Origin of the sequence: Enterococcus gallinarum (genome assembly GCF_021496385.1) — a bacterium.
In the GTDB taxonomy this organism is placed as follows: domain Bacteria; phylum Bacillota; class Bacilli; order Lactobacillales; family Enterococcaceae; genus Enterococcus_D; species Enterococcus_D gallinarum.
This window is the reverse complement of the sequence record NZ_CP050816.1, coordinates 455,172-512,842: the sequence shown is the minus strand read 5'-3', so window position 1 is coordinate 512,842 and position 57,671 is coordinate 455,172. Positions and strand designations below refer to the sequence as shown.

The following is a 57,671-nucleotide window of genomic DNA, read 5'->3' as shown; positions in this document are numbered from 1 at the left end:
AGAATGGCGCTTTCGTTGCGTTAGTCAATGGGATGAGGAGGGAACAACTTGAATAAAATCGGTCTCTGGCGTTCGCTAAAAACAGATACCTGGGTCAAACCCTTTCTTTCAAAGTACAAAAAGGTTCTTGCAGCAGCGCTGTTTTTAGGATTTATGACATTCTTTTGCGGAGGCGCGTTAATGTTTAATTCTGGCTATCTGATTAGCCGCTCTGCCTCAATTCCAGAGAATATTTTGTTAGTATACATTCCAATCGTTCTGACCCGAGCATTCGGGATCGGCCGACCAGTTTTTCGTTATGTTGAACGACTGACAAGTCATAATTGGGTGTTGCGAATGACATCGAACCTACGCCTAAAACTATACAATGTTGTCGAAAAAGATGCCGTTTTCTTTAAGCAGACCCATCGAACTGGCGATATTTTAGGATTATTAGCAGAAGATATCAACCATATCCAAAACTTATATCTGCGAACGATTTTCCCTACGGTGATTGCTTGGTTATTGTATACTTTTCTGATTATCGGATTAGGGTACTTTTCGTTAGGATTTGCTTTGGTAATGTTGCTGTTGTTGGGAATAAATGTGTTTGTGCTGCCGCTCTGGTCCGTTGTGATCAATGGCGCTCGTCAAGAAAAGCAAAAACAAATGAAGAATCAATTATATACAACATTGACTGATAATGTGCTAGGAGTTTCTGACTGGGTATTTTCACAGCGAGGAGCAGAATACGTCGATGAACACAAGCAATTGGCGGCAAATCTACGAAGCGTTGATGAGAAAATCAATCGTTTTGATCGAAAAAGAGATTTCCTTTTACAAGTGATCTTCGGGGTGATTACGGTTGCGTTGATTGTCTGGACAAGTCAGCGATTTCCTGGCGAGCACGGTGGCTTAGCTAATTGGATCGCAGCATTTGTCCTTTGTGTCTTTCCTTTGGTAGATGCTTTCGCACCATTGCCTTCAGCGGCACAAGAAACCAATATATACAAAGATTCGATTGATCGTTTTAATGCATTACCAGAAAAAGAGGAACAAAAACGGACAGCATCAGCTATAAGTGCACCGTTCAATTTAGAAGTGAATCAGGTTAGTTTCCATTATCCATCTGAAAAAGAGGTACTAAAGAATCTTAGCTTAACGATTCCTGCGCATCAAAAACTGGCAATATTGGGACGTAGCGGTTCTGGGAAAAGTACCTTTGCTTCTTTGCTCAGGGGAGATTTATTGCCGACCCAAGGTAGTATTACCTTAAATGGTGAGCCGGTAGCAAGTTTTGGTGAAGATATTAGCGAATGGATTGGAGTCATCAACCAGAGTCCTTATTTGTTCCATACAACGATTTTAAATAATTTGCGGATTGGTAATGAAGAAGCGTCAGAAGAAGAAGTTTGGGACGTACTGAAACGAGTAGGCTTATCAGAGATGGTGACAGCTCTGCCAGAAGGTTTGCGAACCATGGTTGATGAAGCAGGGTTACGTTTTTCCGGCGGTGAACGCCATCGGTTGGCATTAGCGCGAATTCTTTTGAAGAAAACACCGATTATTTTATTAGACGAGCCAACTGTTGGGCTAGATCCAATCACTGAGCAAGCTGTTTTGGAAACTTTTTTCAATGAGTTGGAAGACAAGACGATTATTTGGATCACCCACCACCTGCAAGGAATCTCACTGATGGATCAGGTCATTTTTATTGAGGATGGAGAATTAACGATGAGCGGTACGCCTGCTGAGTTAGCTGTCGAAAACCAACACTTTCAACAGTTATTGGCTATTGATCAAGGGCGACTGTAATCAAACTGGGACCTTTGCCAAGACAACAAAAAAATCGGCTAGTGATCGACATGAATGTCGGCTTAGTTTTTGAGGAGCATTCGCTCCTCAAAACACTTCACTGTTTACCCGATTGGTTCGTTTATTTTCAGAATAGCTTTCAGTTGCGGAGGATAGAATAAAGAATGATCAATAATTTCGTTGCAAAAGCAGTTGCGTTAGCTCGCGAATTTTTTCTTTGCTAGGGGTGTTCGGCAGCAGTTCGATGTCGGCTAGTGCTTTTTCGGTATAAGAAACAGCAAAATCGGTGGCTTTTTCAACGCCATGATAACGGCGCACTAATTCAGCAACCTCTGTGGCCTCCTCGGTGGTCAACTCGCTTTTTTTGGACAGATAACTCTCAAATGCGGCAGGATTTTGTTCTTTAGCAAAGAGCAGAGGTAATGTATAGACACCTTGTGCCAAGTCTTCAAGAACGGGTTTTTTCAACGTTCCAGAATCTGCTGTATAGTCCAAAATATCATCAAAAACTTGAAAAGCGATGCCGATGTTTCGTCCGATCTCACCAGCCCGTTCTTGGTTTTCTAAGTCGAGACCGCCAAAATGAGCACCTTCGATGCAGGCCAGCCAGAATAATTCGGCAGTTTTACCATTGATGCTTTGTAAGTAATCAGCAATTGATTCATCTATATTGTAGCGTGTGTGCATTTGATCTAATTCTCCCAGCAAAAGGCGTTTCATTGCTTGGGCATTTGTAGCCAAAAAATGAGAGCCATTCATGCTCTCGATCAATAACTCAAAGAATTGGGTGAAGAGCAGATCACCTGTGTAAACAGCGATATCTTTGCCATATTTTGCTTGGACAGTGATGCGTCCGCGTCGCAACGGCGAATCATCAATGATGTCATCGTGAATCAAGGTTGCCATATGTAAGATTTCTAATGAAGCAGCAATTTTGGTTAATTGATCATTTCTTTCATCAATGGGTTCGCCTAGATCAGCGAATAAGAAAAATAATGCTGGACGCAGCATTTTTCCTCCAGAATAAGTAAAATCAACTAATACATCTTGTATTTCTTTGTTACGAACAGTTACGCGTTCTTCAATGATCGAACAGACAGTTTTTAGTCTTTGCTCGATCGAAGGATAATCGATCCAAAAATTCAACATATTAAAACCCTTTCTACCAGTCATTCAGCCCTTATTCTAACTTAAAGGGAGTCTATTGACTAGTTAAGTGCATTTATCAAAAGGAGATGAGTATTTGACACTCCCAGTATTTCTGGAGCTTGTGGAATTTAAAGCGAAAACAGCCAGTGTCCTCCCATTTTTTATCGGAATTTGTTACAGCTGGTATAACTACGGCTCAATTCATTTAGGTTATGTGGTGTTATACTTTATTGCTATGCTGATCTTCAACATGGCAGTAGATATTTTAGATAATTATAACGATTACCATCACGCAACAGAAGTTCATGATTACAAAGAAAAAACAAATATTATCGGACGCGAGCAGCTCTCGCTTCCATTCGTTTTTCGCTTAATGATCGGTATGATCGTCGTTTCGGCGGTGATGGGTATCGTATTGGCCTATTTCGTCGGTTGGCCCTTGTTTTGGATGGGACTTTATTGTTACTTGATTGGTATCTTTTACTCATCAGGTCCGCGGCCTTTATCGAGTTTACCGCTAGGTGAGTTTTTTTCAGGATTTACGATGGGCTTCATGATTTCGTTGATTTGTGTATATTTGAATACTTATGAAACCTTTCAATGGAATAGCGCGACCTTGGGTGGAATATTTCTAATCGCACTACCCAATACACTGTGGATCGCTAACTTGATGCTGGCCAACAACATTTGTGATTTGGAGGAAGATGAAAACAACAATCGTTATACATTGGTGCATTATTTAGGAAAGAGTCAAGGATTACGGCTATTTGTTCTTTTGAACATTATTGCATTTGTAGCGATCTTGACAGCAGTGGTTCTGCATTTAGCACCATGGACGATGTTGTTGACGTTTCTCGTCTTACCATTTGTCTGGAAACAGACAAAACTATTTATGCATAAACAAATCAAACGCGAAACCTTTGTCTGCGCTGTAAAGATCCTTGCGGTCGGAGCATGTGCGCAGGTCATTAGTTTTGCGATCGGTTTGATTTTATAATTTTTTGAAGGAAGAAAGGAAGTAATAGGAAATGAAGGAAGTTGTCATTTTAGGAGCAGGCTACGCAGGGTTGCGAGCATTGCATGTATTACAAGGAGCAAAAGGTGATTTTCATATTACATTAGTAGATAAGAATGACTACCATTATGAAGCGACAGATTTGCATGAAGTGGCTGCTGGAACGCAGCCAAGAGAGCGAATTAGTTACGATATCGCTGATGTGGTACGACCACAAAAAACAACTTTCCTACAAAATGAAGTTGCAACGATTGACCGTCAAAGTCAACGGATCATGTTTACGGATCAAACATCTCTTTCCTATGATTATTTGATCGTAGCATTAGGATTTGAATCTGAGTCATTTGGGATCCCAGGTGTTAATGAAAACGCATTGGAAATGGTAGATGTTGATTCAGCAGAAACTATTTATCATCATTTATTGAAACAAATGAAAGAATACAAAAAAACACAAGATCCAGATTTATTGAAAATCGTCGTATGTGGGGCGGGATTCACTGGAGTAGAACTCTTAGGTTCTTTAGTGGAAAATCGGAAGGAATTTGCTGAGATCGCAGGTGTCCAATCAGAAGAAATCAAACTCTTTTGTGTAGAAGCAGTTACGCGATTATTACCGATGTTTGATGAAAATCTGTCTGCCTATGGAATCAATAACTTGGTAAAATGGGGTGTTGAATTTCTAACAGGAAAACCAATCAAAGAAATCAAGCCTGGAGTAGTTGTTTATCAAACGGATGCTGAAACGGGTGCTACAGAAGAATTGTCTGCTAAAACGATCATTTGGACAACAGGTGTCAGTGGAAGCCATGTCATGGCAGATTCAAATTATGCGGCTCGCCGTGGACGTGTGATGGTCAACCAAGATTTAAGTGATCCAGAGCACAGTAATGTTTTTGTAGTAGGGGATGTTTCAGCTGTGATGGATCCTGCAACAAATCGCCCTTATCCAACGACAGCACAGATTGCTTTGAAAATGGGGTATCAAGCTGCCAAAAACTGTCTACACTTGATTAAAGGTGAAAAAACGGAAGACTTTCATTTTGAATCTTTAGGATCTGTAGCCTCTATTGGGAACACGCATGCCTTTGGTTTGGTGGGTAAAATGCCTGTAAAAGGTTATCCAGCATCATTTGTCAAAAAAGCCATCATGGACCGCTCCCTGTTCCTAACTGGTGGGGTCAAAGAAGTGTTAGCAAAAGGCCGCTTTGATTTTTATCATTGAGTCGTGCGCTATTTTTTCGACTTAACATTAACAGAAGCAAGAAGAGAACATGTACCGATGGAGATAGTTTAATTATAAGTAAAATAGACAGAGATGCCCGATTCATGTTGGGCGTTTCTGTCTATTTACTACTATTTCAGTTTTTAACACCATAGGGCGTAAGGCCTTTATTGAATCTCTAGATAAATGATTAGGTTTTGAAGAGAAAACAGGGTAAGAAAAAACCCCCTTTTGTACCTTTATTAAAAAAATGTTAAAATAAAGAGACTATGTTTGTTGGGAGGCATGAAATGACGATTCGTAAAGAAAGACGCCGTTTAGAAAAACGATTGAAGCGTTCATTATTAGCAAAAAAAGGGTTGACGATGGCTACAACTGTGGTAGCCGGTTCAACGATTGCACCAAATTTGGTTTTAGCTGCAGAAACAGCGACTTCAGATGATGCAAAAAACCAAGCAGAGATCACAGAAAATCAAGTATCTGGAGGAAATAGCTCCACTGATTCAACTGGAGACAGCATTCAAAGCAGTGCTGACGAGACGATTTCGACAGAGGAAACAACAGAACCAACTGTTCCTATTGAAGAGCAGCCTGTTACAACACCTGAGGAAGCGGCAACGCCACAGGAAACTATCACGGAAGATACAGCGGTCGTTGAGACGCCAATTGTTGCTGCACCTGCGTTAGCAAGAACCTCGATCTTCTCAGCACGTGCTGATACGAGTGGATTTATTGCGAAAGCAAGTGGTTATGCAACAGAAGTAGCTGCCGCTAATGATCTCTATGCATCAGTGATGATTGCACAAGCTATCCTAGAATCCGGCTGGGGTACTTCGACTTTGACGACCCAAGCGAACAATATGTTTGGAATCAAAGGAAGTTATAATGGGCAGTATGTCGAAATGGCAACATTGGAAGATAATGGTTCGGGCAATTATTATCAAATTATAGCGAAGTTCCGCAAATATCCATCTTTAAGAGAATCTTTCCAAGATAATGCGTATGTCTTACGAAATACCAGTTTTGCTGCCGGTAGCTATTATTACAGCGGTGCTTGGAAGAGCAATACGAGATCATATACAGAAGCAACGGCATGGCTGCAAGGACGCTATGCGACTGATACTTCCTATGCCAGCAAATTGAACAATCTTATTGCAACGTATAACTTAACTCAATACGATAGCGGCAGTTCCGCTGGGAACGGTGACATGAATAATGTTGAGACCCCTGTAGGAGAAAACGCGATTCAAAAGCAAATGAAAACGACTGCATCTATGAATATCCGTTCAGATGCGTCTACTACAGCAGCAGTTACCGGCTCACTTACTGCGAATACAACCTTTACGGCAGTTGCGGTCAAAACAGGAACGAGCGTCAATGGCAATACAAATTGGTATAAAGTTTCTGGCAAAGGCTGGGTCAGTGGTGCGTATTTAACAGAAGTAAATTCTGGTTCAACATCAGGCAATGCAAATGATAATACTGTCAATACTGGAATCAACCAAAAGATGAAGACGACTGCGACATTGAATATTCGTTCTACAGCATCGACGAGTGGCAGCATCGTTGGCTCATTGAGTCAAGGCAGCACTGTGACAGCAACGGCAGTCAAAACAGGAACGAGCGTCAATGGTAATACGAAATGGTACTATGTTTCTGGCAAAGGCTGGGTCAGCGGCGCGTATTTAACAGAAGTAAATTCTGGTTCAACATCAGGCAATACAAATGATAATACTGCCAATACTGGAATCAACCAAAAGATGAAGACGACTGCGACATTGAATATTCGTTCTACAGCATCGACAAGTGGCAGCATCGTTGGCTCATTGAGCCAAGGCAGCACCGTAACAGTAACAGCCGTCAAAAATGGTACTAGTGTCAATGGCAATACGAAATGGTACTATGTTTCTGGCAAAGGCTGGGTCAGCGGCGCGTATTTAACGAGTGACTCTAGCTCATCGTCGAATACATCGAATACAGGTGATTCGATCAATCAAAAGATGAAAACGACCGCGACATTGAATATTCGTTCTACAGCATCGACAAGTGGCAGCATCGTTGGTTCATTGAGCCAAGGCAGTACCGTGACAGCAACAGCCGTCAAAAATGGTACTAGTGTTAATGGGAATAACAAATGGTACTATGTTTCTGGCAAAGGCTGGGTCAGTGGTGCCTATCTTACGAAGACCGCGACAAATGCTTCTTCAAGTAATAGTTCTGCCAATAATAGTTCTTCGACTAAATATCATACCGTTAAATCTGGGGACAGTCTGTGGTCTCTTGCGCAAAAGTATGGTAGTAGTATTGACCAAATCACTTCATGGAATCGCTTGTCCAATAATATCATTTATGTTGGTCAAAAATTGATCGTGAAATAGTGAGACACCTGATTTCATGCAACTCAAAAGAAAATCAATCAGCATTACCCGATACACATTCGTGATATCGGGTAATGCTTTTTTGCTGGTTTGTTCGTAATAAAAATCGCTGAAGATAGATTTATTTTTGAATGGTCTTTTAGAATCATTCTGTTTACCTCTGTCAAAGAATCCAAGCAGATTTTGGTTCCGTCCCCCCTATGGAGTTTCCTATTTTTTAGGTAAAATAGAAAACAAAGAAAGGAGTGGAGAGTATGAAGACGATTGTTTATAGTGGGATGATGAACGGATTGACGATTGATCGCTCACGACGAGATAGTATCTACAATATGGTGAAGCATTGGCATTCTGAATGCGAAATCCAATATTTTATAGAAGGGAACCGCTATTTTTTGATTGGAGAAAAAACCTATAAAATCCAACCTGGTACATTGGTTATGATTCACCCCGACTGTGTCCACAATACATTCTCAGGAAAGTATATTTATCATGATCGTGTACTCGTTCTCTATGAAGCCAGCAAATTTCCAAGAATCGCTCAATCCATGGGAATAGATCTGGAGACCTTTTTTTTAAAACATCATGGTATCATTCAGATTCCGCCAGCGGATCGCTCTTACGTACAAACGCTCTTAGCGAAAATCGCAGATGAAGTGATCCACAAAGAATACAATTACCAGGTAATGGTCGAAACAAAATTAATCGAACTTTTTATTTTTATTCAGCGGATCAAGAACTTCAGGGGGCTTTCTGATGAACCGGCAGAAAGTTTGGGAAAACAAAGCGAGCTAGTTAATCAAATTGCAGCCTTTATTCGTCGGAACTATGCATCGATCCATTCATTGGAACAAATCGCTTCGTCTTTTTATCTCGACAAATCCTATTTATGCCGTATCTTCAAGCGTGCAACAGGCTACACCATCACTGAATATACCAACATTCAACGAATCCGTCAGTCTCAGCGATTACTGGAAGATACAGATTGGGATATTGCTGAAATAGCGAGAAAAAGTGGATACAGCAACATTACCTACTACAACCGTGTGTTCAAAAAATATACAGAGACATCCCCTTTGCAATACCGCAAGAAACAAATTGCATACAAAGAAAGTCTGCGAGAAAAAAATAATTTCTAAATAGTCACTCATCTTTGCACAGGCATGAAAGGGGGATTATTTTCCTGTTAAAAAAGTCAATATTGTACAAGTTCGCGGATATTACGTCACTTTTTTGTGCAAGTTTTGCTTGTCTATTGCTGAGACATTTTTTGTCCGATAAAATCAGTAAGCGGATACATAAATGAAAAATTGTAAACGTGTGCATTTTATGGAGGAGGAAATAATCAGATGAAAAAGAAGATATTGGTTGCCAGTCTTTTTAGCACTTTAGTTCTAGCAGCGTGTGGATCTCAGCCTGACACTACTGGTTCTGGCAGCAGTGGTTCAACAAAAGATGCAGAAGCAGTGACGATTAAGTTTGCTTGGTGGGGAGCGGATAATCGTCATGATGCGATGCAAGATGTAGTGGCTCTTTTTGAAGAGGAATATCCGCATATCACGGTTAACACAGAGTATGGTGCGTGGGATGGATGGCAAGAAAAGACATTGACTCAGCTATCCGGTAAAACTGAAGCAGACGTGATGCAAGTGAATTACAATTGGCTCTTTTCATTCGGGAAGGGCAAGAATATCTTTATGGACTTGAATGAGGTCAGTGACTATTTGACGCTAGACAATTGGGAAAGTTCTTATTTAGAAGCGATGCAAGTGGGTGGTGAACAAGCCGCGGTTCCCCACGGAATGACCGGTCGGGTTCCTTTGATGAACCAAGCACTTTATGAAGCCAATGGGTTGGAACTGCCGACGACCTATGATGATCTTTTGGCAGCGGGAGAAGTCATTGCGAAAGGGAATACGCCAACTGGTGAAGACAATCAGTACGCATATCTCAATGTGGGAGAGTTCTCATTAGATCTATTTATTGCTCAGATGCTTTACAACTATACAGGGAAGATCATGCAGACCGATGGGACAGTCAACTATAGTGTGGCTGAAGTGAAAGAAGTGCTTGAAAGATATAAAGAATTGGAAGATGCTGGTGCACTGCCGACTTTTGAGCAAACAAGCCCAATCGATACGGAATCAAACCCTCAATGGGTAGAAGGCAATGCAGGCTCTGTTTATGAGTGGGCAAACTCACTGGCGAAATGGACAAACTCATACAAAGGCGGCGACGGGTTAGATGAGTTAGTTGTAGGAGATTTCTTGCAAGTCGATGCTGACTCTAAACCAAGTATCTATGTGAAACCAAATTTTGGCTACGCAATTTCAAAAAATTCGAAACATCCTGAAGCAGCAGCCACTTTTATTGAGTTCTTGTTTACCAATGAGCAAGCGGTGAAGGCTGCCGGAGATTCTTTGGGTATTTCAAGCAACACAGTTTGTTACGATCTGCAAGTAGCGAATCAACTAGTCGAAGGTGCTGTGGCTGAAGGGTACGCCAAATTGGATGACTATGAACAAACGGTGTTAGATCCATACTTTGAAGACGAAAATGTGCGGGGAGAAAGATATACGGTTTACGAGGCATTTCGGACAGGAAAGTTCACGTCGGAGGAAGCTGCGAAGCAATTCATTGAGAAACAGCAAGCAGCACTTGATAAGTATTACCAAGAATAGGAAGCAACAAGAAGGAATGCGAGACTTAGCTACGTCCCGTACCCTTCTTTTTCCAAAATAAAATTGGACATGAGTGAGAATGTCTGGAAGTAACCCATTAGTATCTGGGCGTTCATTTAGAAGGTAAAGGAGTCAAATGCGATGTTGAAAAAAATGAAAAGAACAAATTGGGTGATCTACTGCATGCTCATGCCATGGATCATTGGCTTCCTAGTCTTTAAAGTTTACCCAATCATTATTTCTTTTTACTACAGTTTGTTAGAATATCCGATTTTAGGTGATCCGGAGTTTGTCGGATTACAAAATTATCTAGAGATTTTTACAAAAGACGATACGTTTACTGCGAGTTTCTTTGCAACAATCAAATATGTGTTGATTGGTACCCCAGCAGTTATCATTGTCTCTTTTGCAGTAGCAGCCATCTTGAATTTTAAGCTTAAGGGAGTCAATTTCTTTCGTACCGCTTATTATATTCCTTCTATTTTAGGAGGAAATGTAGCTGTTTCAATTTTATGGACCATGCTTTTTGATGTCAACGGACCTGTGAATATGGTGTTGAGTGTTTTTACACTCGGAAACGATGTCGCCATTAACTGGACAAAAGATCCAAAGTTCGCGATTTTTACCCTGATTATTTTAAAAACTTGGCAATTCGGTTCGACCATGTTGATTTTCTTATCGGCATTGCAAGGTGTTTCTAAAACAGTTTATGAAGCGGCAGAAATGGATGGGGCTTCAAAAATAAGACAACTGTTCAATATCACTGTACCGATTATTACCCCCGTAATTTTGTTCAACGCCGTAAATGTATTAGTCAAAGCGTTTCAAGAGTTTAACTCCGCGTATTTAATCACTAAAGGTGGACCAAATAAGACGACTTATTTCTTGAATCTTTATATTTATGATCAAGCCTTTCAAAATGGGAATTATGGCTATGCGAGTGCACTAACATGGATTTTGTTGGTGATCATCGGTATATTTACGGTTATTATTTTCAAGTCATCTGATCGGTGGGTATTTTATAATGATTAAGGGGGCTGAATAATGGAAATGAGTAAATCTCGAAGACGGATGAATGAAATCATTCGTTATGGATTATTGATTGGTGTGGGGATTATCTTGATTTATCCGTTGTTTTGGATGATTGGTTCTGCGTTTAAAGAGAACCGGGACATTTTTGGTAGCTTGAGTATTTTCCCGCCAAGTGACCGTGTGGTTACAACGAATTTTTCCGATGCTTGGCAGTTGACGCGAGACCATTCTATCTGGTTTTTCTTTGGGAATACACTGAAATTTTTGATTCCAAAAACGATTTTTACAGTTTTATCTTGCGTGATTACCGCCTATGTGATTGCACGAAAATCGTTTAAAGGGAAAAAATTTGTCTTTGGTGCCGTGATCGTTACATTATTGATGCCAGAACTGGCTTTTCGCATTCCGCTGTATCTGTTGTACCGTGAGGTGGGACTTTTGGATAGTTTTGCCAGCCTTTATGTAGCGGATATTTTTGCTAGTTCTTCGTTTTTTGTATTTATGATCATTCAATTTATGCGAACAATTCCTAGAGAGTTAGATGAAGCGGCAGTGATGGACGGGTGTAATGAATTTCAGATTTTGTTCAAAATCATCATTCCCGTAATCAAACCAATTCTGATTACCGTTGCCTTGCTAAGCTTTATGTGGGGCATGAATGATTTCCAAGGACCATTGATTTATTTGAATAGTTCAGATAAAACGGTTCTATCAGTAGCATTGAAACAATTATTAGACGGTGAAGCAATGGTCTCCTATGGGAGAGTATTCGCTGCTTCTTGTTTGGGGCTGTTACCTATGATCGCAATTTTCTTTATGGGATCACGGTACTTTGTTGATGGCGTTGCTTCTACAGGAAGTAAAGAGTAGTCATATGTTGATCAGAAGAATTCTCGCACAAATCGTTGATTTTGTCTTAGGGATTTTAACCATATTTCTTATCTTTGTAGGAGGACTTCCGCTAATCGGTCGGATCATCAATAATGACTTTGTCGCTGTTTTGACTGCGATTTGTTTGATGTGTGTTATGTATTTTGCACTGCAATATCCATTCATGCAAAATCAGCAGACGATCGGAAAAGCATTCTTTCAGCTGCAGATCGTTTCAACAGATAAATATCGCAAAAATGTTCCAGTGGCAGTCATTTTTCAACGAGAGATTTTATGCAAACTAGCCAGCTGTTTCTTCATTTGCCTGCCGCTACTGTTTGGCAAAGAAGGAGGACATGAGGCATCTACACATACAAAGTTAAGAATTGGTAAAGGAGAAAATAGTTGGAAGAAATAAGACAATTTTTGGATCAAGTAATCGCACATTCTTCGCCAGAAGCACCTATTTGGAATCAAGAGGCTCGATTAGCCAATCATCCAATCCGTTGGAGTTATATCGATGGCTGCATGATTCTGGCGATCCAATACATGTTTAATGCAACACAAGACGAGAATTATCTTGCGTTTGTTGAAACCTTTATTGATCACTACATTGATGAGGCAGGGAATCCATTGGGGTACGATGAAAAAGAATATAACTGTGACGCAATCAATGAAGGAAAACTATTGTTTCAGTTATATGCAATCACTAAGAAAAGCAAATACCGCAAGGCTCTAGATAATCTGTATCGGCAAGTTTTGTTGCAACCGCGCACTAAGGAAGGAAGCATGTGGCATAAGCTGGTCTACCCGCAACAAGTTTGGCTAGATGGTTTATACATGGTTCAACCATTTGCGATCCAATACCAACTAACGTTTGGCAACTCCGCAGATGTTAGTGATGTGATTGGGCAATTCAAAAATGTCATGGAGTCAATGAAAGATCCGCGAACAGGATTGCTGTATCACGGATACGACTGTACGAGAACTGCATTTTGGGCGCATCCAAAGACAGGTTGTAGCGCAAACTTTTGGACTCGTTCTCTTGGATGGTATGCTATGGCATTAGTTGACACACTTGAAGTTTTACTGTCCCATGAAGGCTATCTCCAAGAAAAGCAGCAGTTGCAGCGCTATTTAACAGAACTTGTAGGTGCAGTAATGGCTTATCAAGATCCAAAAACGAGTCTCTTTTTTCAAGTAACAGATAGACCAGACGGTGAAGACAATTATTTAGAGACGAGTGGATCTGCTGCTTTGAGTTATGTGATGCTAAAAGCCAGTCGATTAGCTATTCTTCCTTCACAATATAAAATAATCGGCGAGACGATCCTACGCGCTCTTGTAAAGCACAAATTGGTTATTAAAAACGGAGAATTTACGTTGAAAGATATCTGTTTAGTTGCTGGCTTAGGGGGGATGCCTGGAAAAGGCAACTACAAAATCAGAGATGGCTCCTATGAGTATTATATTTCAGAGCCAGTTGTCAACGATGATGCTAAAGGCATCGGTCCGTTCGTTTATGCTTACAGTGAATGGTTGCAACTGCAGAACCAATAAAGCCAGTGATTCTTATCATTTTCGTAAGCGCAAACAAACCATTTGGTCTCCTTCGCAGAGTAAGATACAATGAAATGGTAGGCAACTTCCTTCAATGAAAAGGCAAGTGCTGAAAGATAGACCGATTTCATGCGTACACAAAATAAGGAGGCTTTCAAATGGATAAAAGAAACCTGACGATTATTGGCAGTTACGACACTCGGGCTGAAGCATTGACAGCAATTGATCAATTGCGAAACGAAGGGTACAACAAAGACGACATTGTTTTGTTTGCGAATGCAACGATCATCGAGCAGTTTGGCTTAGATACGTTAAGTAGTGCAGAAGTAGAAGCGACTGGAGGATCAGATGATGATCGTTCAATGTGGGAAAAAATCAAAGATGCTTTCTCATTTGGCGACTATGACCATCGGACGATTGATGATGAGAGTGATCCTTTATTTGCCTATCGTGACGACCTTGAGCAGGATCGTTTAGTGGTAGGAGTCTACGATTATCACGCAATCGATCGAATCGAAGAAACAGATACAGCGATCATTGATCAACCTGTTACAGGTGAGACAGCAATGCCTGATGAATCGGTTCATCCGACCCCTCGAATGGGAGATAGTGATATCGAAACACCAATTAATGACCCAAATCACTTGCGTAATTTATAAAAAAGATCCCATCCAGTAAATGGTCGGCTTATAATCAAAGAAATAGCAGCCCTGCAATGGCTGTTATTTCTTTGTATTTCAGATGTTAAGCTTGTAAAATACGGGACAATTGCTGCAACGAATTCTTAATTTGTTGCTCGTTTCTTTTTTTTGTATAATAGATGGAGAAAACCATTTCTTCAAAAAAATGCACGGTACTTCATATAAAGAGAAGGTGAGGGATAGCAATGAAGTTGAAATTTAATTTGCAGTCAGCACTCGTTAGTTGTTTTGTCACAATTATGTTGAGTATGGCAATTGATCAAGACGTAAATGCTTTTGTTGCGGCCCCGTTCCAGCGCAATTCTTCGGAGCCATCTTCTGAAGCACCAGTGCAGGTTGCCGAAACAAGTACGTCTGAAACGGAAACAACCAGTGAAACTTTTTATGAAGCACGGGTCAGTTCCTACTCCGAAACAACTGCACAGACCAGTGGAACAAAATCAAATGAAGATTCATCGGCCATTCCGTCTACAGAATCAGAAAGTATAGCTGACAGTAGTGAAGCAGTAGTGAAGGAGACAGATACAGCATCTAGCACTTCCAATAATGGATCAGCAAATTCTGATACTACGACTAGTACATCCGAAACGACGAGCTCCTCTAGCAGCAGCTCAAGTACGAGTAGTTCAACCTCTTCATCTAGCAGTTCAAGCAGTACAGACACAACTACTTCTGACGAAAGTGAAGAGAGCACAGAAGCTGGTGATACACCGATTGATAGTAATGATCCGGCCAATGCTGCGGATGGATCAGAACCATTAAAACTTCTTTTAGAAGAACCATTTGATGCCTTTTTTAGATAAGCGCTTCGGCAAAGATCGTCAGAATTTTAAACCAGCGAATCCCTTACGACTATTCATCTATTTGCTGAAGTAGCGACTGATTATTTTGTGCAATAAAAGTGCACCTTTTTCAAGCATATCACAAAGTGATTTCATTAAATTCGCTTATAATGAGTTGAAAAGGGGGCGCGCTATGGGCAAATATTTCAGAAGCTTTGAAAAGCTGATCAGTGCTATTGTTGATATTATGTTAGCAATTTTAGTTGTATTGGTATTGGTTGTGATGGCAGAAGCAATTTATAAAATCATTACTTATGTCATTCCTTTGACAAAAGTCAGTGATCTATCCTTCTTGATCGAAGAGATTGCTACGCTATTTATTTTACTTGAAATCATTTTGATGTTACTGCGTTATGTAAAAGAAGGACATCATATTCCTGTTCGTTATCTGATTCTGATCAGTATCACAGCGATTTTGCGGGAGTTGTTGTTGGCACAAGGAAAAGGGCTAGAGACGTTGTTTCTGGCGCTGGCAATTTTAGTACTGATTTTTGTTTTACAAGCACTAGAGAAGTTGAAATCTTTTCATAGCTCCAAAGACATCTGAAAAACAAATCAGAAAGTTGCTTAGAAATAAAAATAATCCTATCAGTAAACTGAATGACTCAGTTATTGATAGGATTATTTTTTGCGAATAAACTAGCACTCTCTGCTTGAAGTTGTTTCCCAATATCCGTTTGACGCACAGTGATTCGTTCTGTTTGACGAAGAACGATTTTCTTTTGCGTCATTAGATCCTTCCGCTCCTTGATTGCTGTCTGACGATCTGTAAATGGTTGGTGAGCAGCAAGTGTCATCCCAAAAGAATTAGATAGCAGCGTGTAACCGGCGATACCGGTAACTTCCTGATAGGAGCGGGATAAGCCACCGTCAATTACCAGTAGGTGCCCATTGGCTTTGATTGGCGTCTCTCCTTTTTTCACTTTTACTGGTGTGTGGCCGTTAATGATGTGTCCTGTCGAGTCTAATCCAAACGCAGCGAATAAGCGACGGCAAAATGCTTCTTTTTCTCTTAGGGTATAGTAGGCGTTTTTTTCTTCAATATGCGTGTGTTTATTACTGATGAAATAGCGCTCGAAGGTTTTCATGGATTTTTTACCGAAAAGAGAAGACCCTTCTCCGCACCAGAGATACCAAAGGACATCGGTCGCCAGATCGTCGGTCCTTTCTGGTGTTGCGAAACTCTGTTTTACACATTCTTGAAAGAAATCCATCAATGCTTTGCCCTGATAAGAGGTTTTTCCAAAGGACACTGAAAGGAAGCGACCATCAGGATGACAGGGGATGCAACCGTGGTACAGTAGATTGCCATTATAAATTTGATAGATCGTGCCTTTTTCTACTAGAAAACGTACATGGGTTGCTAACCTTTCGGAGGATTGAAATTGTTTGAGAAGATCCTCCAGTACTTTTTGCTCTTCATCAGTCAAAAGATAGGGTGCTTCGGGATCAACCAATTGAAAGCAAGCATGGATCAGAGGCTCAAAGTGATCCTCTAGCTGAATCTGCAAATCCTTTGTGATTTTACCCAATAGCAAACGATCCGCTAATTGAAATTCGGGGCGTCGTTTGATCACAGCGGCCTCTACCTTGAATTGAATGATTGCAAAGGCTTGCTGGAGGAGCATTGCGTCGTGAATTTCCTCTTCGGAAAGATCATCAACAGTTTTCTTAGGATAAAACCCCTTATTTTCTTGATAATGTTTACGACTAAATGCTATGGATTTAGAGAGGTCGATGCCATAGCCTTCTTTCAACAATGCTAAATTTCCATACCGTGCAGCGATCCGTATGGTACTTGCCAAACAAGGGAAAGAACCGCAGTAACTCCCGATCCACAAAATATCATGGTTCCCTAATTGGATATCCAAAGAAGGAAGCGCCATGAGCCGGTCGATGATTTTATCAGGTGCGGGTCCCCGGTCATAAATATCCCCAATAACATGTAGGTGATCAACGACAAAACGCTGAATCAAAAATGCTAGCTGTTCACAAAATAGAGGCGCTAAGGATAAGTCGATGATCTTATCAAAAATCGCTTTATAATAGGCTTCTTTGTTGAAGTCCGAGTCATATTGATACAGCAATTCTTCTAAAATATAAGCAAATTGTTTTGGTAAAGCTTTTCGAACTTTGGACCGCGTATATTTGCTGGAAGTAAAACGAGCCACTTTGACCAGTTGAGTCATTAATTGGATCCAATCCTCATGCGGATAGTCTTTTTCTTGCAATACTTCTTTTGGATAGTAAATCAAAAAACATAGCTCGGTCTTCTCAGCAGCGGTCAGTGAGTATTGAAACAATGTTTCGACTTTTTCCCGAATGCTGCCTGAACCATTGCGCAAGATATGATCAAAAGCTTCATATTCACCGTGCAGATCACTGACAAAGTGTTCGGTTGCTTTAGGTAACTGCTGGATCGCCTCTAAATTGATAATCTCAATGAAATCATTTAATTGATCTTCAGTGTGCATAGGCATTATTTTTGTAAAATTCTTCGATCAACATCGAACTTTCTTCGATCGACCGTTTGCTGACATCGATTACATTGATTCCTAGCTGTTGGAATAATTGATTCGCATAGGCTAGTTCATCATCGATCCGGCTTGGTTCTGTATAGTTAGTAGTTTCTTTCAACCCTAATGAAGCCAGTCGAGAACGGCGTATTTCGACGAGTGAGTCAGAATTTGTAGTGAGCCCGATCATTTTTTTGGGATCGATTTGATTGATCTCTTTGGGTAAAGCGACCTCAGGTATTAAAGGCAGATTAGCCACTTTGTAACCACGATTAGCCATATATAGACTTAACGGTGTCTTGGAAGTACGGGAAACACCGAGCAATACGATGTCAGCATCGAGAAAACCACGAGGATCCTTGCCGTCATCATACTTCACTGCAAACTCCATTGCAGCAACACGACTGAAGTATTCTTGATTTAAACGATGGATTGCGCCAGGTTCCTGAACTGCTTGTAGCCCGACGGTTGCTTCGATTACTGAGATCAATGGCGTCATGAAATCGACATGTTGAAGACCGGTGCGTTTAGCAAAGGCTTCGACAAATTTCACTAAATCTTTGTTAACAAGCGTCGTCACAACAATCGATTTATCCAGTAAAGCATCTTGTAAGATTTCCAATAAGCTCTCTTCATCATTTGTAAAAGGATACAGTTGAATATCGGATAGATCGATCGTAGGAAATTGTGCGGAAACTGCACTAATCAATTTTTGTGCTGTTTCACCAACGGAATCTGAAATCAAATATAGTCGAACATTCTTCATTTTTTTCGCTCCTTAGAATTGATTGTTTTCGATCGCATTGCCTGCTTGGATATAGTAGTTCATAATTTTAGACTTGGTTATTTTACCAATGACTTTTTTTGGATTCTCAGCATCAACAACAGGGAGTGTATCTATTTCATGCCTAGCTAATAAGGTACCTGCAGTCAAAATAGTTTGGTCGGCAGTAATCGTGACGATATTCGGCATTCGCGTCATGATCATTGCCACCGGTGTTTTTTCTGCTGCTGAATTGCTGATAGCGAAGCGCAGAAGGTCTTTGCGGGATAGAACACCAATTAGTTCCTCTTCTGCATTTTTCACATAAAGAGACCCGACATCATACATGAATAGGGTTGTCACAGCATCATATACCGAAACGGATTGCTCAATCATTAACGGTGGGATCATAATCTCTGCTACTTTTGCATGGTATAGCTTATCAAACAACAGCGGTTCTACGGTCTGTCCGGTATAAAAATAACCGACCTTGGGCCGGGCATCGAGTAATCCAGTCATTGTCAGGATAGAGAGATCATTGCGCAAAGTAGCACGGCTGAATCCTAGTTTTTTTGCGATGGTTTCACCACTGATAGGTTGATTGTCTTTTACGATTTCAATGATTTTAAGTTGTCGCTTTGTCAATTCCAATGTGTCACCTTCTTTAAATAAATGTGATATGCTATTTATTATATATTTTCCGCGTGGAAAATGCAATAAAGGATTTTGGCGCGAATTTTTCTTAAAAATTTCTTCTTGACGAATCAATGATGTACGCTATATACTTCGTTTTAAGTTTAATAGTATATCACATTAGGAAGGCGGAAAAAAATGAAGAATATCGTTTGGTTCTCAGAAGGTACGAAAGATCAAAAAGAGCTATTAGGAGGGAAAGGAGCAAATTTAGCTGAAATGACCAGTATCGGGTTGCCTGTTCCTGCGGGATTTATTGTTACAACAGATGTTTGCCGACAATTTTTAGAAAACCAGCAACTTACACAGCCGTTGGTAGAAGAAATTATTCGAGCAGTAGCTACATTGGAAGAACGAACCCACAAGTCTTTTGGCGGAAACCAGCAGCCATTACTGGTTTCTGTTCGCAGTGGGGCAAAGTATTCCATGCCGGGGATGATGGATACGATTCTCAACTTGGGGTTAACTGATCAAACGGTACAGGCGCTGGCAGCTAATACAAGGAATCCTACATTTGCCTATGATTGCTACCGTCGCCTTATCCAAATGTATGGGGATGTTGTTAAAGGGATCGATAAGAGTCATTTTGAATCCTATTTAACGACCTATAAACATAAAAAGGGATATCCTTCTGACCAATCAATGGTCGCTCCAGACTGGCAAGAGATTTGCGAGGTTTTCAAAAGTATTTATATGGAACATACGCAAGAACGATTCCCTCAAGATCCGCTGGAACAATTATTATCAGCCGTTCAAGCTGTGTTTCGTTCGTGGAATAATCCCCGGGCTATCACTTACCGTAAAATCCACAAAATTGCTCATGATCTAGGAACAGCCGTGACTGTTCAGGAAATGGTTTTTGGCAATAGTGGTGCTGCAAGTGGAACTGGCGTTGCTTTTACTCGCGATCCGACGACAGGACACAGAGGATTATTTGGTGAATTTCTCGCTTGTGCACAAGGAGAAGATGTTGTCGCGGGGGTTCGTACGCCAAGACCGATTAGTGATTTAGCCAAAACACAACCAGAAATCCACGCGCAGTTTTCGGCGATTGCCGAGTTATTAGAGAATCATTACAAAGACATGCAAGATATCGAATTTACCATTGAAGAAGGGCGATTATTTGTTTTACAGACTCGTAATGGCAAACGGACAGCCAAAGCTGCTGTACAGATTGCTATAGATCTAGTTTCTGAAGGAAAGATCATGAAGAAAGCGGCACTGCATCGATTGACACCAGACATGCTTGATCAGTTGCTGCATCCCATCTTTTCCCCGGAGTCACTTGCTAAAGCATCTCCTCTTAGTCAAGGGTTACCTGCCAGTCCCGGTGCAGCGGTAGGTCGAGTTTATTTTTCTGCAGAAGCAGCGGTCAATGCCCACCAAGCAGGAGAAAAAGTTATTTTGTTGCGACAAGAAACCTCACCGGAAGACATTGATGGGATGGTTGTTAGTGAAGCAATCGTGACTTCTAGAGGCGGCATGACTTCTCATGCGGCAGTCGTTGCCCGAGGACTAGGAGTTTGTTGTGTGGCAGGTTGTGATCAGTTAGCAGTCGATTCATTTTTGAAACAGGCTCGATGTGGTGAAGCAATCATTCAAGAAGGAGACTATCTATCAGTGGATGGGACGACAGGCAATCTGTATCAAGGTGCGCTATCACTGGTTGCCTCGCAGGATTTTGGTTTGCTGCAGACGATTTTAGACTGGTCTAAAGAAAGAGCAGACCTAGTAGTACGAGCAAATGCGGAAACCATCGAAGAAATCAAGACAGCAGCTTCTTTTGGAGCAGCAGGTATTGGACTAGCGCGAACGGAGCATATGTTTTTTGGTGAATCTCGGATCTGGCCGATGCGGCAAGTGATTTTAGCTGAAACGACTGAAGAAAGACAGGTAGCTTTGTCTCAGCTAAAAACGTTTCAGTTAAATGATTTTAAGGAGTTATTACTGCAGACAAAAGAACAGAAATGTGTCATTCGCTTGTTGGATCCGCCGTTGCACGAGTTTTTACCACGACCACAAGAATACGAAGAAATGGCCGAGCGCAGTGGCTATTCTCTAGAAAAAATCAAGCAACGAGTCGATGATCTACAAGAAGTAAATCCGATGATGGGGCATCGAGGAAGCCGTCTAGGAATTACTTATCCTGAGATTTATGAGATGCAGACAGCTGCAATTATCGAAGCAGCACTGCAAGTTTCTGATACAGGCAGTGTTGTGTATCCTGAGATTATGCTGCCTTTGATCAGTATGCCGGAAGAAATGCGCGTTTTGAAAGAACGTCTTGAAATGTACATCCGACAAATTTTTGCTCACTATCAGAAAGAAGTACCTTTCAAAATTGGGATGATGTTAGAAACACCAAGAGCATGTTTATTAACGAAAGAATTAGCTCCGCTAGCTGATTTCTTCAGTTTTGGGACCAATGACCTGACACAAATGACTTTTGGTTTTTCACGGGACGATGCTGCTGGATTTATTCAGCGCTATTTAGATCAAGGTATCTTGTCTGAGGATCCGTATCAACACCTTGATAAAGCGGGTGTAGGACAACTAATGGAACAAGCGGTAACATCCATTCGCCAGCTAACAAAGGAAAAAGCGATCGGTGTTTGCGGCGAAGTAGGTGGAGATCCTCAATCCATTGCATTTTTGCGGGAAATCGGTATTGATTACGTTTCTTGTTCTCCATATCGAATTCCAGCGGCTTGGTTAGCAATTGCCCAGTCTGCTCCGGATCCTCTTTCTTAACTATGGAACAAAAAGCGGCTTTTTCCGGATATTAAAAAGAGCACTCCTTAAGTTTTAGCTGTTTCACACTTTCCAAAAGTAATCAATAAGCCTAAATAATCAGCGAGATCCTTCCCCAACGTTCAACGTTGCTGCTAGTGGTCGCGCTGATTGTTGAGGCTTTTTTGTTTACTCTAATGACTTTTTAATTGTTGTGTATTTTTTAGATACGAAAAAAATTTTGATGATTAAAAGAACAAGGAACTCTTAATAAAAGGAATACAATGACCGATTACGAAAGAGTAAGTCTGTTTGAAGAAGTTTCTTCGTTGCAGAAGTTAGAGAGAATTTGAAAAATGAAGGAGTGTCTCAAGTTTGAGAAAAAAGAAAAAGAGTATTGGGCTTTATGTTGGTTTGGTTATGATTTTAGTTGCAGTTATTCCAATTTTATTTTTAGTTGTGAGTTCGTATTTAACAACAAAAAAATCATTGATTGAACGAAATGACATCAACAAAGAAAGTGCTGTACGATTGATTATAGCGGAAGAAGATATGCTGCGAAAATCAACAGAAGATAAATTGAAGTCAATGGCAGAACTTCCTCCAATGAAAACAGAATACAGTATGGGGAGAATCCGTGACAGTCTCTCAACAGCGATTGCTGGTACAGATAGTTTTCGAGCAGTTGCTTTCGGAACTGAGGAGAAAGAATTTGTCTCATTCAATCCATTACCCGATGACTATGATCCAACCACTCGACCATGGTATAAAGGAGCAATCGAAGCAGGGGGAGAAGTTTATTGGACAGATCCTTATCTAGATACAGTAACGAATGAATTTGTGACGACAGCTTCTGTGATGATCACAAATTCAAAAAAACAGATCGGTGTCTTGTGTGTCGACGTTTCTTATGAATCGATCCAAAAAATCTTGTCGTCTATCGACGTTGGTCGTACCGGGAATGTTTCATTGGTTTCAGAGTCTGGTGTAGTGATTACATCCAAGGAAAAATCACTGATAGGAACAAACATTCAAGAGAAAACAGTATTCAAACGAATTGCCGCTGCAGAACAACCAATTGGGAGAGTAAAGCCGGCAGATTCCAATGGAATCAATGATGTGATATACGATAAACCTGCTGGGTCAACGGTTTGGGCATTTTCAGAAGTAGAAGCAAATGATCTAGACAAAGAGCTACATTCTATTATTTGGATTTCTGTGGTCGTTGCCGGATTTATGATTCTTTTGATCGTTGCCGTGTCTATTTATACAACGAGGATCGTGAGCACGATCATGAACGTTTTCAATGAGAAATTTTCTAAAATGGGTGCTGGTCAATTGGAGTTGTTAAAACGACATCAAAAAGATCCAAACCAAAAATGGCGATTTGGTCAGTTCGCTGAACGAATCGTTTATCCAGATAAGGATGGCACAGAGATCCATCAGATGGCAGCTAATTATAATCAAATGGTTATAGAAACTGGGAAACTAATCAAAAATGTTCAAAAAGAAAGTGGCAATGTCGCTTCAATGTCTGATTCCTTATTAGAGTTGGCCAAACAAATCGGCGTGGCAGCAGAAGAAGTTTCAGAAACAATTACAGGAATTGCAGAAGTGACTGGCTCACAAGCACAGGAAACAGAACATAGTGTGGCGCAATTACAAAATCTTTCCCATGTAATCAAAGAGCTAAGCAATACCATCAATGAGATGAGCAGCAAGTCGCAAGAAGCGACAGACATCAATCAAGAGAGTTTAAATCTGATGGATGAAGTTGGTTCAAGCTGGCAAAATGAGCTGGAACAGATGGAAAAATTGATGACGAATATGACGAATATGAATGACAATATTCAGAATATCAATACCATTATTCGTGTGATCAATGACATTTCTTATCAAACCAATTTACTGGCCCTAAATGCTTCAATCGAAGCCGCAAGTGCGGGGGAATCCGGCAAAGGCTTTGCGGTAGTAGCAGCAGAGATTCGTAAGCTGGCTGAACAAAGCAAAGCTTCCACGAAAGAAATCGAATCAATCATTGAAGAAATTCGTACACAATCTGCTCAAATGGTAGAACAAACATCTGATTCGCTAAAAGGTGGCGAATGGCAAACGAATTTGATTCAACGGGTCATTGCTTCTTCAAAAGAAGTCTATAAACGCAGTATGTTCATGATTGATGGCATTCGTGATGTAGAAGAAGCAAGTAAGCGGATCGAACAGATCCAAGGAAATGTTTTAGTTGATCTTGAGAACATCTCTGCTTCGACAGAGGAAAATGCGGCTGGTACACAAGAAGTTTCCGCTAATTCAGAAGAAGTTCTAGCGACAATGGATGAATTTACCAACCATGTTTCTGATCTTAGAGATATCTCAAAAGTATTGAAAAAATTGACCGATCAATTTGAATTGAAATAAATGAAAAAAACACCGCGACAGTCTTCGTCAGCAGAAGAACTATGCGGTGTTTTTTGCGAGGGATCGCTTTTATAGAAAGACAAAAAACGAAGACTGTTTTCCTGTTTTTCATTGATCCAGGATAGTCAGTCTTCGTTTTTTTGTAGTAAATCACTTATCAATTTATTTTGGTTTGAACATGGCTTATTCATCTATTTGCGAGCGCTGGATGATCATTTCTACCCGTCGATTTTCAGAACGTCCGGCTGCGGTGTCATTGCTTGCTTTAGGTTGCGTATCAGCATAGGCTTGGATAGCAGCATTTTGTTCGGAGATAATCTTCTTGTCGATTAAATAGTTCATCACTGTGATTGCACGAGCCGCACTCAAGTCCCAGTTAGATTCATAAAGACCTGTGCCTTTCTCCGGTACGTTGTCAGTATGACCAGCAATAATAATTTTATGTGCTTTCAACTTTTTTAAAGCAGAAGCAAGGGTATCCAGAGACTGGCTGGTTTGGGAAGTGATCCCAGCACTACCAGAAGCAAATAGGATACTGCTGTCTAATGTGATGTGAAGACCGTCCGCTTCTAAACTGACCTCGCTTTGTCCGTCTAAAGCAGATTCGGCTAAGTCTTTTTGTAATTGTTCACTGATCTTTTCCAGTTGTTGGTTTTCTAGTTGCATGCGAGTTGCTTCTTCTTGTGCCTGTGCTTCAGAAGCATTGGTTGCAGCGCTGTTGCCTGTTTTACCAGAGGCGCCCATATCGATGACAGAACCAATGACTGGGGAGCCGCTATGATGACTGGAAAGAATTGATCCAAATTCACTACGAATCTCCTGAAACTTCTCATCATCGACCTTCGCCATGGCAAACATAACGATAAAAAGGGCCAAAAGCAGTGTCAGCATATCAGAGTAGGGCAGAAGCCATGCTTCATCAACGTGTTCTTCCTTTTTCTTTTTTCTTTTCATGTTGAGTTAACCTCTAGGATCTTTCTTCTCGTTTGTTTGGTTCAATCAAACTATAGAGTTTCTTTTCAATACTCTTAGGAGATTGTCCTGCTTGGATCGCCAATACACCTTCAACAATAATCGACATCACTTGTACTTCTTGTTCCGATTTCAAATTCAGTCGAGAACTGAAAGGAATAAACAAGACATAGCCAAAAAAGATTCCGTACAGTGTTGCCACAAAGGCAGCTGAAATCATATGCCCCAATGCTTCGACATCTTCTAAGTTGCCGAGAGCACCAATCAGACCAATAACAGCCCCTAGAACTCCTAGTGTCGGTGCACTTGTTCCGGCTGTTTTAAAAATATTAGCGCCAACGTGATGCCGCTCTTCGATACCGTAGATCTCATTTTCCATGATTTCTTTGATCTGATCTTCAGGAATTCCATCTACTACCATTTCCAATCCTTTTTTTAAGAATGGTTCTTCCAAGTTTTGAATGGCATTTTCTAAAGACAGTAATCCATCACGCCGTGCTTGGTTGGCCATATCTACGATACTATTGATCGTTTTTTTTACATCGTACTCTTCGTTTTTAAGTAGAATACCGAAAATTTTAGGTATTCGTTTGATGTCACTACTCGGAAACGAATTGACAACAGCTGCGATCACTCCAACGAAAATAATGATAGCTGCTGCTGGGTTGATCAAAACCGCTACGTTTGCCCCTTTTACGATCATTCCGACAACGACTGAAATAACGCCTAATACTATACCGATCAGCAAGAAAAAATCCATTTGTTGCTTCCTCCTATAACTTCTATTACCTAAATATGTACCTTATTTTATTATCGGATAAAAAAAATGAGAAATTAAGATGTGGAAAAAATATTTTTAATATAACGTCTTTATGAAACTTATTTTCGTTTTTTCCTTTTTTTAGGTGATTATTTGTGTAAAAATGCGCAAAAATAAAGTTAATTTAAAAGTGGCTTGACTATTTTAATAAACCGCTTTATTTAAACAGCATTTAAGTTATTTAAATTATTTAATATCCTTTATTTTAAAGAATAGTTTATTTTATTGATTATTTTTTAATCATGTTTTCAGAAATATCATTAATCATTTTGTTTGCTGCTTCTTCCAGTTTCCTTTGTGAATAAATGATTTAAAAGAAAGGATAACAGCTATTATAAAATGACTATCAAATAACACACTATCTCCATAATCAAAAGATAATAACAGTAAAATTTAAAAAATCAAATTGTAAAATAATTTTAATTACTCTATAATTATACCGCGCGATGTTTTTTTTAATTATATCAAAAAAAAATGATTATTTTGACAAAAGATTGAAATTCTTATCGGATGATCATCTGATACAGACTGAAAGGAGTACTGAAAAGATTGGATAGTTATGAGTTGTTAAAAACGACGCTTGCTGTTTCTGCTAAAAGAGCAGAGCTGATTTCTTCAAACATAGCCAATGTGAACACGGATGGTTATAAAGCGAAGCGAGTAGAATTTGAAAGCGAATTGAAACAAGCATTACAGGCTGCTGGGAATCAATCTTCACAAGAAGACATTCTTTCACAAGTACAGCCCCGGGTAACTCAAAATGCGAACACAAGTCTTAAGGACAATGGCAACAATGTAGATTTAGAAGTAGAAATGCTGGATCAAGCAGCAAACGGATTATATTACAGTGCATTGACTGCACAAATCAATGGGCGTTTGCAAATGATGAATTATGTATTGAGTAATTAAAGAAAGTAGGCAAATGTAGTGGGTGTTTTTGATGGACTGACGATCAATGCAAGTGGTTTAGCGTTGGAACGATTAAAACTGGATACGATATCGACCAATATTGCGAATGTCAATACCAACCAAACAGAAAATAGCGAAGCATACCAAAAGAAAAGCATTCTTTTTTCTGAAAATCTTAAGACGGTTCAAGATGGAAAGACAAAGAATTATGGTGTTAAAGTGACGGGGATCCAAACGGACGAAACATTGAAATTGACTTATGATCCGACTAACCCTGCTGCGGATGAAGACGGCTATCTTGAACAATCAAATGTGGACATCGCAGATGAAATGGTGGCAATGATCCAAGCAGTGCGTACATATGAAGCGAATGTTTCTGCCTCCGAAATGAATAAAACAATTCTCAAAAAAGCACTAGAAATATCAAAGGGGTAGAAAAAAATGAATGAATTATTATCAACACAAGGATTAACCGAATATCAGAATTCCTTACGGGCACTTGGTGCTTCAGGAACTTCTGCAACTGAAGTTGATTCTTCATCAGGTGCTGCATTCGGTAATTATTTGTCTGATGCGCTTGAAAATCTTAATCAAAAAACTGCAACAATGGATCAAGACACGATCAAAATGATCACAGGAGATGAGAGTGATCTAGGAAATATAATGATTCGAATGACAGAAGCACAGTTAGCGCTCCAAACAGCCGTGACCGTGCGCAATAAATGCTTAGAGGCATATAACGATGTTAAAAATATGCAGTTTTAGCAGTTGGCGAGGGAATAAAGCGAAATGATGGAAAAATTGAAAGAATGGCCGGACCTGATCAAAGAACGATGGCAGGCTCAAAGTTCACTGAAAAAATTGATAGCAATTCTTTCCGTTATCAGCGTTATTGGTGTCGCGGCAACAATGTATTACTTAAATACAAGAGTCGAATACGGTGTTTTGTTTACAGATTTAAGCGAAGCTGATGCAGGAGCGATCACCAATGATTTGACAGATCAGAAAATCGACTACAAGTTGACAGATAATGGAACGACCATTTTGATTGCCAAAGAACAAATCGATGAATACCGGATTGAATTAGCAGTCGAAAATAAATTACCGAACACAGCAACGGGATTTGAGCTTTTTGATGATGCTAGCATGATGACTACCGATGAAGATCGGAAAATCATGTATCAGCGTGCCGTTACCGGAGAGTTGCAACGGGCAATCGAGACATTAGATTCTGTCAAAACAGCGAAAGTTCTCCTAGTGATGCCAGAAGACAGTGTTTTTTCGAGTGAAGAAAGCAAACCTACTGCTTCGATCATTCTAACACTAAAAAATCAACAGATTTCTGAGGAAGCGGTACAAGGAATTGTGACGCTGACTTCGGGTGCCGTTGAGAAGCTTGAGCCAGAGAATGTCAAAGTCGTCGATAGCTCAGGAAATACATTGACGATCGAAAAAGATGAAAATAGTCAGCTCAGTAGTTTGAACAGTAAGTACATTGCAATCAAAAATGAGTATGAAAAAATTCTGGAAGAAAAAGTCTCGAAATTGTTGGCACCAATCTACGGTGAAGATAAATTTCAAGTCTCCATCAATTTAGATCTGAACTTTGATTCGATTGAAAGTACCAAGGTGACTTACGATGATCCGGAAATAAGAAAAGAAACAGTTCAAGCAGCTGGATCTGGCGAAGCGATCCAAGAAGCCCAAACGGGTACAGTCGATGACAATGTTTCTAATGTGACCGGAGATGATGGGGATGCAGGCAGTTCATACAGCCGCTCAGTCGAAAATGAATTGAACACAGAAACGACCAAAAGAATTACAGCACCGGGTATGATTCAACGAATGACAAGTTCAGTGGTCGTTAATGCAGACCTTTCGCAAAATGATCAGGCGGAACTGCAGTTGCTGATTGCCAGTGCTGTAGGATATGATGCTGATCGCGGCGATGATATTGCTATCCAAGGCTTTGACTTTGCCCAAGCAACAGCAGAGGTGGAAGAAACGGAAGGTACGGAACAATTAGCAGCGGCAAAAGGCTATCTGAAATATATCATTTTCGGTGGTATCGCATTGGTCGTGATTTTGTTAGTGCTATTCGTGATTGGATTGGTTCGAAAGCGTCGCGAAGATCAAATTTCAGTAGATGTAACACAAGAATTGCCGGTTGCACAGCCAGCTGATTCAGAACCAGCACCAGTTATGGAAGAATCCGAAGAAGTTGTCTTTGGCGGTCTAGGGCACAACGTTGATACTTCAGTTGAAGAATCAAATGAGCCTGAACAAGAGCCGGTCGAGGAAAATTCTTTAAATCATTCAGCAAAACAACATGCCGATTCAAATCCGGAAGTGGCTGCTGAATTGATCAAAGCTTGGATGAAGGAAAAATAGAGGGGAAAGAAACGATGGAAACACTCGATGGTGTCAAAAAAGCAGCAATACTCTTGATCTCATTGGGATCGGAAACCTCTGCGAAGATCATGAAACTTCTACCGGAAAATTATATTCAAAAAGTGAGTTATGAAATCGCCAATATCGATTTTGTCAGTCCGGAAGAACGCGATCAAGTATTAGAAGAATTTTCAACGACATTCACTGCTAGAAAATATGTTCTTGATGGTGGGATCGATTATGCAAAGAATTTATTGAATCAAGCATTAGGTTCCCACAAAGCAAAAGAAGTGATTGATGTGTTGACGCAGATCCAATTGCGAGAACGCCCATTTAATATTGCACGTAAAGCGGATGTGCAACAGTTGACGAATCTCTTGATTGGTGAGCACCCTCAGACGGTCGCTTTGATTCTATGTTACATGCAGCCCGATAAAGCAGCTAATGTGTTATCGCAGTTTCCAGATCATCTCCAAGTAGAAATTGCAGAACGGATCGGTACGATCTCCAGCACCTCGCCATTGATCATTGAGCGAATCGAAAAAGTGATCGAGAACAAGTTCTCTAACTATGTAGAGAATGACAGTGAAAACGTGGGCGGCGTGCACACATTGGTAGAGATCTTGAATTCAGTGAGTCGAAGCACCGAGAAGAATATTTTGACCGATCTGGAAAAGCGGCAGCCTGAGCTTTCAAATGAAGTCAAATCAAGTCTGTTCACATTTGACGATATCGTTACACTTGACCGATTGGATGTTCAAAAAGTGCTGCGGGATGTACCAAATGAAGTGCTTGTCCTTGCACTCAAAGGTGCTCCAGAAGATATCAAAGCTTTCGTTTTCTCAAATCTTTCATCTCGTGCAGTGGAGAATTTACAAGAAGAGATTCAATTTATGGGACCAACTCGATTGTCTGCTATTGAGGAAGCACAGCAAAATGTGGTCGCTGTGATTCGCCGTTTAGACGAAAATGGTGAGATCTATCTTGGAAGGGGCAACCAGGATGCAGTGGTCAAATAGTAGCTTGTTGAAACATGAAACGGTCAAAAACCTTGATACCGAAAAATCAATTTTAACTGAAGCTGTAATTAAAACGCCTTCTCCGTTGCTTTCTACTACTGATTCGACAGAAGCGGGGCGTCAAAAGCGGCAAGCAGCGCAACGGGAACGTGCGTGGAAACTTGAGATGGAGCGTCAGCGTAAAGAAATTGAAAGGTTGAAACAACAAACACTAGAAGCGGCTCAAGCAGAAGCCCAACAAATTAAACAATCTGCGCAAGAAGAAGGCTATGCTAACGGATTTGCAACTGGACAAAAGGAAGGCTATGAGCAAGGGTATCAAGAAGGCATGTCTGTAAGTAAAGAGACAGCTGCCAAGCTTATTGCACAAGCCGAGCAGAATGTACAGCAGGCAGCAGAAGAGATTAATGCTTTTCGGTCAGAGAAAAAAGCTGAGATGATTTCCTTCGGTGTACAGATCGCCGAAGCACTGATCAACCAGCGTTTCGAGCAAAGCAATGCTGCTTTGCTTGCTTTTTTGGAGCCTATTTTACTGCAGTTTGAACAACCGGACCAGTTCTTGACGATCCGCATTCATGAACAGCATCTGCATGTCCTTAAAGATATCTTGGAAAGCCGAAAGCAGGCGATCAGTAATTTTCGCTATTTGCTGTTACCGGATGATCAGCTTTCAGCTCACGATTTTGTGATTGAATCAGATGATTCGATCGTTGTCTTCGAGTTGGAAAAAGAAATTCAACTTTATCTGCAGCATCTTTTAGAAAGTAGTGAATAGCAATGGTGCTTGAATTACCTGTTGGACCAATTGTCCAAAAAGCAAAAAAACGTAGATTTTACTCCATTTATGGGAAGGTCAGCGAAGTGGTTGGTCTATTGATCAAAGTGGAAGGATTAGCCGTTTTTGTAGGAGAAATCTGTGAAGTGAAGATCCGCAACAGTTCTCACGTTGCGTTAGCCGAGGTTGTCGGTTTTGTTAAAAAGACTGTTCTATTGATGCCGTTAGATCAATTAGAAGGTATTGGACCTGGCTGTTTAGTGAAGCCTACCGGCACAACACTGACGGTCAAAATCAGTGACTCGCTCCTAGGGCATACATTAGATGGATTAGGACGTCCAATGGATATGGCGATCGATTTAAGTGATGCTGACGAGTACCCTGTCAGTCAAGAATCTCCTGATCCATTTCAGCGGAAAAAAATCTCTGAAATCATGAGTACAGGTGTACGAGTGATCGATGGTTTGTTGACCGTTGGCCAAGGACAGCGGATCGGTATTTTTGCCGGAAGTGGTGTAGGGAAAAGTACGTTGCTTGGGATGTTGGCTCGCTATTGCGAAGCCGATATTATCGTGATTGGACTTGTAGGCGAACGTGGCCGAGAAGTAAAAGAATTTATTGAAAACGATCTGGGTCCAGAAGGCTACCGCAAATCAGTCGTTGTTTGTGCAACTTCCGATATGCCGCCTTTAGTACGTTTGAAAGGGGCTCATGTGGCAACCGCTATTGCCGAGTATTACCGAGATCAAGGGAAGAAAGTTGTGTTGATGATGGACTCCGTGACTCGCTTTGCGATGGCGCAACGAGAAATTGGTCTATCCACGGGTGAGCCGCCGACGACTAAAGGGTATACGCCTTCGGTATTTACGGCGCTGCCAAAACTGTTGGAACGCAGCGGGATGTCCGATCAAGGATCCATCACTGCTTTTTATACGGTTCTGGTTGAAGGGGATGACATGAATGAACCTATCGCGGATGCCGTCAGGGGGATTCTCGATGGTCACATTATCTTATCTAGAAAAATTGCCGCTCAAAATCATTATCCGGCGATCGATGTTCAAAACAGCTTGAGCCGTTTAATGAAGACATTAGTTACGCCTGAACACTACAATGACGCTGGTGAATTAAAAGAAAATATGGCTGCTTACGCTGAAGCGAAAGATTTGATCGATATTGGTGCATACAAATCAGGTGCAAATGCCATCACCGATCATGCTATCGCATTGCATCATCCAATCAATAGTTTTTTACAACAAAGAGTAGATGAACGAAATTCATTTGAAGAAACACGGGCTGCATTGGCTGCTTTGTTCAATGAGGATGCAGCTCTTGAACGACAGCGAAATGCCCTGCAATAAGAAAGAAGGTAACTGAAGATGAAAGCTTTTCATTTTTCATTGGAAAAGGTATTGGATCACCGTGTGAGTGTAGAACAAGAAGCAAAACGAGCCTACGCAGAGAAACAAAAAGCAGTGATCCAAAAAGAACAAGTTCTTACTCAAATGATCAATGAAAAAACCGCATTGATGGACGTCAATGAAATGACTCTTGGTCGTATGCAAGTTCAGCATCGCTATCTTACTGCTTTAGAGTCTGGCATTCATGAGATGTATCAGCAAGTGCGTCAGCTGAATCAGGAAGTTGAAGTTGCTTTGACAGCTGTCGTTCAAGCACAGCAAGAACGAAAAGTCGTTGAAAAGCTAAGAGAAAAGAAACTCGAAGAATACAATTATGAATTGCTTCAAGAAGAACAAAAACAATTAGATGAAATGGGCAGCCGTAGTCTAGCAATGCGCTGAGTTGCAGCTGCGGATTCACAAAATCAGTGAGAGGAGGTGAAAAATGAAACAAGTGGCTATCACGCCAGCACTTATGAAAGTTGCTGACAAACAACAACCTGCTGCTGTCAAAGATCCAGGCAATTTCATTCAATTCCTGCAACAGTTTTCCCAAAATCTTGAGGATAACTCAGCGAATGAAGATGGAGTGCCGCAAGGGGATCTTTCTTGTGCAGAACAGGGAAATCAGCTAGTGGACGACAAAGAAGATGAATCAGTCGCCGATTCTGAAAATGCAACCGACACACGTATACCAGAAGCAAATTCAGAAATGACGAAACAGGCAGAAATCGTAAATGAAGGAGCTTTGGGGTGGCTAGGTTTTTTCGGATCGCAAATGACTGAATCGAAGGGAAGTATTTTGGGAGGCTACCCATTGCAACTGCCAAAGGAAGACCCGTTAGTGGTGGATTCGGTCAGTGAGCAATCTGTCACTTCAGTAGCGACCGATCAAGTATTTCAGTCAACAGGAGGAAATCCGTTAGAAGACACTGCTTCAGAATCAATTCTGAGCAAGCCAGACACACCTGTAGCAGCGATTCTGCCAGTAGGAGAACTGACTGCGGACGGAGAAAAAATCCACTTGGATTCTGGAACAGAGAGTATCTCACAAACAGATGCCCCAGTAGATGCAAAAGGAAATACAACCAGTGAAAAGACACTTCTGGTTGATGAACCTTCAAAGGGGAGTGCACAGTCTTTCATTCCACAGCAAGCACTTGAAAGAGTCGCTATTTCCGAGAGTTCCACAATCGACGACTCAATGAAGCCAAACGATGGATCTAACGGTTTGCAGCAAACAACGACACTAGACTTGTCCAAGTTGTTGATGCAAAACGATCAACGTCCGACACCAGCTGCAGTCAAAACAGTCGTAGAACCATTGACGCAGAAAATTGAACAGTTAGTACAGACTCCAGAGAAAAAAATCACACTCCAATTAGTGCCGGAAAAACTTGGCAAAGTCCGAATTGCATTGGAAGTTACTGCGCAAGGGAGCCGTCTGGAATTTACGGTAGAGCAGCAACAGACCAAGCACTTATTGTCATCGATCAAGACAGAACTGGAGCAAGTCCTTCAAAAACAAGAAAATCAACTGATTTCTGGGAAAGAAGGCGTCTTGAAAGAAAATCCTGCCACAGCGGTTGAACGTGCTGCTTTGACTGATTCACTTGCTAGTTTTACTTCGACGACTGATGGACAAACAGCACAACAAGGCTTCTCACAGCCTCAAAGACAATCGGGAAAAAAAAGCTACAATCAAGTTCCTTTACCTAAAGAAGAAGAGACAGCAGAGCAAACAAATCATGCCATTAGTATTTTGGCTTAATGCAAAAGGAGAAGAAAGATGCCTAATGAAATTACACAATCGGCTGCGGGGATCGCAAATGCAACTTCTTTAGCTCAAACCCACCGAGCTTCCGATATTTCAATGGATGATTTCCTTAAGATTTTAGCAGCTACTATGAGTAATCCTTCTTTTAGCGGTGACTCTTCAGGCGGCGGAACGGATTACATTTCTCAATTGGTCCAGTTTACTACATTGGAACAATTGAATGAATTAAGTGAGACGGTAATGACGTCAGTAATCCTTCAGCAGCAACAACAGGCTTTTGGTCTGATCAACAAAGAGGTCACAGTATTAGATGGAAAAGAAAAAGTTACAGGAGTCATTGAGAAAGTTCGCTTTTCGAATGGGTATGCCACGATCGTTGTCAATGGGAAAGAGTACAACATGAGTGCAATTGAAGAGATCGGCGGCGATCCTAAAACTTCGGATGGATCAGAAAGTGAATCAGAGAGCGAATCGAAAGGTGAGTCAGTATGAATCAAATAGGCCGTAATTTACCATTACAAGCTGCCACCTCTGAAAAAACGCCTAGAACCGCACCCTATCAAGCAAGAAATACCGATTTTTCGGAGATGCTGCAAGACAAGCAAAGAAGTATCAAAGTTTCCCATCATGCACAAAAGCGGCTGACGGATCGAGAATTAACACTTCAAGAGACCGATTATGATTCGCTTTCAACTGCAATGAGTGAATTAGCAGCTAAAGGTAGTAAAGAATCATTATTAGTATACAAAGATATGGGGCTGATTGCAGATGTTCACAGCCGTACGATCATTACAGCAATGGGAATGAACGAATTGAACACAGTCACCAATATCGATAGTGCAACATTTATTAAATAACAGCTGGACTGAAAAGGGGCTGTAGTATTTTCTGAATGACAGAGGAAAATACGTCAAATTGAAGGAGGAAAACAAATGTTACGATCATTATATTCAGGTGTTAGTGGAATGAAAAATCTTCAAACGAAAATGGACGTGGTATCAAATAATATTGCCAACGTCAATACGATTGGTTTCAAATCAAGTCGGGTACTTTTCCAAGACATGATGAGCCAAACCACATCAAATGCAACCGCACCAGGAAATGGTTCAGGTGGTGTCAACGGTACACAAGTCGGTTTAGGCGTGCAAGCTGGTTCGATCGACATGATCAATACAGTCGGAGCACCTCAATCTACTGGGCGAGCAATGGACTTTTACATCAGTGGGCAAGGGTATTTCATGGTCAAAGGTTCTGGCGAAAATGGCGAAACTTATTACACACGTGATGGATCTTTCGTACGAGACAGTAACGGCACGCTGACTAACAGTGATGGAATGCAAGTATTAGGACGTACTGGCAGCACAAATCCGCCACTCGTTTACGATGACAAATATGAAGAGGGTGCAGGACTTAGCGGCGAAACAGAGATTGGACCGTTAGAAATTCCTGCAACAATCACTGTTGATGGCAAAGAACTTACTTATAATTCAATGGCCATCGATGCCAATGGACTAGTCGTTGCAAAATACGGCGACAAATCATTCGTCATGGGGAAAGTCTCTATTGCAACTTTCAATAACCCTGAAGGATTGGAAAAAGTCGGCGGAAATAACTACATGCAATCGAACAACTCGGGTGCCCCAATTGTTGCGGGTGCAGGTCAAAATGGCTCAGGTCGTCTACAAGCAGGCGCATTAGAAATGTCGAATGTCGATCTATCGACGGAATTTACAGAAATGATCATTGCCAGCAGAGCGTATCAAGCAAACTCAAGAAGTATCACCACTTCTGATGAAATGCTGCAAGAATTGTTGAACTTGAAACGTTAACAGAATCCCTCATAAAAAATAGGAGGTACCGGATGATTTTATTGACGGCACTGAATGACAGAGAGTTTTATCTAAATCCGGAACTGATCTATCGGGTCGAAGAAATGCCCGATACGTTGATTACACTAATCGATGGCAAGACACTGGTTGTAACTGAGTCTGCGGCAGAAACGGCACAGCGTGTCATTGACTATAAACTCTTGATCAATTCGAAACAAATAAATAACTAAGGGTGGGTTAAGATGGCTAAAGTGAAAGAAAAGGAAGAAAAAGAACAAGGGAAAGAAAAAAGCAAAGAGAAAGGAATCAATTTGTTTTTACTGATCCCGATTCTGTTGGTTATCGTGATTGGCGGGACGATTGGCGGGACATTGGTAACCAATCACTTCCTAGTAGAAGACAAAACTGTTGCGCCGAAAACGAAAGCAAAAGGCATTGCTTCTGATGAATCGATTGTTGCTTTAGAGGAATTTCTTGTAAATCTTGAGAAAGAAGAAGGGCAGGAACAGCAATACATGAAGGTCAACCTTTCGATTCTCGTTGATAATGAAGAAAAAAGCGAAGAAGTGACGAAGAATGTTGCTGTTATTCGGGATAGCATCGTTAACTTGTTGCGCCAAAAGAAAGCCAGTGACATTTTAAGTTCGGCAGAAAGTGTTCCGAATTTGAAAAAAAATTTGAAGGAAGCAATTAATCATGAGTATGGATCAGCAATCGTCAATGAAGTATATGTCACTGATTTAGTGATCCAATAGAAAGAGGAACGTTGATGGAAACATTTTTTTCATTGATTAAAATGATCGCTTTTTTGTTAATCATTTTGTATCTGATCAATGTCAGTTTGAAGTATTTGAATCGCTACACGAACCAACAGAATAATCAGCTGCGGATTCTACAAAAAGTCGCCGTCAGCAAATCCTCCTCCATTGGGATCATTCAGATTCTGGACAAATATTATGTGATGAGTTTTTCGGAACAGCAGAACCAGATCTTAAAAGAACTTAGTGCCGAAGAAGCAGCTATCTTGATGTCCAGAACTGGGGAAACGTCAGAATCATTACGAGTGACAGATTTCTCTGAATGGGTAAAGAAAGCAAAGAGTCAATTAGAAACGAAACGAGGCAAGCAAAAATGAGCGCAAAACGAAAATGGACGCTAGTAGCAGCGATCCTTTTAAGCAACTTATGGATGCCTCAAACTGCGTTTGCCTTAGACATTGGGGATATGAGTACCACGATTAGTGATTTGCTCTCTAACGGCAGTGGATCAAACGATACGATCAATACTTTTTTGCTGGTGACTTTGCTATCTTTGATTCCTGTTTTACTGATCATGATGACCTCGTTCACCCGAATCATTATGGTACTTTCTTTTGTACGAAGTTCATTAGGAACCCAGCAGAATCCGCCCAACCAAGTATTGATCGGTCTTGCTTTGTTTCTTACTTTCTTTATCATGAAGCCCGTCTATACGGATATTTATCAGCAAGCCATTGAACCTTTTGACCGGCAAGAAATCACGCAATCCGAAGTTTTTGATCGCTCAGAACGTCGAATCAAAGAATTTATGATGCTCCAAACACGAGAAAAAGATATTCAGCTTTTCGCCGAAGCTTCTGGGGCAAAAGAAAAATATGAAACTTCAGATGAAGTGCCGCTAACCGTAATGGTCCCGGCATTTATCATTAGTGAATTGCGGACGGCCTTCAGTATTGGATTTTTGATCTTTATTCCTTTCTTGATCATTGATTTAGTTGTTTCGAGTATTTTGATGTCGATGGGGATGATGATGTTGTCCCCGATCATGATCTCACTGCCATTTAAGATCCTACTATTCGTCTTAGTTGACGGTTGGTATTTAGTGGTGGAATCACTGATCAAGAGTTTCCAATAATTCACAGGAAAGGAGCAGAAAACCAATGTCTGTTGCAACGGTACTCGACATATTGCGAGAAGCATTCATTCGGATCTTGTTGATTTCTGGACCGGCGTTACTTATCGGGATGCTTGTGGGGTTAGTGATCAGTATTTTTCAAGCCACTACCCAGATTCAAGAGCAGACGTTAAGTTTTGTGCCCAAACTGATCGCTATTTTCTTAACATTGATTCTTGCCGGCAATTTTATGCTGAATCTTTTGCTTAATTTCACTAAAACCATCTTTAAGATGATCGCGGCATTGTAAGGAGGCAAAGCATGGCACTGATCCAAGCAAGTATCCTGATTTTTTGCCGCATGATGGCATTTGTTATCTTGTGTCCCATATTTTCACAACAAAATTTTCCTTCGCTTGCGAAAGTGGTTCTAGGCGTTGCCTTCACCTTCCTTTGTTTACCTGCGGTCGAACCATTGCCAGAGGCGACATCGTTTATGTTTGCGATTTTGGCTCTCAAAGAGATTTTACTGGGAATGGCGATGGGTTATTTGAGTCAGTTAGTTTTTACTGGCGTGCAAATCGCTGGTCAAATGATCGACTTTCAAGTGGGGTTTTCGATGGCTCAGGCCTATGACCCGACGATCCAAATGAACGTCTCTCAATATGGAAAAACGTATTATTGGTTAGCCGTAGGAACCTTTTTCACCTTGAATTTGCATCATCGCTTGATTTCAGCGCTGCTTCTATCTTTTACGATTGTTCCCTTAGGAACAGTTCAAATTAGTGGTACTACCATCGAAGGTGTCGTGAAACTATTTGGACAGATGATGGAAATGGCACTCAATTTAGCTGCGCCGATGCTCATAGCACTACTGATGGTAGATCTGGTATTAGGGGTGATTTCGCGGTCGATTCCGCAAATCAATATCTTAATGATGAGTCTTTCCTTAAAAACAGCAATCAGTTTTATGATCTTTTTGCTACTACTGCCAAACGCCATTACTTTTTTGAGTAAGCAGCTTCCAGATACAATCAAGTATTTACAAGAGTTCATGACATCACTGAAATCATAGAGAGGTGAAAAACGTGTCAGAAAAAGACGGCAAAACAGAACAACCCACGGCCAAGCGTTTACGGGATGCCCGTAAACGCGGAGAAGTTCCTAAAACGCAAGAGTTAGCGGCTGCGGTCTCTCTGATGGTCTTTTCTTTTATGTTGTTGCCCCTTTGGCACTTTTTTGCGCAGCGCTTTTTACCTTATCTCACTCGAGCGTTGGAGCATCTGTATTTGTTTGAAGCCAGCGTTGCGGATTTACCTCGTTTAGGACTTCAAAGTATTTTGCTATTTTTTTTGCTTTGCGCACCTGTCTTTGTGATTGCTTATGCGGTTGGTTTAATTACTAACTATGCTCAAGTGGGAATCTTATTTTCTGCTAAAGCAATCAAACCAAATTTCAAGAAGCTGAATCCGCTGGCTGGATTAAAGCAACAATTCAGCACTCGAGCGCTTGCCAATCTCGCTAAAACGTTAGCAAAATTTGGCATTATTGTTTATCTTTGTTACCAGAAATTTTTGGCGGCTGTCCCAACATTACTGGGTGTCAGTGAGGTCGGTTTAGAAAAAACAGTCTATTTTCTGATTGAACGGGCAAAGGATCTATTTTTTCAAATCTCACTTTTTTTGATTGTTTTAGCGGTAGGAGACTATGTGTATCAACGCTACAGTCATCGCAAGAACTTGAAGATGAGCAAGCAAGAAATCAAAGATGAATACAAGCAAATGGAAGGTGATCCGCAAGTCAAATCTCAGCGGAAAGCAAAATACCGAGAGATGACACGCAACGCCATCGCTCACGTCAAGGAAGCCACTGTCGTTATCACTAACCCGACGCACTTTGCCATTGCGATTCGCTACGATGCGGAGAATGAAGGAGTGCCGAGGGTTTTAGCAAAAGGTGCTGATCAGTTGGCACAGCGAATGAAAGCAGAAGCAGCAAAAGAAAACATTCCGATGATCGAAAATCGGGAAATTGCTCGAGCTCTTTATAGACAAGTAGAGCCGGGAGATTTGATACCAGTAGAGATGTACGAAGCGATCGCTGAGATTATTGCACTGGTTTATCAATTGGAAGAAAACGAACGCGGAAAGATTTAAAACGGAGGCAACAGCATGAATGAGGCAGTAGCAAAATCTAAGAAAAAAATCGGTTATGCGGATGTCCTAGTTTCTTTTTTAGTGATCGGGATTATTGGATTGATCATTATTCCTTTACCAGCAACTATTTTGGACTTTTTAATCATTGTCAATCTAACGATTGCTATCAACATTCTGCTGATCACCCTGTTTACCAAAACAGTTTTGGAATTTACCACCTTTCCAACACTTCTTTTGATTACAACGATGTTCCGGCTAGGATTGAACCTGTCTTCTACCCGCTTGATTCTGACACAAGGGAATGGGGGCCATGTCATTGATGCCTTCGCGAATGTCGTAGCTGGAAGTAATTACATTGTCGGAATCATTTTGTTTGTCATCATCATGGTGGTACAACTAGCTGTCGTGACTAATGGTGCGGGACGAGTTTCAGAGGTTACTGCTCGTTTCACACTAGATGCGATGCCAGGAAAGCAAATGGCCATTGATTCGGATCTGAATGCCGGATTAATCACGGAAGACGATGCCCGGAAACGTCGAAAAGACTTGCAGCGGGAAGCGGACTTTTTTGGATCGATGGATGGTGCCAGCAAGTTCGTTAAAGGAGATGCGATTGCCGGGATCATGATCACGGTCATCAACTTAGTCGGCGGCGCGATCATCTTTTCCATGGGAGGGCAAATGACAGTCATGGAAGCTTTCTCCCAGTTTGGTAAATTAGCTATCGGAGACGGTTTGGTTAGTTCGATCCCCTCCCTGCTGATCTCCATCGCATCTGGTGTGATGGTCACTCGTTCAGACAATGACAGTTCCTTTGGTTTAGACATTGCAGCCGATATCACAAGAAATCCGCAACTCTTCCGAATCGTCGGTATGATTCTTTTTGTTTTGGCGATCGTGCCAGGGTTTCCACCGATCCCTTTTCTCCTGATTGGTGGCGGTTTATTTGCCGCTAGTTTCATGATTACACAGCAAGAAGAAAAGCAACGGACAGAACAAAAGAAATTGGAACAGAAACTCGCTTTGGAACGTAAAAAAGAAGCCCAAGAAGAAGACGATTCTGTCGCTTCCTTCCAAGTAGAACCGATTGCAGTTGAAATCGGCTATGGACTAATCCCAATCGTCGACAGTTCCATCGATAATAGTCTGATGAATCGTATCGTCGCGATTCGTAAACAAAGCGCCCGAGAGTTAGGGATCCTAGTCAGTCCGGTACGTATCCGAGACAATCTCTACCTTGAGTCAAATGATTATGTGATCAAAATTCGAGGGAATGAAGTGGGACGGGGCGATATTTATCCGAATAAAGTAATGGTCATCAGTCCTAATGAAGAACCTTTCCCATTTGAAGGAATCGCAACCAAAGAACCAGCCTTTCATTTAGATGCGATGTGGATCGATGAGAAAGACAAGGAATTGGCTGAATTGCAAGGCTTTACGATTATTGAACCATTAACGGTGATTGCCACGCATCTCAAAGAAATCATTTACAGCCATGCGCCAGAATTACTAGGCCGACAAGAAGTGAAGAAATTGTTGGAAGGAATCAAAGAACAGTACAACGTAGTCATTGATGAATTGATTCCTGAGATTTTAAGGTTGGGTGAAGTACAAAAAGTATTACAAAATCTTCTAGATGAACAGATCCCAATCAATGATCTGGCAACAATATTAGAAACATTAGCCGATTACGGCGTTGTAACAAAAGATGTAGAAGTCTTGACAGAATATGTTCGTCAAGCACTGAAACGAACGATCGTGGCGAAATATATTGGGGAGCAGCATGAACTGAAGGTCGCTGTCATTCATCCAAAATTAGAAGAAATGATTGCTCAAAGTATTCAGAAGACAGCAACCGGCTCTTACCCAGTCTTAAAGCCAGAGACAGTGACGAAAATTTTGGATTCAATCAATACGATCCAACATGCAGCGATCGCTCAGAATGTTTCCTTCGTAATTCTAGCTTCACCAAAGATTCGTCTTCCGTTCAAGAAAATGATCACATTCAATTTTCCGGATTTGGCAATCTTGTCATTGAATGAGATACCTAACGAAATCGCTATTGAGACGGTAGGCAGTATTGAGATATGAGCAAAGAGTGCGAAGTGAAAGGAGAATAACCGATGTACGAAGTGGATAGAGAAGCAGAAATCATTAAATACCTTCCTCTAGTCGAACGCGTGGTTCAGCGAATGTCAATCAAAACGACAGATTACGAACAAGGAGATCTATTCAACATTGGGGTCATCGGATTGATGGATGCGTTAAATAAATTTGATCCGACGAAAAAAGTGCCTTTTGAAAGTTATGCGGTCCTTCGTATCAAAGGAGCGATCATTGACGAAGTACGCAAGCATGCAAAAATCTCACGTTATAAAATGGCGGCAGTTAACCAATTTTATCAAGCACGACAAGAGTTAGAGCAAACCTTGAAGCGAGAAGCGACTGATACAGAAATCTCTAAACAGATGGGAATTAGTCGCGGACAGTTGGCAGATATTTATGAAAGCCTACATTATTTAGCTAGTGTGTCATTAGAGGATACATTGTTTTCTGCTCAAGATGAAGGTATGACGATCAAAGATTCTATCAGCGATAAAGAAGCGGTAGATGTGGAAGAAGCGTTATTAGAAACAGAACGTCTGCAAGCATTGACTACCTGTATCAAAAAGCTCGGGGAAAGAGAGCAGTTGATTTTGAGTTTGTATTACACCGAAGAATTGACACTCAAAGAGATCGCAGAAATTTTAGAAATCTCAATTCCAAGGGTTTCACAGATCCACGGCAAAATGGTAGCTAAATTACGATTATTGATCAAGGAGGAACTAGCATGATTCGAGGATTAGATATTCTTTCCCGCAACATCAATGTCTTACAGAAACGGCAAGAAACGACTAGTGGGAACATCGCCAATGTCAAAACCACTGGGTATCAAGCAAAAAAACTATTTCAATCGACATTAGATGAAGTAGCATTACATAATTATCAAGGCGGTGCTCAGGCAAACACTCGTCATGATATTGGTGGACTGGCATTCGGGAATCAATTAGCCGGCACCAGTTTGGAACAGGCAGCTGGGGCGATAAAACAAACGGATCAAGCAACAGATTTCGCACTGCTTTCTGATGGCTACTTTACTCTCCGAACACCTGCAGGTGAAACATTATACACGCGAAAAGGGGACTTTACCCTTAATCAGCAGAATCAATTCGTGACCCAAGAAGGATACGTTGTTTTAGGCAATGGCAATCAGCCAGTGACCGCAGCAGATAATCCGCAATTCCAAGTCCGTTTGTTTGAACCAGACCAGTTGATGGCCAATGGGGAAACTTACTATACCAGCGACAATGCAGGGACGATCGCTGCACGGCCGACGGTGCAGCAAGGGTATCTGGAACAAGCCAATGTGGTCGTGGCAGACGAGATGGTGGCAATGATCCAGACATCAAGAGAATTTGAAGCAAACCAAAAAGTATTGAACTCCACCAATGAAACACTCCAAAAAGCAGTGAACGAATTAGGAAAGATTTGAGGATAGCAGAATGAATATGAACGGTTTATTAGGGATCAGTCGTTCAGGAATGAACAGTTTACAAAAGAATTTGGACAATGTTGCTAACAACATTGCCAATGTCAATACCAATGGTTATCAATCGCAAACGACTCATTTCAAAGAACTGATCAACAATGCAGTATCAACTGAGGAAGTCTATTTCAGTGGTAATGCGGCACAATACGGCTGGAACGTTGGTTCTTCAGCTACAACTGGAACTAGCTTTGGTCAAGGCGTGTTGACAGCTAGCAGTCAGCCGCTAGATGTGGCGATCCAAGGTACGGGATTCTTTGGCGTCCGCAATGGAAACAATGAGTTGCTTTTGACAAGAGCTGGTAATTTCCAGTTAGATGCTGAAAAAGGACTAGTCACCAGCGATGGCTACCCTGTCGCTATGACTACTATGGTACCCGCTAATCAATGGCCAAATGCCCAGAACATCCAAATTGATTCTGCAGGCCGATTAATGACCCAACAAAATGGACAGGCAGTTCTACTAGGGCAATTGACACTTTATAACCCAACCAATATGAATGATCTGGTTCCTGTGGGAAGTCAGCTATTTCAAACACAAAATGCCCAGCTAACAAGTTCTCAAGCAGACCCAACCGCTTTTGGAACGATCAATCAACATTATTTGGAGGGATCGAATGTAGACTTGGCCGGTTCAATGACAGAACTGCTGACGACACAAAGAGCATACGCCCTTAATACAAAAGCAATGCAAACAACGGATGATATGTTAGCTGTTGTCAATCGTTTTACTAATTAGAGGAGAGACCAATGATCCGATTAACCAAAGTCAGCAAGCAATTCCAAAATGGCACGCTAGCATTAGCAAATATTACCGCTGAGATCTCGCAAGGCGAATTTATTTATGTCGTAGGACCGAGCGGCTCTGGCAAATCGACACTGTTCAAGTTACTGCTGAAAGAAGAAGAGCTTTCAGCAGGGTCGATCCAAATTGGCAATGTGCTGCTAGAAGGGCTGAAAGATCGTCACTTATATATGATTCGGCGACAAGTAGGCATTATCCAGCAGGAAGACCTGCTGTTGGCACATATGACGGCTTATAAAAACATTGAATATGCATTACAGGTATTGGGCGTGCCACGGAAAATACGCAAAGAAAAAACCGATAAAGCATTGCAAATGGTGGGCATGACGGCTTATCAATCTTGCTATCCCCATGAATTGTCGGTAGGACAATGCAAAAAGATCGCGATCGCCCGTGCCATCGTAACTGAACCGGCAGTCTTGATCGCAGATGAACCTACAGCAAATTTAGATATTAAATCCGCAGTAGAAATCATGAAATTATTCATAAAGATCAACCAGTTAGGGGCCACCGTGCTTCTTGCTACCCATGACAGCACCATGGTCAATACTGTTCGGAATCGTGTTTTTGAGCTTAAAGAAGGACGATTGATACGGGACGATCGCAACGGCGGCTATACCCGTTATGCAGACCCGAAAGATACATATGTCTGGTGACAAGCCTTAAATTTCCAGTTAATTATCCGATTAGGGAACTAGAAGATTGTTTTCATAATCGGATAAAGAAGGAGTGACACTGCGATTATCAAGTGAAGAGCGAATCTTGATAAAAATCATTGACGATCATATCGCATAGGAAAGGATACTGTCATGAAGAAGAAGTTACAAGCTATTATCAAAAAAATCCGCCTCGCTACGCTGCTTCCCTTAATTATTACGTTTGTCGTTTTATTGGGGTGCTATTTCTTTGTTTTACGGCCTCACGGAGACGATCAGTTGAGTCATGTGTTCTTTATTTTTTCAATAATCGTTCTCTTATTGGAATTTATTGGAGTTGTCGTACTCTCTTTTGTGGTGAAACATAAGGATCCAGGAATGGATACATTACTAGCAGAATTGGAAATTGTTAGTGGAGGAGACCTCTCGCACATTGATGCTATGGGGAATGACGGAAATGATCCCCTCTTTGAAAAGGTCAAAAATAGTTTTAAAGGTGTCTTGAATACATTTAAAGCAGTAATCGTGGGAATGCATGAAGAAAGCACCCGCATGACGGAAATGGTTGGAAATTTGACCAAGACGTCCAAAAATGCCAAAACATCTATCGAAAATGTTCGCCAAACGATGAACGCTATCGCCAACGCAGCCAGCTCTCAAGCCTCTGAAGCAGAACAGACCTCTGTTGACATGGACGAATTAGCAACAAGCATCGAGGAAATCCACAAAGAGATCGACCTCATGAATGGCTACGTGCAAAAATCTCAAGATAGCAATTATCGAAATTCTGAAGTGATGATGTATGTCTCAGAAAGTTGGGAAGTCGAACGTCAAAATCAAGCTGATTTGGTGGATGGTATGAATGATATGAATGAAGACATTCAAAGTATCGGCAAAATCGTTCAGTTGATTAATGATATTTCTGATCAAACCAATCTTTTGGCATTAAATGCTTCGATCGAAGCAGCTCGTGCAGGGGAAGCAGGCCGCGGATTTGCCATTGTGGCAGAAGAAGTTCGCAGTTTGGCAGAACAGAGCAGTCAATCGACTAAAAGTATTCGCACGATCATTGAAGCAATCCGCAAAAAATCTGAGAAAGTTGTTTCAGCAGCGATGAATTCTTATGAGGGCGGGAAAAAACAAACAGACAATATCAATAAGGTGATTGATTTAGCCAATGAAATCTCTGATATTGTTGAAAAATTAGTAATGAGTATCCAAACAGTCGAGTCACATATTACCGGCATCGTGGAGAAAAAAGATATGGTGCAAGTCTCTGTCAGCAATATTTCCTCTGCTGTTTCAGAAACCTCTGCCGGCACCCAAGAAGTGACGGCCAACTTGGAAGATTTCTATTTGGTCATCGAAGAATTTGAATCGAATGCGCAAGAAATCGAAACGATCGCGAGCATTCTGAAGTTCCAAGTAGATAGCTTTAAATTCTAGAGAGAGGAAAAGATGCTGATGGAGCAATATGTAATATTTAGAAGTCATGACCAGCTCTTTGCAATCCGAGTCCAGCAAGTGACACGAGTGATTGAAGCCCAATCCTTTATTCAGTTACCGGAAGTGGCTGATTTCGTTTTAGGTGTCTATGAATTTCAAGAAAAAATGATCCCGATTATTGATGTTCGCCGTAAACTATTCAAAGAGCCCACAACGGTTTCTGAACGGAACAATGTCATCTTATGTCATTGGAATGATCAAGATCTTGGGCTGTATGTCGATGAGATCGTGGGGATCTCTACGCTGGAAGAGACGGATTATGAAGCTCAGCTTGATCGTTCGGGACTTAAACAAAGTTATATCGAGCAATTTTTGAAAAGCGATGAATCCGTCGTACTATTATTGGCGCTCTCCTTTTTATTTGACTATGAACCGGAGGAATGGCAGGACACGTTCGGAGAAACGAGTTGACCCGTCTATTGAAAACAAAACAGGAGATTCATGTAGGCATCTCAGAGTATAAAATTGCCCAGTATCCGGACAAATTAATGACCGTTGGACTGGGATCCTGCGTTGGCACGATCATTTATGATGAAAAAAGCAAAATTGGCGGACTGAGCCATATTATGCTGCCAGATAGTCAACCATTTTCCCACAAGCGGGAGATCAAGCCGGGAAAATTTGCTGATCTGGCATTGCCAAACATGGTTGAAGAATTGCAGCGTAAAGTACGTGCTCCGCGATTCAAAGCCAAAATCGTTGGTGGTGCCAATATGTTTCAATTCCAAACAATCACGAATACGAGTAATATCGGACAACGCAATGTTGAGGCAGTTGAACAATCTTTGGCCAAGTTGGGAATTCCCATTGTAGCCAAACACGTTGGTGGTACGGCTGGAAGAACAATGATCGTTGACTTAGACGATTTTACAACAATGGTTCGGATCGTAAATCAAGAAATCATCTATCTATAAAGGAGTTTGAAAAAAATGAAAAGAGTATTGATCGTAGATGATTCTGCTTTTATGCGGAAAGTGGTGACGGATCTGTTGGAACAGATGCCCCACATCAAAGTAGCTGCTGCTGCTCGTAATGGCAAGCAAGCACTAGATCATCTTGCGAAAGAATCTTTCGACCTTGTAGTGATGGATGTAGAAATGCCTGTATTGGATGGATTAGAGACATTGCGGATGATCAAAGAACAGTACACCGTTCCGGTAATCATGCTCAGTTCAATGACAAATCAAGAAACAACGATTGAGTCATTAGAGCTCGGGGCGGCAGACTTCGTTGAAAAGCCTGTTAATCTATCTCAGATTCAACAAGACTGGATCGATGATTTCTACAAAAAAATCGATTCGCTTGATCAAAACCATTCTAAGGAAATAAACCATAGTATAGCTGAACAAATAAAATTAACGTCACACCATTTGCCACGGACAGTTGAAGCAGTCGTGATTGGCTCTTCCACCGGTGGCCCCAGAGCTTTGTTGGGAATCATCCGCGGCTTGCCTAAACGACTGCATTGCCCAGTCATGATCGTTCAACACATGCCGGCTGGATTCACTGCATCTTTCGCTCAACGTCTGAACTCGGAAACAACAGTACCAGTCAAAGAAGTGACCGACGGCATGCCGATTGAAAACCAAGTCTATCTTTGCCCAGGAGATTACCATATGACAGTGGGACAAGGGCGTTTTCACCTGAATCAACGGGAGAAGCTTCACGGAACTAGGCCGGCGGTTGATTATTTATTCACTTCAGCAGCCAGCGCTTATCAAAAGGGGCTAGTCGGTGTTTTATTGACTGGAATGGGTAAAGATGGTGCCAAAGGAATGCAAGCGATCCAACAAGAAGGTGGTTATACCATCGCTCAGGACAAAGACAGTTGTGTGGTCTTCGGGATGCCGCGATACGCCATCGAACAAAAGGCAGTCGATGAAGTTCTAGCACTAAGCAAGATTGAAACAAAAATCGGACAGATAGTCGGGTGAGAACATGGAGACAGATTTTGTTGTTTTTAATCAATGGGTCAGTGATCGGCTGGGGGTACAGCTAGCGGCCTACAAAGAAAGTCAAATGCAAAGACGGATTTTGACCATCATGGAACATTCAGGTGCTAAAAATTTGCAGGAATACCAGCGGCTTTTGGAGAAAGATATGGTTGCCAGAGAAGCTTTTCTAGCCCATATCACGATCAATGTTACCGAATTTTATCGTAACAAAGAGTTATTTGATGCCTTTGAAAAAACGCTGCTGACTAAGATCGTGCCACAGTTTGCATTGCCGAAAATTTGGAGTGCGGCTTGCTCGATAGGTGCGGAGCCTTATACGATCGCCATGCTGTTAGAGAAAAATCGCTTGGCAGCGCCCGCTGTTTTAGCAACGGATATCGATCAGCAGATTTTGACAAAGGCAAAACAAGGGGTGTATCGCGAGCACGAGCTAAGAAATGTTCCTATTGAAGAACTAGCGAATTATTTTGAGGTCAAAGAGAGAAACACTTATCAGATCAAACCAGAACTCAAGCGGAAAGTTCATTTCAAGAAACATGATCTATTGAAAGATCCCTATGAAAAGAATTGTCACGTGATCGTCTGCCGCAATGTAACGATTTATTTCAAAAGTGATGCCAGAGACGAAGTGTATCAGAAGTTTAGTGATGCCTTAGTACCAGGTGGGATTTTATTTACTGGAGCAACAGAAACGATTAATTTTTCGGAAAAATTCGGGTTGAAAAAAATCGATTCCTTTATTTATCAAAAAATATAATTTCGCAAAGGAGGGATTCATTTGGATGATAATAGCGTATACCGTACGCTTTTCTTCGAAGAGACAGATGACCATCTGCAACAGCTGAACGACCATGTATTGGCATTAGAAAGCAATCCGCAAGACACAGCACTTTTAAATGATATTTTCCGCTCAGCTCATACACTGAAAGGGATGGCAGCGACGATGGGGTACGATGTGATGACACAGTTGACCCACAAGATGGAAAATATTTTTGAGCTATTCAAAACAGCAACGTTGTCAGTGACGAGTGATTCCATCTCGCTGATTTTTAAATGCTTGGATCGGTTATCCGAATTGGTGGAAGACTTGCGGGAAGAAAAAGAACTGCAGCCGAATCAAATCACAGATTTGCTGCTGGAATTAGATCAAGTAGAACAGCAAAGCCAAAATCAATCCGATCAACAACATTCGGAAACAACAACCTCCGATACACCGCTTGCGCAGTTATCGCTGGCATTTGAGCAATTAGATTCTTCGGATCTTTTTGTGATCGAACAAGCGGTAGCCGGGGATTACCACGCCTTCAGCATTGCGGTCCGCTTAGAAAAAGATTCCATGCTCAAGGGGCCTAGAGCCTTTTTGATCATGGAAAAACTGGAACAATCTGGTGATATCCTGCATACGGAACCGAGTGCGGAACAATTGGAAGAAGGCGATTTTGATTCTGATTTTAGGCTAGTGTATCTCACTCAGAATGAGTTGGCGGAAGTCCAAAAGAATATTGCTAGTAATAGTGAGATCGAAGAGTTTCGAGTTGAGCCTTTTCAAGCAAATCCGTCTCAAGCAACAAATGAGACTCTAAAAACAGACACCACGAAAGAACCAACAACCCAAACCAAAGAAACCAAAGAAACAATGACACATCATGCGTCTGTTTCTAATCAATCGATCCGGGTGGATCTATCGCGACTCGATTCTTTTTTGGATCTAGTTTCGGAATTAGTCGTCTATCGCAACCAGCTGGAAGATGTCAGCCATCGCGAAAACATCGAAGCAATCAAAGATCCGCTGGAACAAGTCTCCCATCTGACATCTGAATTGCAGGACTTGGTATTGCGGATTCGTATGCAGCAGGTCAATGTCGTTTTCAGCCGCTTTCCCCGAATGGTGCGGGATTTATCGACTGAACTAGGAAAAGAAATGGATCTGGTAATCATTGGAGAAGAAACAGAGTTGGATAAGACGGTTGTTTCTGAACTGAGTGAGCCATTGGTCCATCTCCTGCGTAATTCTGTCGATCATGGGATCGAAAGTCCAGAAGAACGGGAAGCATTAGGAAAATCCCGTAAAGGAACGATTCGGTTAGCTGCATACCAGGAAGGCAATCGAGTCATCATTACGCTAGAAGATGATGGCAAGGGATTAGACCCACAAGTGATCAAAGCAAGTGCGGAAAGAAAAGGCTTAGCCACAGAAGGCTTATCTGATGAAGAGATCCAGCAACTGATTTTCCATCCGGGATTTTCGACAGCAGAAAAAGTTACGAATATCTCGGGTCGAGGTGTAGGGATGGATGCGGTACAATCGAAGATCGCTAATTTAGGCGGCACGATTGAATTATGGAGTCGGCCCAATAAGGGGACGCGCTTTACGATCAAACTACCATTGACCTTATCGATCATTCAAGCACTAATGGTGCGTGTAGGAACCGAAACCTTTGCGATTCCGCTTGATTTAGTTGAACGTGTAGTGATCATCAAAGAAGAAGAAGTGATCCAGACCGTTTCTCAAGAAGTTTATCGTTTCCAGGAAGATTTGATTCCGATTATTCGGACCGATCAGCTTTTAGGAATCGAGGGAAACTCAGTCGGGAAAAAATTCGCCATCATTGTCAACAGCGAACAGCAATATTATGGCTTATTGGCAGACGAGTTAGTTGGTCAGCAAGAAATCGTGATCAAAAAGATCGATCCGCTCCTCCAGCAGCTGGATCGCTATCAGGGGGCGACGATTTTAGGAAACGGCTCGATTGCACTGATTTTAGATGTCAATGCGATTTGTGGAGAAAAAAAGGATGAGCGGCAATGAAATACACCGACTTGCAATTAGACGGATTAAAAGAACTGATCAATATTGGAGGCGGAAATGCTGCCACAAGTATTTCTAAGCTGATCGCGCAACCTATCTCAATGAGTGTACCGGAAGTAGCGGTCTTGGATTATCAAACTCTCTATACACAGATCATGGAAGAAGACAAAGAGGTCCATGCAGTGATCAGTTCAATCAGCGGTACATTCAGCGGCGTGTTTCTCTTTGTACTTTCAGATGTTGCTGCCGATCGACTGGTCCATCTGGTCATGGAAGATGCCACTGAAGAAATGAAGCAGTCGATCATTAGTGAGCTGACGAATATCATTTTTAATTCGTTTCTAAATGCGATCAGCCAACTATTGTCTGCTGAATTAGCGGCGTCGCTACCGATGGCTCGTTATGATTTCTTTGGTGCTGCAATTAGTAGCCTTTATCTAGCATTAAATCAGTTTGATGATCACGTTTTGGTCATTCGCAATGAGTTTTCTTATGAACAAGAAACACTAGACGCCTCGCTGTTCTTTATTCCAGAAGAGGGTGTTCTAGAAGAAATATTTGGTACATTAGGTATTTGAAGGGAGTAACAATTATGTCAAAAAAAGTATTAATCGTCGATGATGCGGTGTTTATGCGCATGAAATTAAAAGATATTCTTGAAAAAAACGGCTATGAAGTAGTCGGAGAAGCACAAAATGGGAAAGAAGCTTATGAAAAATACCAAGCCACTGCACCCGATCTAGTAACAATGGATATTACAATGCCAGAAGTAGATGGCTTAGAAGCGTTGAAAATGATTCGTTCGTCTGATCCATCAGCGAAAGTGATCATGTGTAGTGCCATGGGTCAACAAGGTATGGTTATGGATGCTATTCGAGCAGGAGCAATGGATTTCATCGTGAAACCATTTGATACCGATCGAGTGATCGCGTCTATTGATAAAGCTTTTGCTTAGACTTCAGAGGATGTGTTGAGATGCAAATGATTCTTTTTAAAATGGCGCAGCAACATTATCTGATTTCTGCTGAATCGGTTGAGGAAGTTATCGATGCACCAGAAATCACTAAAGTCCCATTAGCGCCTGAATGGGTCGAAGGCTTGATCAACTTGCGAGGGACCGTTTTGACAGTGATTCGGCTTTCGAAATTGATCGCAGTATCAAGTTCTGCAGAGGATCGGAATGTTTTGATCATGAAGCAAGGCGATGATCGCAAGGGCGTTTTAGTCGAAGAAGTCATCGAAGTGCTGGAATTACAAGAGTCAGATCTGCAATTGAGTGATCAAGAAGGCAGCAGTCATGCCATTGGTGTCGTATCATTGTCAGATAAAGTAGCAAGTGTGATCAAAATTGATCAGTTGATTTTTTAAGAAAAATGGGGGATTAGTGTGGATCAGGTATTGACGCAGCAAGAAATAGATCTCTTACTGAATGCGATGAGCACAGGAGAGATCGATAAAGAGGTAATGAATGAAGAAGACAAGCAGACAAAAGTAAAAGCCTACGACTTTCGCAGACCAACAAAGTTATCCAAAGAGTACGTCAATACCCTGCACATGATCTTTGAAGACTTTTCTAAAATGAGCAGCAGTATGCTGTCTACCCAATTGCGTACCAACGTAACTTTGCAGTTGGCTGCTATCGAACAAGTAAGTTACGATGAATTTATCCATTCGATCCCTAAGTTTACGTTGTTAGGACTCTTTCGTTCTCAACCGCTAAATGGGATTCAATTCATCGAGATGAACCCTCAACTGTGCATGTTGATGGTGGAACTATTATGTGGAGGATTGGATGCGTATCAAAGCAAACAATCAGAGATTGATTTAGAAGACAAGACGAATTTCACGGATATTGAAACAGCCATTCTGGAAGAAGTAGTCAAACTATTCGTACGGGTCTATGAAAGTGTCTGGCAAGATATCGTCAAGTTAGATTCAGTCTTGGATGGGTTGGATACTAATCCGCAGTTGCTGCAAAATATGTCACCCAATGAACCTGTTGTGTTGGTGACCTTCACATTGAAAATTTTCGAAACCAAGAGTTTTATCAACTTATGTGTTCCTTATGTCTTCTTTGAAGGAATCATTGATAAACTAAGTTTTCGTAATTGGTTCGACAGCAATCAACCAGCCAGTTCTGAGGATAGCCGCGAGCTGCAAAAAAGTTTGAATGGAGTCGCGTTAAATCTGGAAGCTTTGTTAGGATATGCCCAGATGAGTTTGTCAGACTTCATTCATTTAGAAGTCGGGGATGTCATCAAATTAGATAAAAAGATCACGGAACCATTAGAGACCTTTGTTGATGGAAAACCGTTTTATCGCGCGAAACCTGGCAAGCAGGGAGATAAGCTAGCCATTGAATTATTAGACAAGTTAGAAGAGGAGCAAGAAGAATGAGCGAAAGTTTTAGCCAATCAGAGATCGATGCATTGATGAATCACGATACCTCTCAGCAAAATGTAGATGAACAAGTAAAAGTTGATATTATCGGAGAAGTCGGGAATATTTCGATGTCCCAAGCGGCAACGACCTTATCGTCGATCTTGAATCGCCGTGTCAGCATTACAACGCCTAGAGTTGTCAGAGTCAAACTTCAAACGATTTTAGATGATCTAGTGGCACCGAAAGTGGCCACGATTGTTGAGTTTAAAGAAGGACTTGTCGGCAGCAATTTGATGCTCTTGGAAGTCAAAGATGCAATCATCATTGCAGATTTGATGATGGGAGGCACAGGTGAAACAACAAGTACTCAATTCACAGAACTAGAGCTAAGTGCTGTTGCCGAAGCAATGAACCAAATGATCGGTACCGCATCTACCTCGATGGCAACGATGATCAATCGCAAAGTGGATATTTTACCACCGATCGTCAAACTATGGAGCGAATCAGAAGCTCTGGAATACGAGGCAGTTAAGGAAGAAGAAATTTACTGTATTTCATTCTCACTAAGTGTGGAAGGTGCGATCGAGAGTGAGATCATGCAAGTTTTTAGCGATCCAGTCGTCAATGATATCGTAGCCGCGATGTTAGCAGATCAAGCAACAGTTGTGGAACGGGAAACACCGGCAAAACCGCAGCCCGCTGTAGAAGCAAAACCAGAACCTGCGGTTAACCAACCGCAAGTGGAAGTCAGTCAACCAGCATTCCAGCCATTAAATGCAACACCAACCACAGATGGCGATAATCTGGATTTGATTTTAGACGTGCCATTGGATCTAAGTGTTGTTTTGGGACGCAGCAAAAAAACAGTCAAAGAAATTTTATCTTTCAATGCTGGATCGGTCATCGAATTGGACAAACTGACAGATGAACCGTTAGAAATATTGTTGAACGGGAAATTGATCGCTAAAGGAGAAGTTGTCGTCATCAATGAGAACTTTGGTGTCCGGATCACCAATATCTTGTCCCAAAAGCAACGGATTCATAACTTGAGTTAAGTGAATCTTCTTAGAAAAAGTTAAACAAAAAGGTTTAACTTTTTTTCTTTTTATCCGATAGTATAAAATAGAAGAAGCACCGAGAATGGAGGAACTCTCATGAAAATCGCAAGAGGTTATGCAGAGTATAGCGACAAAGCCATCCAACGAGAAACAATCAAGCCAACCAAAGCAGAGCAAACCGCTGCCGAAAAAAAGGTTGACGTCCAATTGTCAAAAACAGCGCAAACGATCAAAAACAGTGGCGGTAACGAAGCGAGCCGTGCTGATCGTGTCGCTGCATTAAAACAATCCATCAAAGATGGCACTTATCAAGTATCAGCAGAAGCAATTGCCACTAAAATGCTTGCTAGCGATGTAAAGAAGGCGGATTAGATGACAGAACGTGAATTTGAACGACAATTACAACGTTTTTTTCGACTTTTGGTCAAAGAGAAAGAGTATTTGATCAAGGGCCAAGGTGAAAAACTGATCGAGCTGGTAGAGAAAAAAGAAGGATTTGTCCCAGTCATCGAATCTTATGAAGGCAATCTGACAGACAAATGTCGTGAATTGATCCAACAAATCCAAAGACAACAGCAAGAAAATCTCTTATTGACTGAACAAGCCCTCAGCTACCAAAAAACATTGATGGATGCCGTTAAAGACAACATCCAGCCGGCAGCAAATACGTATTCGAAATATACGGAAAAGGCCACTGTTCAGACAGCGATCATTGACCAAAAAATTTAAGGAGAACTTTTATGACAGGATTATTCGGATCACTTGGGACCGCTACTGGCGGTATGAGCGCAAACCAAGTAGCACTACAAACGAGCAGCCATAATATCGCCAATACGAATACAGACGGGTATTCACGGCAACGTGTCAATCTACAGACTCAGCAACCTTACTATCTACCAGGAGCAGGTACGATCGGTACAGGGGTCAAGGTTAGCAGTGTGCAGCGCGTTGTTGATGATTTTGTGATTGGGCAAGTACGAAATGCCAATTCCAAATATACATACTATGAACAAAAAGCAGATATCCTTGGCCAATTGGAAGGTATCTTAAATGAGCCTTCAGATAATGGTTTATCGAAACAGCTGTCTACGATGTTTGACTCTTGGACTGCGCTAGCCAACAATCCCGAATTAGAAACGGCCAAAAGTCTAGTCCTCGAAAACAGCAGTACCCTGGCTGACATTATCAACCAAATGTCTTCGCAAATGAAAAAATTGCAAGGTGACACGGTAGATGACATTGAAAAATCTGCATTGGATTTCAATGAAAAAATCAAACAGCTAGAATCATTGAATGAACAGATCTATGCCTTAGCAACTGACGGACAAACCTCCAATGACTTACTGGATCTGCGGGACAATCTACTCAAAGATATTTCAAGCTTGGCACCGATCGAAACGACATTTGACCAATATGGCCGTGGCTATGTAGCGATTGGCGGCCAAACGATCCTAAATGCAGACGAACGCAATACGATCAGTGTAGTGATGGGTAAAAACGAGCAAGGAACCATCGTTTCCAAAGACGGTAACAGCTTGAATCCACGGGAGACAATCAGTGGGGATTACCCTCCCGGAACGATTTTGATCAATAAGCCAACAGAAGACGGCCAAACAAACTACGAGGAGTTGCCGATCAAAGAAGGATCGATCGGGGGTCTGCAAGTTTCGGTCACTGAGATTGACAGTCGCTTAAGCGAATTGAACAATTTTGCCACAACCATTGCCAAAGCAGTCAATATGATCTTTACAGATGGAAAATCCAGTACTTCCGGTCTCTTTGAATTCGGAGAAGATACTGCCGGTACGATCAAAGTCTCTCAAAGTATCATTGATAATCCTAGCTTATTGCAAGCCGGTAAAACAGGTGAATCTGGAGATGGTTCAAGAGCAGCAGCGATTGCGAAGCTTCGCAATGCAAAATTGGATTTTCCGCTGTCAGATGAAACGATGGCTTCTTTTGATCCCGATACACTTACCTTCAAAACAGATGGTTCAGGTATGACGTGTGACAGTTACTTCAATAGTATCGTCACGAAGAACGGGATCTCAAAACAGCAAGCAGATAATACTGCTAGCGCTCAGCTATCACTGCTAAATCAATTAGAATATAGAAATCAATCCGTTTCAGGGGTTTCGATCAATGAAGAAATGTCTGACGTGATAAGGTTTCAACAAGGCTTCCAGGCAAATGCACGAATCATTTCTGTGGTTTCGGAGATGCTGGATACCTTGATCAATCGGACAGGAGTATAGATAAATGCGTATTTCAAATAATATTACTTATAGTGATTTTATTCGTAATTTAGGCACTAACGCCTCGAATGTTCACAAGACACTTAACCAGTTATCTAGTCTGAAAGAAGTCAGCAAATCATCAGAGAACCCATTGCTGATCTCTAAAATCATGAATCTAACTGGATCTATCAATCAGAACGCAACATTTGGCAGTACGATCAAAGACAGTATTTCTTGGTCAAAAGTTCAAGATTCAACATTAGACAATGTCAGCAAATCGATGCTGCGAATCCGTTCGTTGATCCAATCTTCTGCCAATGGTACGAATGGTGATGATGAGTTAAAGGCCAATAAAGCAGAGATTGAAGAAGAAATCGAAGGGATCGTAGAAGCGCTAAAT

At 41.3% G+C, this 57,671-nt stretch carries 61 protein-coding genes (2 of these 61 cut by a window edge); 55 read left to right on the top strand and 6 right to left on the bottom strand.

Features of this window, described 5'->3' with window-relative positions:
- A protein-coding gene (gene cydD / locus HED61_RS02465) for a thiol reductant ABC exporter subunit CydD (RefSeq protein WP_219645391.1) crosses the window boundary here: on the top strand, positions 1 to 56 show its final stretch. It extends 1,666 nt beyond the left edge of the window; only the last 56 of its 1,722 coding nucleotides appear in the window; the start codon falls outside the window, past its left edge; it ends in the stop codon at positions 54 to 56.
- Positions 49 to 1,794, top strand: coding sequence for a thiol reductant ABC exporter subunit CydC (gene cydC / locus HED61_RS02460; RefSeq protein WP_029487346.1), 1,746 nt, complete (start codon positions 49 to 51; stop codon positions 1,792 to 1,794). The genes cydD and cydC overlap by 8 nt, the downstream gene beginning before the upstream one ends.
- A 168-nt stretch (positions 1,795 to 1,962) precedes the next feature.
- Here the strand turns inward: cydC and HED61_RS02455 are convergent, their stop codons facing one another.
- Positions 1,963 to 2,943, bottom strand: a complete 981-nt coding sequence (locus HED61_RS02455) for a polyprenyl synthetase family protein (protein WP_003129005.1) — start codon at positions 2,941 to 2,943, stop codon at positions 1,963 to 1,965.
- Positions 2,944 to 3,037: 94 nt separating this feature from the next.
- Here HED61_RS02455 and HED61_RS02450 point away from each other — a divergent pair, with 94 nt between their 5' ends.
- The 12 genes from HED61_RS02450 (at position 3,038) to HED61_RS02395 (ending at position 15,788) form a co-directional block, all read left to right on the top strand.
- A complete protein-coding gene (locus HED61_RS02450; protein ID WP_003129007.1) occupies positions 3,038 to 3,940 on the top strand; it encodes a prenyltransferase in 903 nt (300 codons plus the stop codon).
- 31 nt (positions 3,941 to 3,971) lie between these two features.
- Entirely contained in the window at positions 3,972 to 5,180 is a 1,209-nt protein-coding gene (locus tag HED61_RS02445) for an NAD(P)/FAD-dependent oxidoreductase (protein WP_103300706.1), read from the top strand.
- 290 nt (positions 5,181 to 5,470) lie between these two features.
- A complete protein-coding gene (locus HED61_RS02440) occupies positions 5,471 to 7,558 on the top strand; it encodes an SH3 domain-containing protein (protein WP_138371400.1) in 2,088 nt (695 codons plus the stop codon).
- 254 nt (positions 7,559 to 7,812) lie between these two features.
- Positions 7,813 to 8,694 carry an AraC family transcriptional regulator gene (locus HED61_RS02435; RefSeq protein ID WP_005473018.1) on the top strand — a complete coding sequence of 294 codons (882 nt, stop codon included), beginning with the start codon at positions 7,813 to 7,815 and terminating at the stop codon, positions 8,692 to 8,694.
- A gap of 210 nt (positions 8,695 to 8,904) precedes the next feature.
- The gene (locus HED61_RS02430; protein WP_081131850.1) at positions 8,905 to 10,236 is read left to right on the top strand and encodes an ABC transporter substrate-binding protein; all 1,332 of its coding nucleotides are present in this window, start codon (positions 8,905 to 8,907) and stop codon (positions 10,234 to 10,236) included.
- 141 nt (positions 10,237 to 10,377) lie between these two features.
- Positions 10,378 to 11,268, top strand: coding sequence for a carbohydrate ABC transporter permease (locus tag HED61_RS02425; protein ID WP_005473010.1), 891 nt, complete (start codon positions 10,378 to 10,380; stop codon positions 11,266 to 11,268).
- Between the two features lie 12 nt (positions 11,269 to 11,280).
- Positions 11,281 to 12,138, top strand: coding sequence for a carbohydrate ABC transporter permease (locus HED61_RS02420; protein ID WP_172461408.1), 858 nt, complete (start codon positions 11,281 to 11,283; stop codon positions 12,136 to 12,138).
- Between the two features lie 4 nt (positions 12,139 to 12,142).
- Positions 12,143 to 12,556: an RDD family protein gene (locus HED61_RS02415; RefSeq protein WP_113848989.1), complete on the top strand. Its 414-nt coding sequence runs from the start codon at positions 12,143 to 12,145 to the stop codon at positions 12,554 to 12,556.
- On the top strand, positions 12,544 to 13,698 hold the full coding sequence (locus HED61_RS02410) for a glycoside hydrolase family 88/105 protein (protein WP_005473009.1): 1,155 nt from the start codon (positions 12,544 to 12,546) through the stop codon (positions 13,696 to 13,698). The genes HED61_RS02415 and HED61_RS02410 overlap by 13 nt, the downstream gene beginning before the upstream one ends.
- 158 nt (positions 13,699 to 13,856) lie before the next feature.
- Complete coding sequence (locus HED61_RS02405; RefSeq protein WP_219645390.1) at positions 13,857 to 14,357, top strand: general stress protein; 501 nt, start codon at positions 13,857 to 13,859, stop codon at positions 14,355 to 14,357.
- 227 nt (positions 14,358 to 14,584) lie between these two features.
- A complete protein-coding gene (locus tag HED61_RS02400) occupies positions 14,585 to 15,202 on the top strand; it encodes a hypothetical protein (RefSeq protein WP_005473007.1) in 618 nt (205 codons plus the stop codon).
- A gap of 172 nt (positions 15,203 to 15,374) precedes the next feature.
- On the top strand, positions 15,375 to 15,788 hold the full coding sequence (locus tag HED61_RS02395) for a phosphate-starvation-inducible PsiE family protein (protein ID WP_081131849.1): 414 nt from the start codon (positions 15,375 to 15,377) through the stop codon (positions 15,786 to 15,788).
- A gap of 58 nt (positions 15,789 to 15,846) precedes the next feature.
- Here HED61_RS02395 and HED61_RS02390 read toward each other — a convergent pair whose 3' ends face one another.
- Genes HED61_RS02390 through HED61_RS02380 form a run of 3 tightly spaced genes read right to left on the bottom strand, consistent with a single transcriptional unit; the run spans position 15,847 to position 19,171 of the window.
- The gene (locus HED61_RS02390) at positions 15,847 to 17,721 is read right to left on the bottom strand and encodes a fructose-1,6-bisphosphatase (protein ID WP_219645389.1); all 1,875 of its coding nucleotides are present in this window, start codon (positions 17,719 to 17,721) and stop codon (positions 15,847 to 15,849) included.
- A complete protein-coding gene (locus HED61_RS02385) occupies positions 17,705 to 18,523 on the bottom strand; it encodes a pyruvate, water dikinase regulatory protein (RefSeq protein WP_003129026.1) in 819 nt (272 codons plus the stop codon). The genes HED61_RS02390 and HED61_RS02385 overlap by 17 nt, the downstream gene beginning before the upstream one ends.
- A 12-nt stretch (positions 18,524 to 18,535) precedes the next feature.
- Positions 18,536 to 19,171 carry a helix-turn-helix transcriptional regulator gene (locus tag HED61_RS02380; RefSeq protein ID WP_003129027.1) on the bottom strand — a complete coding sequence of 212 codons (636 nt, stop codon included), beginning with the start codon at positions 19,169 to 19,171 and terminating at the stop codon, positions 18,536 to 18,538.
- Between the two features lie 180 nt (positions 19,172 to 19,351).
- On the opposite strand from HED61_RS02380, the gene ppdK reads away from it, so the two are divergent.
- Positions 19,352 to 21,964 carry a pyruvate, phosphate dikinase gene (gene ppdK / locus HED61_RS02375; RefSeq protein ID WP_219645388.1) on the top strand — a complete coding sequence of 871 codons (2,613 nt, stop codon included), beginning with the start codon at positions 19,352 to 19,354 and terminating at the stop codon, positions 21,962 to 21,964.
- A 354-nt stretch (positions 21,965 to 22,318) separates the two neighbouring features.
- Positions 22,319 to 24,361: a methyl-accepting chemotaxis protein gene (locus HED61_RS02370; RefSeq protein ID WP_219645387.1), complete on the top strand. Its 2,043-nt coding sequence runs from the start codon at positions 22,319 to 22,321 to the stop codon at positions 24,359 to 24,361.
- 183 nt (positions 24,362 to 24,544) lie between these two features.
- On the opposite strand, the gene HED61_RS02365 is transcribed toward HED61_RS02370, so the two are convergent.
- Positions 24,545 to 25,315, bottom strand: a complete 771-nt coding sequence (locus HED61_RS02365) for an OmpA/MotB family protein (RefSeq protein ID WP_156248260.1) — start codon at positions 25,313 to 25,315, stop codon at positions 24,545 to 24,547.
- Between the two features lie 13 nt (positions 25,316 to 25,328).
- Positions 25,329 to 26,093 carry a flagellar motor stator protein MotA gene (gene motA / locus HED61_RS02360; protein WP_060813697.1) on the bottom strand — a complete coding sequence of 255 codons (765 nt, stop codon included), beginning with the start codon at positions 26,091 to 26,093 and terminating at the stop codon, positions 25,329 to 25,331.
- A 609-nt stretch (positions 26,094 to 26,702) separates the two neighbouring features.
- On the opposite strand from motA, the gene flgB reads away from it, so the two are divergent.
- From flgB to flgL, 39 genes are all read left to right on the top strand, one after another.
- On the top strand, positions 26,703 to 27,062 hold the full coding sequence (flgB, locus tag HED61_RS02355) for a flagellar basal body rod protein FlgB (RefSeq protein ID WP_060813696.1): 360 nt from the start codon (positions 26,703 to 26,705) through the stop codon (positions 27,060 to 27,062).
- 18 nt (positions 27,063 to 27,080) lie between these two features.
- Positions 27,081 to 27,497 (top strand): flagellar basal body rod protein FlgC, encoded by a 417-nt coding sequence (gene flgC / locus HED61_RS02350; RefSeq protein ID WP_081131844.1) that lies wholly within the window; start codon positions 27,081 to 27,083, stop codon positions 27,495 to 27,497.
- A 6-nt stretch (positions 27,498 to 27,503) separates the two neighbouring features.
- Positions 27,504 to 27,827 (top strand): flagellar hook-basal body complex protein FliE, encoded by a 324-nt coding sequence (fliE, locus tag HED61_RS02345; protein WP_060813694.1) that lies wholly within the window; start codon positions 27,504 to 27,506, stop codon positions 27,825 to 27,827.
- A gap of 27 nt (positions 27,828 to 27,854) precedes the next feature.
- Positions 27,855 to 29,453: a flagellar basal-body MS-ring/collar protein FliF gene (gene fliF, locus HED61_RS02340; RefSeq protein ID WP_219645397.1), complete on the top strand. Its 1,599-nt coding sequence runs from the start codon at positions 27,855 to 27,857 to the stop codon at positions 29,451 to 29,453.
- Between the two features lie 14 nt (positions 29,454 to 29,467).
- Positions 29,468 to 30,472 carry a flagellar motor switch protein FliG gene (fliG, locus tag HED61_RS02335; protein WP_060813693.1) on the top strand — a complete coding sequence of 335 codons (1,005 nt, stop codon included), beginning with the start codon at positions 29,468 to 29,470 and terminating at the stop codon, positions 30,470 to 30,472.
- Positions 30,456 to 31,247, top strand: a complete 792-nt coding sequence (locus HED61_RS02330) for a FliH/SctL family protein (RefSeq protein WP_171917813.1) — start codon at positions 30,456 to 30,458, stop codon at positions 31,245 to 31,247. Before fliG ends, HED61_RS02330 begins: the two co-directional genes overlap by 17 nt.
- A 2-nt stretch (positions 31,248 to 31,249) precedes the next feature.
- Complete coding sequence (gene fliI, locus HED61_RS02325) at positions 31,250 to 32,605, top strand: flagellar protein export ATPase FliI (protein ID WP_081131841.1); 1,356 nt, start codon at positions 31,250 to 31,252, stop codon at positions 32,603 to 32,605.
- Between the two features lie 18 nt (positions 32,606 to 32,623).
- Positions 32,624 to 33,046: a flagellar export protein FliJ gene (gene fliJ, locus HED61_RS02320; RefSeq protein WP_060813690.1), complete on the top strand. Its 423-nt coding sequence runs from the start codon at positions 32,624 to 32,626 to the stop codon at positions 33,044 to 33,046.
- Between the two features lie 43 nt (positions 33,047 to 33,089).
- Positions 33,090 to 34,415 carry a flagellar hook-length control protein FliK gene (locus HED61_RS02315; RefSeq protein WP_219645386.1) on the top strand — a complete coding sequence of 442 codons (1,326 nt, stop codon included), beginning with the start codon at positions 33,090 to 33,092 and terminating at the stop codon, positions 34,413 to 34,415.
- Positions 34,416 to 34,433: 18 nt separating this feature from the next.
- Entirely contained in the window at positions 34,434 to 34,913 is a 480-nt protein-coding gene (locus HED61_RS02310) for a flagellar hook capping FlgD N-terminal domain-containing protein (RefSeq protein WP_060813688.1), read from the top strand.
- On the top strand, positions 34,910 to 35,278 hold the full coding sequence (locus HED61_RS02305) for a flagellar protein (RefSeq protein WP_071870112.1): 369 nt from the start codon (positions 34,910 to 34,912) through the stop codon (positions 35,276 to 35,278). Before HED61_RS02310 ends, HED61_RS02305 begins: the two co-directional genes overlap by 4 nt.
- Before the next feature lie 75 nt (positions 35,279 to 35,353).
- Entirely contained in the window at positions 35,354 to 36,250 is an 897-nt protein-coding gene (locus HED61_RS02300) for a flagellar hook-basal body complex protein (protein WP_060813687.1), read from the top strand.
- Between the two features lie 32 nt (positions 36,251 to 36,282).
- Positions 36,283 to 36,480, top strand: a complete 198-nt coding sequence (locus HED61_RS02295) for a flagellar FlbD family protein (protein WP_219645385.1) — start codon at positions 36,283 to 36,285, stop codon at positions 36,478 to 36,480.
- 12 nt (positions 36,481 to 36,492) lie between these two features.
- Positions 36,493 to 37,005, top strand: coding sequence for a flagellar basal body-associated FliL family protein (locus HED61_RS02290; protein WP_060813685.1), 513 nt, complete (start codon positions 36,493 to 36,495; stop codon positions 37,003 to 37,005).
- A 14-nt stretch (positions 37,006 to 37,019) separates the two neighbouring features.
- A complete protein-coding gene (locus tag HED61_RS02285) occupies positions 37,020 to 37,385 on the top strand; it encodes a flagellar biosynthetic protein FliO (RefSeq protein WP_060813684.1) in 366 nt (121 codons plus the stop codon).
- Positions 37,382 to 38,143, top strand: a complete 762-nt coding sequence (fliP, locus tag HED61_RS02280) for a flagellar type III secretion system pore protein FliP (RefSeq protein ID WP_225585898.1) — start codon at positions 37,382 to 37,384, stop codon at positions 38,141 to 38,143. Before HED61_RS02285 ends, fliP begins: the two co-directional genes overlap by 4 nt.
- Before the next feature lie 25 nt (positions 38,144 to 38,168).
- Positions 38,169 to 38,432, top strand: a complete 264-nt coding sequence (gene fliQ / locus HED61_RS02275) for a flagellar biosynthesis protein FliQ (RefSeq protein ID WP_060813682.1) — start codon at positions 38,169 to 38,171, stop codon at positions 38,430 to 38,432.
- A gap of 11 nt (positions 38,433 to 38,443) precedes the next feature.
- Complete coding sequence (gene fliR / locus HED61_RS02270) at positions 38,444 to 39,196, top strand: flagellar biosynthetic protein FliR (protein WP_081131838.1); 753 nt, start codon at positions 38,444 to 38,446, stop codon at positions 39,194 to 39,196.
- Between the two features lie 13 nt (positions 39,197 to 39,209).
- On the top strand, positions 39,210 to 40,277 hold the full coding sequence (gene flhB, locus HED61_RS02265) for a flagellar biosynthesis protein FlhB (RefSeq protein WP_060813680.1): 1,068 nt from the start codon (positions 39,210 to 39,212) through the stop codon (positions 40,275 to 40,277).
- 15 nt (positions 40,278 to 40,292) lie between these two features.
- Positions 40,293 to 42,368: a flagellar biosynthesis protein FlhA gene (gene flhA, locus HED61_RS02260; protein ID WP_219645383.1), complete on the top strand. Its 2,076-nt coding sequence runs from the start codon at positions 40,293 to 40,295 to the stop codon at positions 42,366 to 42,368.
- A gap of 32 nt (positions 42,369 to 42,400) precedes the next feature.
- Positions 42,401 to 43,111: a sigma-70 family RNA polymerase sigma factor gene (locus tag HED61_RS02255; RefSeq protein WP_081131836.1), complete on the top strand. Its 711-nt coding sequence runs from the start codon at positions 42,401 to 42,403 to the stop codon at positions 43,109 to 43,111.
- Entirely contained in the window at positions 43,108 to 43,809 is a 702-nt protein-coding gene (locus HED61_RS02250; protein ID WP_219645382.1) for a flagellar hook-basal body protein, read from the top strand. Before HED61_RS02255 ends, HED61_RS02250 begins: the two co-directional genes overlap by 4 nt.
- A gap of 10 nt (positions 43,810 to 43,819) precedes the next feature.
- A complete protein-coding gene (locus tag HED61_RS02245; RefSeq protein WP_219645381.1) occupies positions 43,820 to 44,602 on the top strand; it encodes a flagellar hook-basal body protein in 783 nt (260 codons plus the stop codon).
- Between the two features lie 11 nt (positions 44,603 to 44,613).
- Positions 44,614 to 45,324: a cell division ATP-binding protein FtsE gene (locus tag HED61_RS02240; RefSeq protein WP_081131833.1), complete on the top strand. Its 711-nt coding sequence runs from the start codon at positions 44,614 to 44,616 to the stop codon at positions 45,322 to 45,324.
- A 153-nt stretch (positions 45,325 to 45,477) separates the two neighbouring features.
- The gene (locus HED61_RS02235; protein WP_219645380.1) at positions 45,478 to 46,770 is read left to right on the top strand and encodes a methyl-accepting chemotaxis protein; all 1,293 of its coding nucleotides are present in this window, start codon (positions 45,478 to 45,480) and stop codon (positions 46,768 to 46,770) included.
- Between the two features lie 18 nt (positions 46,771 to 46,788).
- Entirely contained in the window at positions 46,789 to 47,241 is a 453-nt protein-coding gene (locus HED61_RS02230) for a chemotaxis protein CheW (protein ID WP_060813673.1), read from the top strand.
- Positions 47,211 to 47,744 carry a chemotaxis protein CheD gene (locus HED61_RS02225; RefSeq protein ID WP_219645379.1) on the top strand — a complete coding sequence of 178 codons (534 nt, stop codon included), beginning with the start codon at positions 47,211 to 47,213 and terminating at the stop codon, positions 47,742 to 47,744. The genes HED61_RS02230 and HED61_RS02225 overlap by 31 nt, the downstream gene beginning before the upstream one ends.
- A gap of 15 nt (positions 47,745 to 47,759) precedes the next feature.
- Positions 47,760 to 48,764 carry a chemotaxis-specific protein-glutamate methyltransferase CheB gene (gene cheB, locus HED61_RS02220; protein ID WP_060813671.1) on the top strand — a complete coding sequence of 335 codons (1,005 nt, stop codon included), beginning with the start codon at positions 47,760 to 47,762 and terminating at the stop codon, positions 48,762 to 48,764.
- A gap of 4 nt (positions 48,765 to 48,768) precedes the next feature.
- Positions 48,769 to 49,542 carry a CheR family methyltransferase gene (locus HED61_RS02215; RefSeq protein WP_138371413.1) on the top strand — a complete coding sequence of 258 codons (774 nt, stop codon included), beginning with the start codon at positions 48,769 to 48,771 and terminating at the stop codon, positions 49,540 to 49,542.
- A gap of 21 nt (positions 49,543 to 49,563) precedes the next feature.
- The gene (locus HED61_RS02210) at positions 49,564 to 51,594 is read left to right on the top strand and encodes a chemotaxis protein CheA (protein ID WP_208774805.1); all 2,031 of its coding nucleotides are present in this window, start codon (positions 49,564 to 49,566) and stop codon (positions 51,592 to 51,594) included.
- On the top strand, positions 51,591 to 52,172 hold the full coding sequence (locus HED61_RS02205; protein WP_103300684.1) for a chemotaxis protein CheC: 582 nt from the start codon (positions 51,591 to 51,593) through the stop codon (positions 52,170 to 52,172). Before HED61_RS02210 ends, HED61_RS02205 begins: the two co-directional genes overlap by 4 nt.
- Positions 52,173 to 52,186: 14 nt before the next feature.
- Positions 52,187 to 52,549: a response regulator gene (locus tag HED61_RS02200; protein ID WP_060813667.1), complete on the top strand. Its 363-nt coding sequence runs from the start codon at positions 52,187 to 52,189 to the stop codon at positions 52,547 to 52,549.
- A gap of 20 nt (positions 52,550 to 52,569) precedes the next feature.
- On the top strand, positions 52,570 to 52,962 hold the full coding sequence (locus HED61_RS02195) for a chemotaxis protein CheW (protein ID WP_081131826.1): 393 nt from the start codon (positions 52,570 to 52,572) through the stop codon (positions 52,960 to 52,962).
- A gap of 18 nt (positions 52,963 to 52,980) precedes the next feature.
- Positions 52,981 to 53,991: a flagellar motor switch protein FliM gene (fliM, locus tag HED61_RS02190; RefSeq protein WP_081131825.1), complete on the top strand. Its 1,011-nt coding sequence runs from the start codon at positions 52,981 to 52,983 to the stop codon at positions 53,989 to 53,991.
- Entirely contained in the window at positions 53,988 to 55,031 is a 1,044-nt protein-coding gene (fliY, locus tag HED61_RS02185; protein ID WP_081131824.1) for a flagellar motor switch phosphatase FliY, read from the top strand. The genes fliM and fliY overlap by 4 nt, the downstream gene beginning before the upstream one ends.
- A gap of 99 nt (positions 55,032 to 55,130) precedes the next feature.
- Complete coding sequence (gene flgM, locus HED61_RS02180) at positions 55,131 to 55,406, top strand: flagellar biosynthesis anti-sigma factor FlgM (protein ID WP_060813663.1); 276 nt, start codon at positions 55,131 to 55,133, stop codon at positions 55,404 to 55,406.
- Positions 55,407 to 55,763 (top strand): hypothetical protein, encoded by a 357-nt coding sequence (locus tag HED61_RS02175; RefSeq protein WP_081131823.1) that lies wholly within the window; start codon positions 55,407 to 55,409, stop codon positions 55,761 to 55,763.
- Between the two features lie 11 nt (positions 55,764 to 55,774).
- On the top strand, positions 55,775 to 57,289 hold the full coding sequence (gene flgK / locus HED61_RS02170) for a flagellar hook-associated protein FlgK (RefSeq protein ID WP_081131822.1): 1,515 nt from the start codon (positions 55,775 to 55,777) through the stop codon (positions 57,287 to 57,289).
- A gap of 4 nt (positions 57,290 to 57,293) precedes the next feature.
- Positions 57,294 to 57,671 carry the beginning of a flagellar hook-associated protein FlgL gene (gene flgL / locus HED61_RS02165; protein WP_103300683.1) on the top strand. It continues 543 nt past the right edge of the window, so only the first 378 of its 921 coding nucleotides appear in the window; the start codon lies at positions 57,294 to 57,296; its stop codon lies beyond the right edge, outside the window.

Bases quoted from the DNA above. Each gene is read 5' to 3' on its own strand.
- HED61_RS02455 (WP_003129005.1), bottom strand. From the start codon at position 2,943: ATGTTGAATTTTTGGATCGATTATCCTTCGATCGAGCAAAGACTAAAA.
- HED61_RS02445 (WP_103300706.1), top strand. From the start codon at position 3,972: ATGAAGGAAGTTGTCATTTTAGGAGCAGGCTACGCAGGGTTGCGAGCA.
- HED61_RS02440 (WP_138371400.1), top strand. From the start codon at position 5,471: ATGACGATTCGTAAAGAAAGACGCCGTTTAGAAAAACGATTGAAGCGT.
- HED61_RS02435 (WP_005473018.1), top strand. From the start codon at position 7,813: ATGAAGACGATTGTTTATAGTGGGATGATGAACGGATTGACGATTGAT.
- HED61_RS02430 (WP_081131850.1), top strand. From the start codon at position 8,905: ATGAAAAAGAAGATATTGGTTGCCAGTCTTTTTAGCACTTTAGTTCTA.
- HED61_RS02425 (WP_005473010.1), top strand. From the start codon at position 10,378: ATGTTGAAAAAAATGAAAAGAACAAATTGGGTGATCTACTGCATGCTC.
- HED61_RS02420 (WP_172461408.1), top strand. From the start codon at position 11,281: ATGGAAATGAGTAAATCTCGAAGACGGATGAATGAAATCATTCGTTAT.
- HED61_RS02415 (WP_113848989.1), top strand. From the start codon at position 12,143: ATGTTGATCAGAAGAATTCTCGCACAAATCGTTGATTTTGTCTTAGGG.
- HED61_RS02405 (WP_219645390.1), top strand. From the start codon at position 13,857: ATGGATAAAAGAAACCTGACGATTATTGGCAGTTACGACACTCGGGCT.
- HED61_RS02400 (WP_005473007.1), top strand. From the start codon at position 14,585: ATGAAGTTGAAATTTAATTTGCAGTCAGCACTCGTTAGTTGTTTTGTC.
- HED61_RS02395 (WP_081131849.1), top strand. From the start codon at position 15,375: ATGGGCAAATATTTCAGAAGCTTTGAAAAGCTGATCAGTGCTATTGTT.
- HED61_RS02390 (WP_219645389.1), bottom strand. From the start codon at position 17,721: ATGCCTATGCACACTGAAGATCAATTAAATGATTTCATTGAGATTATC.
- HED61_RS02385 (WP_003129026.1), bottom strand. From the start codon at position 18,523: ATGAAGAATGTTCGACTATATTTGATTTCAGATTCCGTTGGTGAAACA.
- ppdK (WP_219645388.1), top strand. From the start codon at position 19,352: ATGAAGAATATCGTTTGGTTCTCAGAAGGTACGAAAGATCAAAAAGAG.
- HED61_RS02365 (WP_156248260.1), bottom strand. From the start codon at position 25,315: ATGAAAAGAAAAAAGAAAAAGGAAGAACACGTTGATGAAGCATGGCTT.
- motA (WP_060813697.1), bottom strand. From the start codon at position 26,093: ATGGATTTTTTCTTGCTGATCGGTATAGTATTAGGCGTTATTTCAGTC.
- fliE (WP_060813694.1), top strand. From the start codon at position 27,504: ATGAATGAATTATTATCAACACAAGGATTAACCGAATATCAGAATTCC.
- fliF (WP_219645397.1), top strand. From the start codon at position 27,855: ATGGAAAAATTGAAAGAATGGCCGGACCTGATCAAAGAACGATGGCAG.
- fliG (WP_060813693.1), top strand. From the start codon at position 29,468: ATGGAAACACTCGATGGTGTCAAAAAAGCAGCAATACTCTTGATCTCA.
- HED61_RS02330 (WP_171917813.1), top strand. From the start codon at position 30,456: ATGCAGTGGTCAAATAGTAGCTTGTTGAAACATGAAACGGTCAAAAAC.
- fliI (WP_081131841.1), top strand. From the start codon at position 31,250: ATGGTGCTTGAATTACCTGTTGGACCAATTGTCCAAAAAGCAAAAAAA.
- fliJ (WP_060813690.1), top strand. From the start codon at position 32,624: ATGAAAGCTTTTCATTTTTCATTGGAAAAGGTATTGGATCACCGTGTG.
- HED61_RS02315 (WP_219645386.1), top strand. From the start codon at position 33,090: ATGAAACAAGTGGCTATCACGCCAGCACTTATGAAAGTTGCTGACAAA.
- HED61_RS02310 (WP_060813688.1), top strand. From the start codon at position 34,434: ATGCCTAATGAAATTACACAATCGGCTGCGGGGATCGCAAATGCAACT.
- HED61_RS02305 (WP_071870112.1), top strand. From the start codon at position 34,910: ATGAATCAAATAGGCCGTAATTTACCATTACAAGCTGCCACCTCTGAA.
- HED61_RS02300 (WP_060813687.1), top strand. From the start codon at position 35,354: ATGTTACGATCATTATATTCAGGTGTTAGTGGAATGAAAAATCTTCAA.
- HED61_RS02295 (WP_219645385.1), top strand. From the start codon at position 36,283: ATGATTTTATTGACGGCACTGAATGACAGAGAGTTTTATCTAAATCCG.
- HED61_RS02290 (WP_060813685.1), top strand. From the start codon at position 36,493: ATGGCTAAAGTGAAAGAAAAGGAAGAAAAAGAACAAGGGAAAGAAAAA.
- HED61_RS02285 (WP_060813684.1), top strand. From the start codon at position 37,020: ATGGAAACATTTTTTTCATTGATTAAAATGATCGCTTTTTTGTTAATC.
- fliP (WP_225585898.1), top strand. From the start codon at position 37,382: ATGAGCGCAAAACGAAAATGGACGCTAGTAGCAGCGATCCTTTTAAGC.
- fliQ (WP_060813682.1), top strand. From the start codon at position 38,169: ATGTCTGTTGCAACGGTACTCGACATATTGCGAGAAGCATTCATTCGG.
- fliR (WP_081131838.1), top strand. From the start codon at position 38,444: ATGGCACTGATCCAAGCAAGTATCCTGATTTTTTGCCGCATGATGGCA.
- flhA (WP_219645383.1), top strand. From the start codon at position 40,293: ATGAATGAGGCAGTAGCAAAATCTAAGAAAAAAATCGGTTATGCGGAT.
- HED61_RS02255 (WP_081131836.1), top strand. From the start codon at position 42,401: ATGTACGAAGTGGATAGAGAAGCAGAAATCATTAAATACCTTCCTCTA.
- HED61_RS02250 (WP_219645382.1), top strand. From the start codon at position 43,108: ATGATTCGAGGATTAGATATTCTTTCCCGCAACATCAATGTCTTACAG.
- HED61_RS02245 (WP_219645381.1), top strand. From the start codon at position 43,820: ATGAATATGAACGGTTTATTAGGGATCAGTCGTTCAGGAATGAACAGT.
- HED61_RS02240 (WP_081131833.1), top strand. From the start codon at position 44,614: ATGATCCGATTAACCAAAGTCAGCAAGCAATTCCAAAATGGCACGCTA.
- HED61_RS02235 (WP_219645380.1), top strand. From the start codon at position 45,478: ATGAAGAAGAAGTTACAAGCTATTATCAAAAAAATCCGCCTCGCTACG.
- HED61_RS02230 (WP_060813673.1), top strand. From the start codon at position 46,789: ATGGAGCAATATGTAATATTTAGAAGTCATGACCAGCTCTTTGCAATC.
- HED61_RS02225 (WP_219645379.1), top strand. From the start codon at position 47,211: ATGGCAGGACACGTTCGGAGAAACGAGTTGACCCGTCTATTGAAAACA.
- cheB (WP_060813671.1), top strand. From the start codon at position 47,760: ATGAAAAGAGTATTGATCGTAGATGATTCTGCTTTTATGCGGAAAGTG.
- HED61_RS02215 (WP_138371413.1), top strand. From the start codon at position 48,769: ATGGAGACAGATTTTGTTGTTTTTAATCAATGGGTCAGTGATCGGCTG.
- HED61_RS02205 (WP_103300684.1), top strand. From the start codon at position 51,591: ATGAAATACACCGACTTGCAATTAGACGGATTAAAAGAACTGATCAAT.
- HED61_RS02200 (WP_060813667.1), top strand. From the start codon at position 52,187: ATGTCAAAAAAAGTATTAATCGTCGATGATGCGGTGTTTATGCGCATG.
- HED61_RS02195 (WP_081131826.1), top strand. From the start codon at position 52,570: ATGCAAATGATTCTTTTTAAAATGGCGCAGCAACATTATCTGATTTCT.
- fliY (WP_081131824.1), top strand. From the start codon at position 53,988: ATGAGCGAAAGTTTTAGCCAATCAGAGATCGATGCATTGATGAATCAC.
- flgM (WP_060813663.1), top strand. From the start codon at position 55,131: ATGAAAATCGCAAGAGGTTATGCAGAGTATAGCGACAAAGCCATCCAA.
- HED61_RS02175 (WP_081131823.1), top strand. From the start codon at position 55,407: ATGACAGAACGTGAATTTGAACGACAATTACAACGTTTTTTTCGACTT.
- flgK (WP_081131822.1), top strand. From the start codon at position 55,775: ATGACAGGATTATTCGGATCACTTGGGACCGCTACTGGCGGTATGAGC.